This is a genomic window from Amycolatopsis sp. NPDC054798, assembly GCF_053611505.1.
In genome coordinates this window covers 1-44,562 of record NZ_JBSHAM010000068.1, presented here as the reverse complement: position 1 = coordinate 44,562, position 44,562 = coordinate 1, and the positions used below count along the sequence as shown (strand labels likewise).

The window sequence follows — 44,562 nt, the reverse complement described above, 5'->3', positions numbered from 1 at the left end:
CGCTCCGCCCCCCCCGCTGAACCCCGCCCCCCCTCCGCCTCCGCGCCCCGCCGCGTCAACCCCCGACGCCCCCCCCACGAGGCACTAGCGCGTCGGGTCCTTGCCGTTCGGCTGCGACGGCCCCGGTCCAGGCGACCACCAGCCCCACACCGTCTTCTCCCCGTGCCGCACCGTCGGCGCGACCCCGGTCGTGTAAGGCTCGATCTGCAGCAGCTGTCCCCACGACTGGTACGGCTGGCCGTTCAGATAGCTCGGCACTTCCGGTTCTTCCGCGATCTCCTCGAGCCAGCCGTTCGGGCCGCCGTTGGTGCTGGACGCCCACTTCGCCTCGTCGGCCAGCTGGCCGGGGGTGATCCGGTAGTCCGGCATCGCGGAGATGCCGTCGTGCGAGGTGACCGGGTTCGCGCAGGGGTACACGAACGACGCCGGCCAGTCGATGTACACCGATTTGCCCGCGAGCTTGTCGGTGAGCGTGGTGAAGGTCGGCACGCGCGGCGCGGACGCGGCGATCCAGCCGTCCTCGGTGAGGTCGTTGTCCACCATCACGATCCGCACCGACGTGGTTTCCGGCGGCAGGTCGCGCAGGTTGATCCGGGTGTCGTTCCAGCCGCCGGTGCCCGCGCCGGGCGGGAGGGCGAACTGGCCGCGCAGCACGCGCACGCCCTCGGGGGTGTTCACGCCGTACTCCAGGCTCACCGACGTGGGCCGCCGGGACTGGCTCGCGGTGGCGACCACGATCTGGCCGTTCTCGGTCCGGTCGGTGAGCGCGTACCAGTCGCTGCGCAGCCGTCCGGCGCGGGTCTGCGTGTCGAGGTAGCTGCTCCACATCGGCACCTGGTCCTGCTTGAACCCGTGCGGCGGTTCGGCCAGCGGGTCCTTGTCGTCGACCGGGCTGGTGTGGAAGCCGGTCTGGACCCGGCCGTTGTCCTGGTCCGGGTTCGGCAGCGGGTTCGGCGGGTTCTGCGTCACCGGCTTCTCCGGCACCGTCCGCTGGTCGGGCTGCGGGTGCAGGATGCTCTTCGCCGCGTCGCGCTCCACCATCACGTGGTCGGACAGGTTGCAGCTCTTGCCTGCCAGATGCCCGAGGTTGGCCGCGCCCAGGCTGTAGCTGTCGCGCTGGAAGTAGATCGCCGCGCCCATCGTGTAGATCTCGCCCGCCGCGACGAGACCGCACACCACGACCAGCGACAGCGAACCCAGCCGCAGCGACCGGCTCCGGCCCTCCTGCTGGGTCAGCGCCGGGCCTGGCCGGTGCGCCCGGATGTTCTCCACGAACGCGTAGATCCCGGCGACCGCGGCGGCGCCGAGCAGGATCGTCGACAGCGGGACGCCGCCGATCGACGGCGCGACGTTCGTCCACGGCACCCCGATCCGCGAGACGAACCAGTACGTGTTCGGCCCGGTCGCGGCGAGCGCGCCGACCACCAGCAGCACCGCGAGGAACGCCGCCCGGTTGCGGTTGGAGCGCAGCACGGTCGAACTGGTCGCCAGCGCGGTGAGCGCCGCCATCGACGCGCCGACCGCGGCGAACGCGCCGAAGTGGTGCGTCCATTTCGTCGGGGTCAGCGCGAGCAGCAGGAAGAACAGCGCGGTGGTGCCGATCAGCCTGCGGCTCGGCCCGAGCGCGGCGCCGGGGATCCGGCCGCGGCGCAGCAGCACCACCAGGCAGGTGACCGTGCAGAGCAGCACGAGCAGCACCGGGAACCGGCGCGGCGCGGAGCCGTCCGGCAGGTTCTCGAACAGCAATTGATACCGCGCGAGTTCCTGGAACCACGACAGGTTCGGGCCGACCGCGGTGCGGATGCGGGTGGCCTCCTGGACGGTCGCGAACGTCTGGTCGGCGAACATCACCACGAGCACCAGGAAGCCGGACGCGAGGATCGGCGCGAGCATCGGCAGCCAGCCGCTCGCCGACCGCTGCCGGACCAGCTTGAACAGCGGTTTCCCGGCGACCAGGAACGGGGCGACGGCGATCAGCCCGGTCGGCGTCGCGGCGAGGGTGAACGCGGCCGCGGTCAGTCCGAGGCACAGCGGCAGCAGGCGGCGGGTGACCAGCGCGCGTTCGACCGCGCAGATCGCCAGCAGCGACCCGAGCGCGGCGACCGGTTCCGGCCGGACGCCGTTGTTGTAGGGCATCCACCAGACCAGGAACACCGCCGCGGCGGCCCAGCCGGCCGCGCGGCTGCGGCGGACCTGGGTGCCCAGCCTCGGCATCACCTCGCGGCTGATCAGCAGCCAGCTGATCACGCCGAGCAGGTACGAGGGCAGCCGGATCCACGGCGGCACCGTGCTGACGTGCGTCATCAGCTCGTACAGGTGGTAGAACCAGCCGAACGGGGCCTCCGCGACGCCGAACCAGCGGTGGTAGTTCGTGAGGTAGCCGGTGGCCTCGGTGACCCGGGCCATGGTGAGGATGTAGCCGTCGTCCGACGTCACCGGCCCGATGAACACCCACGCGCCGAGCACGCCGAACACCGTCGCGTCGCGGCCGGTCAGCCGCCACCAGCCGACCGGGGCCCAGCGCGGCGCGCGGCGGGCGAACCCGGAGTCCATCCGCCAGACCGCGATCAGGCAGCCGAGGAACGACAGCGCGGCGAGGATGCCGACGACGACCTTCAGCGCGGTCGGCGAGGTCTGGTAGCGGGTGTCCGGGACGACCGACACGTGCAGCCCGGCGATCGGGTCGCGCGCGGAGGTGATCGAGGAGTAGATGCCGAGCACCCGCGGCCGGACGTCGCCGGTGGTGTGGAAGATCGGGGTCTTGCCGACCGTGAGCGTCATCTGGGTCGCGTCCGAGTCCAGCGTGACCGAGCAGCCCTCCTGCGGGAGCGGCTGCTGCGCGATCTGCTGGCCCTGGCTGGACGCGAGCAGCACGCCGTTGTCGACGCGCAGCTGCAGGCCGACGCCGTTGGCCGCGTGCTTGCCGGTGCGCCCGTCCGGGACGGTCGAGAACAGCAGCGCGGGGCCGTTCGTGCGCGCGTCGAGCGAGCGGATCGTCTCGCAGGGCAGCTCGGCCTTCAGGTCCTGTGCCCAGTACCCGGTCAAGGGCGCGTTGACGGCACGCGTGTCGGAGGCGGTGGGCCAGACGACTTCCGCGGTGTCCTGCACGACCGGCAGGAAGGGATAGGCCAGGGCGCACAGCGCCGAAAGCAACCCCAGCACTACGGCAATCGGACGCATTAGAGGAAATCTATTGGGTCAGGGTCGGCGCGGTTGCGCGGACCCCTCGTCCCGCGGGGTGAACCGCTCGTGGTGTACCGCGCCGGCCAGCGGCGCGCGGCTGCGCCAGCCGTGCCGTTCGAGGTCCGGAACCTCGGCGAGATTCGTTACCGGTCCTATACAAAGCCAGGCCACCGGCCGGATCCCGGCGGGGATGCCGAGCAGCTTCGCGAGCACGGGTTCGCGGTAAAAACTCACCCACCCGACGCCGAGCCCTTCCGCGGTCGCGGCGAGCCACAGGTTCTGGATCGCCAGGCACACCGAGTACAGCCCGGCGTCGGCGATCGCGTGCCGCCCGAGCACGGCCGGGGCGCCGCGCTGCTCGTCGTAGGTGACGACGATGCCGAGGCTCGATTCGCGGATGCCTTCGACCTTGATCCTGGAGAACGTCTCCGCGCGCTCGCCGTCCAGCGACGCGGCGAACACGTCGCGTTCCTCGTGCACGTGCCGGGCGAATTCCTCGCGCGTGCCGGGGTCGCGGACCAGCACGAAGTCCCACGGCTGGCTCATCCCGACGCTCGGCGCGGCGTGCGCGGCTTCGAGCACCCGGGTGAGCACGGCGTCGTCGACCGGTTCGCCGGTGAACTCGGCGCGGACGTCGCGGCGGCGATGCAGGACGTCGTAAAACGGTTGGTTCATTGGTTGAGCACCCATTCGACAGCGGCGGCTACATCCGCGGTTTCCGTTGTGGACGGTCGGGGCGGGCGGCGCACGACGACCACCGGCAGGCCGAGTTCCCGCGCGGCGGTCAGCTTCGCGGCGGTCATCGCGCCGCCGCTGTCCTTGGTGACCAGGACGTCGATGTCGTGTTCGGTCATCAGCGCGCGTTCGCCGTCGAGACGGAACGGGCCGCGGTCGAGCACCACCTCGTGCGCTCTCGGCAGCGGCTGGCCGGGCGGGTCGACGCAGCGGATCAGGAACCACAGCGGGTCGAGGTCGGCGAACGCGGCCAGGCCCTGGCGGCCGCTGGTGAGGAACACGCGGGAGCCGAGGCCGGGCAGGAGCGCGGCGGCTTCTTCGAGGTCGTCGGCCCAGTGCCAGCGGTCGCCGCCGGTCGGCTGCCAGCCCGGGCGGGCGAGCCGCAGGAGGGGGAGGCCAGCAGCTTGGGCGGCGTGGAAAGCGTTGGCGCCGATGCGTTCCGCGAACGGATGCGTGGCGTCGACCACCGCCCGCACGTCGTTTTCGCGCAGCCAGGCGGTGAGTCCTTCGACACCGCCGAAGCCGCCGATCCGCACTTCGCCGACGGGCAGGCGCGGCCGCGTGACGCGTCCGGCCAGGGACGAGATCACCGCGACGCCGCGTTCGTGCAGCTGGGCGGCGAGGTCGCGGGCCTCCGCGGTGCCGCCCAGGATCAGAACCGTCATCGCCCGTACCCGACGGCCGTGCGCCACCGGTCGAGGGTGCGCATGTTGGCGAGCGTTTCGGCCCAGGTCAGTTCCGGGCCCTGCCGGTCGGCGACGTGCGCGGCGACGTAATCCGCTTCGCGGGCGTAAACACCTTGTGTGGCTTCGATTTCGATGACCTCCGGCTCGCCGTCCGACGGAGTCAGCACGATCGTCGAAACGCCCGGCGCGCGCAGTTGGTGGATCCACGCGGGTTTCGGCACGTACAGCTGGCCGGCGGTGCCGTAGACCCGGATGTGGTCGTCCTGCGCGAGCAGATAGCCGCAGGACAGCTGGGCGATGATGTCGCCGGGCAGCCGCAGCAGGCCCATCGCGAACTCGTCGACGCCGCTTTCGGTGAGCCGCGCCATGCCGGTGACGCGCGTCGGCTCCACCGCCGGTTTTCCGGTCGCGGCCTGCGAAACCAGCCGGGCCAGCGAGGTGCAGTAGCAGCCGACGTCGAGGATTCCGCCGCCGCCGAGCGCGGGGTCGCCCAGCCGGGCCGCGTCGTTCTCGTCGGAATCGAAGCTGAACGTGACGTCCACGGCCCGGACTTCGCCGATCGCGCCGCTTTCGATCAGCTCGACCAGCCGTCGCGTCTGCGGATGCATTCGGTACATGAACGCTTCCATGAGGAAAACGTCGTTGCGCCGCGCGGCGTCGATGACTTTCTCGGCGTCGGGCGCGGTGAGGGTGAGCGGCTTCTCGCACAGCACGTGCTTGCCCGCTTCGGCCGCCCGGATCGCCCATTCCTCGTGCTGCGCGTGCGGGGTGGCGACGTAAACCGCGTCGACGTCCGGGTCGGCGAGGAGTTCTTCGTAGCTGCCGTACGCCTTCGGGATTTCGTACCTGGCAGCGAAATCGCGCGCCCGGTCGGCTGTGCGCGAGGCCACCGCGGCGAGCACGCCGTGGCGGCTTTGCTCGACGCCCGCGGCGAATTCGGCGGCGATGGTCCCGGTGGCCAGCAGGCCCCAGCGCAGTTCGGTCACAACGACTCCGGTTGGCTCGCCCGGTCCCGGGTGCTCGAGTACAGGAAACTGTCCGGGAACCCGCCCGCGGCGAGGACCCGGCCGACGAAAATCGTGGCCGCGCGGGTCATCCCGGCGGCCCTCGCTTGAGCGGCGATATCGGCGAGCGTGCCCCGCACCACGGTTTCCCCTGGCTGGCTGGCCAGCGCGACGACGGCCGCGGGACAGTCCTCGCCGTAGTGTCCGGCGAGTTCTCCGGTGACGCGCTCGATGTGGTTGATCGCCAGGTGCAGCGCGAGAGTCGTGCCGGTGCGGGCGAAGTTTTCGAGCGTTTCGGCGTCCGGCATCGCGGTAGACCGCGCCTGCGCGCGCGTGATCATGAGGCTCTGCCCGATGCCCGGGACGGTCAGTTCCCGGCCGAGCACGGCGGCGGAGGCGGCGAACGCCGGGACCCCGGGCACCATCTCGTACGGCACGCCTTCCGGCTCCAGCCGCCGGACCTGCTCGGCGACCGCGCTGTACAGCGACGGATCACCCGAACACAGCCGCGCGACGTCGTGCCCGGCCCGGTGCGCGTCGATCAGCTTCGCGGTGATCTGGTCCAGGCTGAGGTTCGCGGTGTCGACGCGTTCGGCGTCCGGCGCGCAGTAGGCGAGCAGGTCAGTCGGCGTCATGCTGCCCGGGTACAGGCACACCTGGCAGCGCGCGAGCAGGTCGCGGCCGCGCACCGTGATCAGGTCGGCCGCGCCCGGTCCGGCGCCGATGAAGTAAACGGTCATTTCCAGCTCCACTGCGTTACTGCGCGGGACGGTGTCCAGCCGGTGAACCCGCCGAGCGGTTTCGCGTGCTCCACGGAGATCCGTTGCAGTTCCCCGCCGTGCCGCGCGTACGCGGCGGCCAGGATCTGCTCGGCTTCGAGGGTGACACCGTGCGCGACGATCCGGGCGTCGGTTTCGACACACCGGTCGAGGACGCCGGGCACGGTCAGGCCGCCGCCGACGAAGACCGCGTCCGGGCGGGGGAGCCCGGCCAGCGCGTCGGGCGCCGGTCCGGTGACCACCTGTAATTCCGGCACGCCAAGGGCATTGGCGTTGCGCTGGATGCGTTCCGCGCGCGCGGGATCGCGTTCGATCGCGACGGCGCGGTTCAGCGGGTGCGCGCGGGACCATTCGATGCCGATGCTGCCCGCGCCCGCGCCGACGTCCCACAGGAGTTCGCCGGGAGCCGGCGCGAGGCGGGCGAGGGCGGACGCGCGGACGTCGCGTTTGGTGAGCTGGCCGTCGTGTTCGAAGGCGTCGTCGGGGAGGCCGGTGAGCGGGAGGCCGGGGCCTTGGCAGAGGAGGGCGAAGACGGTGAGCGGGCCGGGGTCGTGGGTCCAGCCGTCGGTGATCCGTTCGTCGTCCGCGCCGAGGTTTTCCAAGGCGGTCAGGGAGGAATCGCCGTAGCCGCGGGCGTTGAGCAGCTCGCGCAGTTCCGCTGCGGAGCCGCCCAGTACCAGCACTTTCCGGTTGGGCGCCAGCGCTCGCGCGACGCGGTGGACGGCGCGGCCGACGACCGTCACGACCTCGGTTTCCTCGAAGGACCAGCCGAGCCGCGCGCGGGCCAGCGTCGCCGAGGAGACGGCGGGGTGGACGTCGAGTGCGTAGCCGCGGTCACGGAGGGTGGTGGCGATGCCGGACAGATACGGATCGCCGCTCGCCAGCACGCAGACCTGACCGGTTTGCGCGGCCAGGATCTCGTCGAGCGACGGAAGCAGCGGGCTGGGCCACGGCTGGGTGCGGATGTCCCCGGGCAGGGATTTCAGCTGCCGTTCCGAACCGAGCACGACGTCCGCCTGCCGCACGGCGTCGCGGGCCGCGGGAGTGAGCCCGGCCCACCCGTCGGCCCCGATCCCGACCACCGTCAGGCGTGATTCTTCGCGCACGATTTCCCACCCTAAGCGAAGGCTTCGCTGTGCGATGATCGGCCGGACGCCGACCCACGAGGGAGTGCTCTTGAAGCCCTATCCGTTCACCGCTGTCGTCGGGATGCCGGACCTGCGTCTGGCGCTCGTCCTGTCCTCGATCTCGCCCGCGGTCGGCGGGGTGCTGGTGCGAGGCGAGAAGGGCACCGCGAAGTCGACCATGGTGCGCGCCCTCGCCGGGCTGCTGCCGGGCGTCGACGTGGTGGACGGGTGCCGGTTCTCCTGCGACCCGGCCACCCCGGACCCCGGCTGCCCGGACGGCCCGCACGCGGCGGGCGTTCCCGCGCACCGGCGGCCGGCGCGGCTGGTCGAACTGCCGGTCGGCGCGGCCGAGGACCGGGTCGTCGGCTCGCTGAACCTGGAGAAGGCGCTGGCCGAGGGCGTCACCGACTACCAGCCCGGCCTGCTGGCCGCCGCGCACCGCGGGCTGCTGTACGTCGACGAGGTCAACCTGCTGCACGACCACCTGGTGGACACGCTGCTCGACGCGGCGGCGATGGGCCGCGCGACGGTCGAGCGCGAGGGCGTTTCCGTTTCGCACGCGGCGAGGTTCGTGCTGATCGGGACGATGAACCCGGAGGAAGGCGAACTGCGGCCGCAGCTGCTCGACCGGTTCGGGCTGACCGTCGAGGTCGCGTCGAGCCGCGATCCGGAGCAGCGCGTCCAGGTGGTCCGGCGACGGCTGGCCTACGAAGCGGATCCGGACGGTTTCGCGGACGGCTACGCCTCGGCGGACGCGGCTTTGGCGGCGGAAATCGAAGCGGCGCAACGGCTTTTGCCGTCGGTGAAGCTGCCGGACGAGGCGCTGAGGCAGATCGCCGAGGTGTGCGCGTCGTTCGAGGTCGACGGCATGCGCGCGGACATCGTGACGGCGCGGACGGCGGTCGCGCACGCGGCGTGGGCCGGGCGCGAGGAGGTCACCACCGAGGACATCCGGGTCGCGGCCCGGCTCGCGCTGCCGCACCGGCGGCGGCGGAATCCGTTCGACGCGCCGGGGATTTCCGAGGAGCAGCTGGAACAGGCGCTCGAGGATTCGCAGCCGCCTCCGGAGGGACCGGACGACGACGGTCCTGGCGAGGGCGGCCCCGGTCCGGACGACGGTGGCCCCGTTCCGGACGGCGGTCCTTCCGATGGCGCTCCGCCCGCTGACAGCGGCGAAACTCCGGCCCCGTCGGGCAATGGGTCTTCGCCGCAGAAGACGGTCGGTGCCGGGGATACGTTTCGCGCCCGGGTGTTCCGGGTGAAGGGCACCGGCGAAGGCGAACGCGGCCGCCGCTCGCGCGCCATCACCGACACCGGCCGGACGATTGGCGTGCAGCCGCCCAGCGTGCGCGACGGACGTCCGCACTTGGTCGCGACGATCCGTGCTGCGGCACCGCATCAGCGGGCGCGAGGCCGGTCAGGTCCCGGCCTGGAAGTGCGATCGCCGGACTTGCGCTTCGCGTTGCGCGAGGGCCGCGAAGGCAACCTGGTGCTGTTCTGTGTGGACGCGTCGGGCTCGATGGGCGCGCGGGCACGGATGCGGGAAGTGAAGACCGCGGTGCTTTCCCTGCTGCTGGACGCCTACCAACGGCGGGACAAGGTCGGGCTGGTCACGTTCCGCGGCGCGGACGCCGCCCTGGCGCTCCCGCCGACGATCAGTGTCGAGACCGCTGCGGCGCGGCTGGACGGCTTGCCGACCGGCGGACGCACACCGCTCGCTGAGGGATTGCTGGAGGCCGCGCGGGTGTTGCGGGTCGAGTCGATCCGCGATCCGCGGCGGCGGCCGCTGCTGGTGCTGGTCACCGACGGCCGCGCCACGAGCGGTTCGGACGCGGTGGCCCGGGCCAAAGCCGCCGCGGGTTTGCTGGCCGGCGTGACGACGATCGTGATGGACTGCGAGACCGGCCGGATGCGCCTCGGCCTCGCCGCGGAATTGGCCGGGCACTTGGGAGCCGAGCACGTGCCACTGTCCGATGTGGCCGCTGAATCGCTGGCTTCGGCAGTGCGCGAACGGACGGGAAGGGCTGCCTGATGCCGCAGGGAAAACCGGCCGTCGTGCCGAAGGACGGGCTCACCACGCGGCAGCGCCGCAACCGTCCGCTGCTCGCCGTGCACACCGGCGAGATGAAAGGGAAATCCACCGCCGCGTTCGGAATGGCGTTGCGCGCGTGGAACCAGGGCTGGTCGATCGGCGTGTTCCAGTTCGTGAAGTCGGCGAAATGGCGCGTCGGCGAGGAGGCCGCGTTCAAGGCGCTCGGCAAGCTGCACGACGACACCGGGCAGGGCGGTCCGGTCGAGTGGCACAAAATGGGCGAGGGCTGGAGCTGGTCGCGCAAACAAGGGTCCGATGAGGACCACGCCGCGAACGCCCGCGAGGGCTGGGCGGAAATCAAACGCCGGCTCGCCGCCGAGACGCACGATTTCTACGTCCTGGACGAATTCAGCTACCTGCTCAAATGGGGCTGGCTCGAAGTGGAGGACGTGGTGTCCGCGCTGGCTTCCCGGCCCGGGCACCAGCACGTCGTCATCACCGGCCGGTACGCGCCGCCGGAACTGATCGAGGCCGCCGATCTGGTCGCCGAAATGACGAAGGTGAAGCACCCGATGGACGCCGGGCAGAAGGGCCAGCGGGGGATCGAGTGGTAGCACGGGTCGTCATTGCCGCGCCCGGTTCCGGGCACGGCAAAACCACCATCGCGGCCGGGCTCATGGCCGCGTTGCGCGCCGCCGGGCACGCCGTGTCCGGGCACAAGGTCGGCCCGGATTTCATCGACCCCAGCTACCATTCGCTCGCCACCGGCCGTCCCGCGCGGAATCTGGACCCGTTCCTCCAGAGCGAGGAAATTCTGGTTCCGTTGCTGCGACACGGTTCCGCGGGCGCGGACATCGCTGTCATCGAGGGCGTGATGGGCCTTTTCGACGGCGCTTTGGGCACTGAAGGCTACGCGTCGACCGCTCATGTCGCGCGACTGCTCGACGCGCCGGTCGTGCTGGTGGTCGACGCCTCGGCGGCCTCGCGCAGCGTCGCGGCGACGGTGCTGGGGTTCGCCCAGTACGACACGCGCGTCCGGCTTGCCGGGGTGATCCTGAACAAACTGGGCTCGCAACGACACGAGGACGAGATCGTCACCGCGCTGGAGGCGACGGGCGTTCCGCTGCTCGGTGCGTTGCGGCGCAACGAAAATGTCCACGCGCCGAGCCGGCATCTCGGGCTGGTTCCGGCCGCCGAACGGGCCGCGGAGTCTCAGCGGCTGCTGCCGGAGCTGGCGGACTGGGTCGCTGCCGGGGTCGATCTCGAAGCCGTCGTGCGGGTCGCCCGGAGTGCTCCCGCACTGACTGGCGCGGCATGGGATCCGGGGCCGGTTTTCGAGCGTCCACGTGCGACACTCGCCGCCGCGGGCGGTCCGGCGTTCACCTTCCGCTACGCCGAGAACATCGAACTGCTGGCCGCTCGCGGGATCGACGTCGTGGATATCGATCCTTTGCGGGACAAGGCTTTGCCGCCCGGGTGCGCGGGCTTGTACTTCGGCGGCGGTTTCCCTGAGGTGCACGCCGCCGAGCTGTCGTCCAATGTGGAACTCCGGACGGCTGTCGGCGCGGCGATCGACGCGGGCATGCCGGTGAGCGCGGAATGCGCGGGTTTGCTGTATCTCTGCCGGTCTCTCGACGGGCTGCCGATGGTGGGTGCCGTCGCGGCGGACGCGACCATGACTTCGCGCGGGAAACTCGGCTATCGCCGGGCAGTCTCGGTCGCGGACAATGTGCTCGCAGCGGTCGGACAGCGGGTCACCGGGCACGAGTTCCATCGCACCGAAATCGCTCCCGCGCACGGCGAAACCGCTGCGTGGGGCTGGGACCGCAGCCTGGACGGGTTCGCTTCGGCGTCGCTGCACGCGTCTTACCTGCACGTTCATTGGGCCGGGCATCCCGAGCTCGCGGACCGTTTCGCCTCGCGAGTGCGCGCGCATTCCCTGGCGGCGGTCCATGGCTGAGTACGACCTGCATCATCACGGCGACCGCGAAGTCGGCGAGGGTCTTGTCGATCTGGCCGTGAACGTCCGGCTCCCGGCCCCGCCAGCGTGGCTTCGCGCGGAACTCGCTGCCGCCTTGGACGATCTGGCCGCCTACCCGGATCCGACCCAGGCCGCGGAAGCCGTTGCCGCGCGGCATGGCCGGGATTTCGACGACGTCCTGGTGACCGCTGGCGCCGCGGAGGCGTTCACGCTGCTGGCTTCGCTTCCGGCTAAGCACGCCGTGGTGATCCATCCGCAATTCACCGAACCGGAAGCCGCGCTGCTCGCCGCCGGACACCAGGTCGACCGCGTCCTGCTGTCTGAAGTGGACGGTTACCGCCTCGACCCTCGGTCGGTCCCTTCTTCGGCCGATCTGGTCTTCGTCGGCAACCCGACCAACCCGACCTCGGTCCTGCACCCAGCCGATTCCGTCCGCGAGCTGACGCGTCCTGGCCGCGTTCTCGTGGTGGACGAAGCCTTCCTCGACGCCGTCCCCGGAGAGGTCGAAAGCCTTGCCGGGGAACGCATTCCAGGTGTTGTGGTGGTGCGAAGCCTCACCAAGACGTGGGGGTTGGCGGGCCTGCGGGCCGGATACGTGCTCGGCGAACCAGCCCTGATCGCCCGGCTGCGCTCGGTTCAACCGCCATGGTCGGTGTCCACTTTGGCGGCCGTCGCGACGGTCGCTTGCTGCCGTCCCGCCGCGCTGGAGGAAGCCGAAAAACTGGCTGCCGCCGCGGAAGCAGACCGCGATTACCTGGAATCCGGCCTAGCCGCACTGGGGATCCCCGTGCTTGGCGCCCCGCGCGGCCCGTTCGTGCTGATCCGAATCCCCGGCGGGGCGGACGTCCGGCTGAGGCTGCGCGAAGCGGGCTACGCCGTCCGCCGTGGTGACACTTTCCCTGGCCTGGGGCCAGATCATCTTCGGATCGCCGTTCGCGACCGGGCGACGACGGATGCTTTCCTCGCTGAGTTGGCTAACGCTTCTGGAGCGCGGTGAATTCCTCCAGCCAGGCGTAATTCGGCGCGATCGTGCCGTCGGGATTTTTCTGCACAGTCGCCCGGGCGAACACGCTGTTCAGCAGCCACGGCGGGGTTTCCGGCCCGAAATCCCGGCCCTTGAGCGCGGCGATGCCCTGGTCGATGCCGTAGGTGGCCACGGCGAGCTTGCCGGTCGCGCGGAACTTCGTCATCTGCTCGGTCAGGAAGTGCTTGTTGTTCTCGAACCACGGGCTGGTGCGGAGGAAATCGTCCCAACGCGGTTTCGGGAAGGGCTGGCGCAGTGCGTTGCGGATGACCTGCCAGACCTTGGTGTCGTGGGGAACGCCGTATTTGGCCGCGTACTCGGCGGAGACCGGGTCGGCGAGATGCTTCTTCCACAGTTGGACCAGCGAAAACTCGGTGACGAGGAACTTCTTGCCGCCCAGCCTGGGCAGGACGTAGTCCAGGAAGGGCTGGACGTCGCCCGGAGCGCCGACGTGCGGATGAAGGTCGCTGCCTTCGATCTCCGGCGTGTCGCGGACGTACTTCAGCCAGCGTTCGGTGCCCGCGCCGGTCCACTTCGGATCGTCGAGATTGTTGAGCGCACCCAGGTAGAGGACGGTCTTCCCGTTGTGCTGCGCGCGATACTCGATCACGTGGGCGGCGATGGTTTCGTAGAAATCGTTGAGCGCGCCGTTGTTCCAGTCGGACCGCGGGCATTCGATGAACGGTTCGTTGCCGATCACCAGGATGTCGACCTTGCCCATGACCGCGGGCAGCAGTTTGTCGACCCGCGCGAGGTCGGCCCGCATCTCCGGGCTTCCGGGGCGCGGAATCCGCTGGTGGGAATCGGGAAAGTACGGGAATTTGAGGGACAGCACGGTTCCGTACTTGCGCTCGGCCGCTTGCAGCAGGGTCTTGACGGTCGGGTTTTCGGTGGCGTCGTGCTTGTCCAGCTCGGGCATCGCGGTGAACCCGCGCACCCATTTCGCGCCGGACCGCTGAAGCTCGTCCCAGCCCATGGTGTCCGGATCGGCGTTGAAATTCGCGCCGAGCACGCCGTCCGGAGGCGGCACTGCTTCTGGGCTCTCCGGTGCTGAACTGCAGGCAACCGCGCTGAAAACCGAAAGACCGGCCGCTGCGGACAATCGGAACAAGCGGCGGCGGTCGAGGTAGCTGGGTGCCACGAGGTCCTTTCGGTCGGTCGTCACGTCCTTGGTAACACGCGACCGGCTCCGGCCGCAGCCTGGCTGCGGAAATAGAGCGGCGAGCGGTGGGCTGCGGCGGGTAGCTTGTCCTGCGAGAGCTGCGCGCGATTGCTGGGCGGGCCGTCGTGAACGGACGGACACTGGAGACGACCTATGGAGATGGACTTGCGATGCTGAGCTTCGCTTACTCCCATTTCGACACTTCGGACCTGCACTACCGGAGCAAGGGCGACGTCTTCGTCAATGTGGAAGCCGACCTTGAGGTGGCGGACGACGGAATCGTCCTGTACGCCGAAAAATCGTTCCCAGTGGCGGAACTCGCCGTGGCGCTGCGGAAGTGGAAAGCCCGCCCGGAGGCAAGCCGGTCAGACTTCGAGTTCGTCTCGCTCTCGTTGGAAGACCGGTGGTCGCTGCGGATCTGCCGGGCGCCCGGCGGCTGGCAGGCGATCGACGACTGGTCTCAGGTTGTGTGCGGCACCGTGCGCCCGGTCGCGGAAGTCGACGCGGCGATCGACGACTTCGCGGGGAAGGTGCGTGCGGAATCCGTGCGTACGGAGGGTGCGTGGATCGAGGAGTACTTCGTATGACGCGGCCGTTGAACGCGGATGAGCGCGCGGTACTCCGTCGGGTCCTGGAGGGGAACCAGGTGCTGCTCGCCCAAGTGGACCAGGCGGAGGTCATCTCCAGCTGGTCGCCGGGTTCGGTGAGCGTCGACCTCACGGTGCCTGACGCGATCCACGTCGGCGATCCGCCCGTGTCGCTGCCGGACCCGGCGGCGATTTCGTTTACGGAGTAACGGGAGGTGCCGCGCTGGGTGCTTCAGGCAGTCGCCAGCAACGCCGCGGCCACCGCCACCTCGACGCAACCGCCGAGGACGTCGCCGGTCACTCCGCCGAGGCGCTGGACACACCGGGCCAGCAACGCCGCCGCCGCCGCGTAACCGAGCGCGACCGCGAGAACCCCTCGCCACCACGGCAATCCCGGCGTCCCCGCGGCACACCCCGCCGCCAGTACGAATACCCCCGCGGCCACCAGAACCGGGACTGACCCGGCGACAGTCGCGCCGAGCCCCTCCGGCCGGGCCGACGGGACTCCTCGCGCGCAGCACAGCGAAAGCACGCATCGTCCACACAGGACGGACAGGACCGCGGCGGCGATCCCGTGCCCGTGCGCGATCGCGCCGGCCAGCGCGCCGGTTTGGACGAGCAGTACGAAGAGCAGCGTCGCTACGCCGGTGGGCCCGGAATCGCCGCGGCGCATGACGTCGAGCGCTTTCGCGCGGTCGTAGGAGGCGCCGAGCCCGTCGGCGGTGTCGGCGAGCCCGTCGAGATGCAACCCGCGGCTGCCCAAGGCGACGGCCCCGAGCGCGAGCGCGGCGACGGCCAGCGCGGGCAGACCGAGCGCGTTCCCGCCCGCCACGATGAGCCCCGCCACCGCGGCGAGAGGGAGCGCGGCGAGCGGGCCGAGCGTCATCGCCACGCCAGCGACCCGCCGGTCGATCGTGCGCGGGGCGGGGACCGGGACGGTGGTCAGGGTGCCGACGGCCAGGCGGAGGCCGTCGCTGAACGGGGTCACAGCTTGTGCCCCAATGTGGCATTGGGTGCGTGGGACGCACCGAATGCCACATTGGGTGCGTCAGATGCACCCAATGCCACATTGGGGCGTTTCCCGGCGAAGCGAACACCGAGCCGAGCCGTCAAGTGGCAGCCGCGCCGAGCCGTCAACTGAACCCCGGCGGCCAAAGCCGAACCCCAATCCCCGCGCACCCCACTCACCCGAGATCCGCCAGCAGGCCCATCTCCGCGATCACCGCGCGCGCCGCCCGCAGGGTCGGCACCGCCTGCACCGCTCCGCTGCCCTCGCCGAGCCGCAAGCCGAGGTCCAGGATCGGCGTCAGCCCCAGCGCCTTCAAAGCAAACGCTTGCGCGGGTTCCGTCGAACGATGCCCGGCCAGCCACCACTGCTCCGCTCCGGGCGCGATGTCCCGGGCCACCAACGCCGCCGTCGCCGAGAAGATCCCGTCCAGCAGCACCGGGATTCCGCGGACGGCCGCTTCCACCAGGAACCCGGCCGTCGCGGCGAGGCAGGCGCTGCCCAGTGCCGTCAGGCGGTCGAACGGGTCGGTCACCGGGCGGCGCGAAAGGGCAGCGGCGACGACCGCGGTCTTGCGTTCCAAAGCCTCCCCGGACACGCCGGTGCCGGTGCCGACCACTTCAGCCGCGGGGAGTCCCAAGGCCGAAGCCACTACAGCGGCGCAAACAGTCGTGTTGCCGATGCCCATGTCGCCGGGGATGAGAACGTCCGCAGTGGACTCCGAGGCAGCGATGGCACGCCCGGCCTCGAACGCCGCGAGAGCCTCACCGGGGGCCAACGCGTCCTCGACGTCGATGGCACCCGAGCCACGGCGGATCTTGTGGGCAGTGACTTCCTCGGGAACATCTGTGGCGTCCCAGTCCACGGCGATGTCGGCCACCCGCACCTTCGCACCGACCTGCGCCGCGAGCACCGTCACCCCGCTGCGCCCGGCCAGGAACACGCGCACCATCGCCGCGGTGACCTCGCGCGGGTACGCCGACTGCGCCGACACCCCGTGGTCGCCCGCGAAGACGACCACGCGGACGTCGTCCAGCGGGCGGGGCGGGACCGTCCCGTGCGCCGCGCTCAGCCAGGCCGCGAGTTCTTCCAGCCTGCCGAGCGAGCCGACCGGTTTGACCAGGTCGTCCAACCGCTCGAGGGCGGCGGCGCGGGCGGCGGCGTCCGGGACGGGGATGGCGAAACGCGGCACGGCTGGCTCCTTACGGAAGGTCGAGCGCCCGCCCGGCGACGATGAGCGACACGCGGTCGCTCTCGGCGGACACCCGGTTGTTGAGTGCGCCCAGCACATCACGGAACAGCCGCCCGGACACCGTTGCGGGCACCACACCGCTGCCGACCTCGTTGCTGACCGCGACGATCGGCACCCGCGCCTGGCTCCACGCGGCCAGGAAGTCCTCGAGCCGGTCGTCCAGTCTGCGCTCCCAGCCCGTTTTGCCCGTCCACGCGCCGACCTCGTCGAGCACGCGCGACAGCCAGGTGCCGAGGCAGTCGATCAGCAGCGGGCTCGTCGCGTTGCGCAGCACGGTCGCCAGATCGGTGGTCTCGATCGTCGTCCAGTGGCGCGGGCGGCGGGCCCGGTGCGCCTCGACGCGGGCGGCCCATTCCGGGTCGTCGGCCGACGGGGGCAGGCCGGGAGCGACGTACACGAGGTGGGGGTGGTGCGCGACGAGCCGCTCCGCGTGCCTCGACTTGCCCGAGCGAACCCCGCCGAGAACGAGCACCTTGCCGTCGTCGCGTCCGTACCGGCGGAGGGCCTGCGCCAGGGTTTCGAGAGACCCGGCGAGCCGGTGCGTCAGCTTGGTCATACCCGGCATTCTCTCCCGCGCGCTACGGTTCGCCACGTGCCACTCCGACAAGCCGTCACCGCGGCCGGGATGATCGCCGGATACGCCGCCGACGCGTGGTTCGGCGACCCGCGCCGGGGGCATCCGGTCGCGGTGTTCGGCACCGCCGCTGGCCAGCTGGAACGCTGGTGGTGGGCCGATTCCAAACCGCGCGGGGCGGCCTACGCGACGGTCTGCGCGGGGTCGGCCGCCGGGCTGGGTTTTCTCGCCGAGAGGGCCGCTCGGGACCGGTTGGTTGTCCGATTTGTCCTGACCGCGGCGGCGACCTGGGTCGTCCTCGGCGGCCGCGGGCTCGCCGCGGAGGGGCACGAAATGGCGCGATTACTCGAATCGGGTGAATTGTCCGCCGCTCGGCAGCGGCTCAGCCACCTCTGCGCGCGCGACGCCACCGGCCTCGACGCGGCCGAGCTGACCCGCGCGGCCACCGAATCGATCGCCGAGAACACCTCCGACGCCGTCGTCGCGCCGCTGCTGTGGGGCGCGGTCGCGGGCGTGCCGGGGCTGCTCGGGTACCGCGCGGTGAACACGCTCGACGCGATGGTCGGCTACCGCTCGCCCCGGCACCGCAACTTCGGCTGGTTCGCCGCGCGCACCGACGACTGGGCGAATCTGGTGCCGGCGCGCGTCGGTGCCGTGCTGACCGCGGTGACCGCGCCGCTGGCCGGCGGGCGCGCGCGGTCGGCCTGGCGCGCTTGGCGGCGGGACGGGAGCGCGCACCCGAGCCCGAACGCCGGGCAGGTCGAGGCGGCGTTCGCCGGGGCGCTGGACCTCCGGCTCGGCGGCACGAATACGTATCACGGCGAGGTCGAACGCCGGAGCACGCTGGGGGACGGACGTCCGCCGGGGGCGAGCGATTTGCGCCGGGCAGTGCGGTTGTCGCGGTTGGTCGGGGCGGCGGCGCTGGCGGTGGCGGCGGGGATCGCGGTGGCTCGGCGAAGTGGCCGCGGGGCGGGACGGTGCGTCGGATCGGCAGCGGCGCGGATCGCGGTGGCTCGGTGAAGGGGTTGAGGGGCGAGATGGGGCGGTGCGCCGGACCACCAGCAGCGAGGATTACGGTGGCGCGATGAGCGGGCTGCTGATCGCCGGGACCACGTCGGACGCTGGGAAAAGCCTGGTCACCGCCGGAATCTGCCGGTGGTTCGCGCGGCGCGGGGTGCGGGTCGCCCCGTTCAAGGCGCAGAACATGTCGAACAACTCCATGGTCTGCGGGGACGGCGCGGAGATCGGCCGCGCGCAATGGCTGCAGGCGCGGGCCGCGCGGGTCGAGCCGGAAGCGGCGATGAATCCCGTGCTGCTCAAGCCGGGCAGCGACCGGCGCAGCCACGTCATCGCGCTCGGCAAGCCGTACGGCACCCTCGAAGCCGGGGAGTACGCGACCGGGCGCGCTGGGCTCGCCGAGATCGCTTTCGGCGCGTTTGCCGAGTTGCGGCAACGGTTTGACCTCGTCGTCTGCGAGGGAGCGGGAAGTCCGGCGGAGATCAACCTGCGTTCCGGCGACTACGTGAACATGGGTCTGGCGCGGCGGTTCTCCTTGCCGGTGCTGGTCGTCGGCGACATCGACCGCGGCGGGGTGCTGGCGGCGATGTTCGGCACGCTCGCGCTGTTGTCGGCCGAGGACCAGGCGCTGGTGGCGGGCTGGCTGGTGAACAAATTCCGCGGCGACGTCGGATTGCTGCGGCCTGGGTTGAACAGCCTGGAGAAGGTCACCGGGCGGCCGGTGCTCGGCGTGCTGCCGTGGCTGGACCGCGTGTGGATCGACTCCGAAGACGCCCTCGCCGCGGCTGGCTGGCGACACGAAGCGGCGCAGCGGGGGTTGCGGGTCGCGGTCGTCCGGTTCCCGCGTGCCTCCAACGCCACCGACGTGGACGCGCTCGCGGCGGAGCCCGGCGTGACAGTGAGCCTGACCGCTGACCCGGATACTGTTGCCGCGGCGGATCTCGTGGTGCTGCCGGGTTCACGGGCCACTGTGGACGATCTGAAGTGGTTGCGCACGCGAGGTTTGGCAGACGCGGTGACGGCGCGGGCCGCGGCGGGACGTCCGGTGCTGGGGATCTGCGGCGGGTACCAGATGCTGGCGGAGTCCATTGAGGACGATGTCGAATCCGGGGCCGGTCTCGTCGACGGGCTGGGGTTGTTGCCGACGCGCGTCACGTTCGCGGGGGAGAAGGTGCTCGGCCGTCCGACCGGTGAGTGGCGCGGACATCGCGTCGATGCGTACGAGATCCACCACGGCAGTGCCGCTCCGGCGGACGCGGAGTCTTTTTTGGACGGTTACCGCGTCGGTTCGGTGTGGGGCACGACGTGGCACGGTGCGTTGGAGAACGACGGGTTCCGTCGCGCCTGGCTGGCCGAAGCCGCGGCGCAGGCGGGCGTCGAATGGCAGGCGGCCGAGGGCGCGCCGGGGTTCGCGGACCTGCGCGAGGACATGCTGGACCGGCTGGCCGACGCGATACAGTCCGAAGTGGACACCGGAATGCTGATGGCGCTGGCGGAGGCGGGCGCTCCGGGCGGGCTGCCGTTCGTGCCGCCGGGAGCGCCCTGACCGGTCAGTGCACGACCCGGCCAGTGGTGGGGAAGTCGGTCTCGAGCGTGCACACCGCGTGCTGCTCTGGGGAGTCTGATTTGGACGGTTGCCGCGCGCCCAGATGAATGTAGTCCGGCGGGACGCTGCTGGCGAAGTACTGCTTGGCTTCGGCAGCACACGCGCTGCGGAGCGAATCGGCGTCGCCGCCGGGCAGCAGGCGGAATACCTCGATGTCGTGCGCGTCCTCGCAGGAGACGGGACTGGCCTTGGTCCCCGAGCGGAAGCAATCGCCTGGGCTGGCGTGGAAGAGCGGGTCCGAACTGGCTGAAGGACCGGCCACGGCGAGCCCGATCAGGAGCACCGCCAGCCACGCGCCGCTGATCGACAGCCCGGCGATCGCGAGCCCGCGGCCCGGGTTGCCGGACACGCGGATCTGACGGAGCGCGAGGATCCCGAACGCGATGCTGAGCGGCAGGCTGAACGCCGGGACGGCGAGGACCAGCGACGCGATCGCGAAGCCGTTCGTGCCGCGTGGTTCCGTCGGCGGCGGTGGCGCGTCCTCGTAGCTTGGTCCGGTCGGTTTCGGCGGCAGCATGGGGGTCCCCTCGGAAACGGCCCCCCGACCCGGCGTCGAGCATAGGGCCTGGCAACCCGTTGCGGGGTAACGATTCAGGCGAGCCCGGCGTCGTGCACCAGGATGGCGACCTGGGTGCGGTTCGCGGCCTCGGTCTTCGCCATGATCCGTCCCAAGTGGACCTTCACAGTCGCCTCGCTGAGCCCTAGCGCGCGGCCGATCTCGGCGTTGCTCGACCCTTGCGCAACGGCCACCGCGACCTCGCGTTCGCGCGGCGTCAGCGGTTCGAGCCGGGCGCGGGCGGACGTCGGGGTGGCGGCGGTGGCGAAGTGCGTCAGCAGCCGCCGCGTGATCGACGGCGACAGCATCGCCTCGCCGCTGCCGACGACGTGCATCGCTTTGACCAGCTCGCGGGGCGGCGTGTCCTTCAGCAGGAAACCCGTGGCACCGTGGCGAAGCGCTTCGTGCACGTACTCGTCGAGGTCGAACGTCGTCAGCACGACCACCGCGGGCGCGTCCGGTTCGGCAGTGACCAGGCGGGTCACTTCCAGGCCGTCGACCTCGGGCATCTGCACGTCGGTGAGCACGAGGTCCGGCCGGTGCTCGCGGACCAGCGCGAGCACTTCGCGGCCGTCGCCGGCTTCCGCGACCACCTCGATCCCCGGATCGGACTCCAGGATCATCCGGATGCCGCTGCGCACGAGCACTTCGTCGTCGATCAGCAGGATTTTCAGCACGATTCCTCCGCTCGCAACGGGAACGCGGCCCGCACCCGGTAGCTGCCCGCGCCGTCCGGACCGGCGCGGAGCGTTCCGCCGGTCAGCGTGACGCGTTCGCGCATGCCGATCACGCCGTAGCCCGCGCCGGGCAGCCCGGCCGAATCCGCGAGCGGATTGGCCACCTCGACCACCAGGTCGTCGTCGGAGGCGGACAGCCGCACGTCGATTTCCGTTCCCGGCGCGTGTTTCGCGGCGTTGGTGAGGGCTTCCTGCACGATCCGGTACGCCGCGCGCCCGATCGGATCGGGCACGTCCGGCATCGGGTCCGGCAGGCTGGCGCGTATCTGCGCTCCGGCGGCGGCGAGGTCGTCGGCCAACTGGCGGACCCCGCCCAGCGTCGGGTCCGGCAGCGCGCGCGGCTCCTGGCTGTCGTCGCGGAGCACCTGCAGGATGTCGCGCAATTCGTTGAGCGCGGCGGAACTCGATTCGCGGATCACCTCGGCGAGCTGCGCGGTCTCGTCGTCCTTCGCCCGCACGGAAAGCGCGCCCGCCTGCAGCGCGACGATGCTGACCCGGTGCGCGACGACGTCGTGCATCTCGCGCGCGATCCGCCGCCGCTCGGCCGTCACGGCCCGCTCGCCGAGCAGGTCGCGCTCGCGTTCGGCCTGTTCCGCACGGTCGCGCAGGGCCGCGAGCAAGGCCGCGCGCTGGTGCATCCACAGTCCGGCCAGAGTCGGGACCACGATCTCCATCACGAGCGCGAGCCCGAACGTCTTCCAGCCCGGCAGGCTCGACGGCCGGACGAACGACACCACCAGCCCGGTTTCCGCCAGCACGGCGACCGCGGTCGGCCACCGGAGCCCGCGCTGCGACGCGACCGTGTAGAGGGTGACCGAGGTGCCCCAGAGCGGCGGCGTGGCCAGCGCGACCCCGACCGACACCAGCATCGTGCTCAACGGGAACCGGCGGCGCAGCAGCACCGCCAGGAACATCACCGCGACCGCGATCGGCCAGAACCAGGGACGGTTCGCGTCCGGCAGTTCGCCGGCCAGCGTCAGTCCGAGCACGGCGAGCGCCGCGGCCAGGTCGATCAGGTGGTTGCGCACCAAGCCACCGTAGGCCCTGCACGAAATTCCCCCACCTGGTGTCCGCGGGGGAAACCACCGGGCTCAGCCGTCGGCGAACCTGGAGATCGAGGCGAGCAGGCCGTCCAGATGGGACTCGAAGCCGGGCCGGGGCGGTTCCGGGCAGCCGGGCAGCTCCGCGCAGCCGGGCAGGACCTGCCGGAGGGAATCGACAGTGCGGCGCTGGTGGAACGGGTTGTCCGGGACCGAAGGAAGCACGCTGACCGGCATCGCGAGAGCGGCCAGTTCGTCGTCGGTGGCCCCGCGCAGGGTCTGACCGCTCAGCAAGGCGTCGATGGTCTCCTGCCCGGCGCCGCGCGCGGCCAGTTCGGCGCTGACGTCCACGGCGGTGGCGGGCCAGGCGAGCAACAGCCGGTCGACCCGATCCGGAAAGGCCAGTGCGAGACGGACCGCGGCGGAGCACCCATTCGAACCGGCGACGACGGCGACCGGCTGGCGGGGCAGGAAGGTCGCTAGGTGGGCGGCTTCGGCCGGCCAGTCCGGTGCCCGGCGGAGGCGGTCCGGGGCCAGCACCGGGCGGCCGGTCCGGCGGAGACCGCCGGTGATTCCCGGCAGCGTCCAGAACCGGCTGGCGTCCATGTCGTCCCACAACCCGCCGTGGACCAGGAAAAGCGTGCTCGTCATCGGGTGCTCCCGGAAAGCGTCGCAGTTGCCGGACGGTCGTGCCGAGGTATTCTCCGGGCGTAGCGATCACCTCAGCCCGGGAGTGCGGACCATGTCCTACGCCGTCGATTTCACCACCGTTTCGACTGTCGGCCTAGAGTCTTCTCCGGTCGCGGATGCGCTCGCCGGGCTGCGGGCCAACGAGGCGCGCTACTTCAAGAACAAGTACGACCACGTCTTCACCGTCGAGCCCGCGGCCGACGTCCCGGAGACCGTGGACTGGGTGCACCGGATTCTCCGGGAAGAACGCGATCTCGTCATTTCCTCGCGGCCGCTGGAGGCCACCGAATTCGAGGTCGACGGCATCCGGATGGCTTACGTCTTCTACGAGAGCGGCCTGTCGGTCAACGTCATGTACACCCTTGCGGAGTCCGGCAAACGGGCCGTGGGGTTCAAGCTCTCCGACGGGATGGACGTCCCGGAGGAACTCGCCGACAAGTTCAAGTTCGCGCGGCAGAAGTCGAAGCTGGCCGGGACGATCCGCGGGTCGTACTTCGTCATCAAGAACGAGTACTGACCCTCAGCGCGGCACTGCGCAGGCACAGCAAGAGCGGCAGGGAACCGTCTTCGCGCAGCCGCGACGGCAGCCCGGACGCTTCGATCAGCGGTACTCCGTCCGCGAGTTCTTGGCCTAGCGCGGCCAGGTCGACTTCGAGAACGGTGACCCCGGCGCTGTAGAGCCGCTCCGCGCCCTTCGCCCGGCGGCTGGTGAGTTCGGCGCTGTCGACGGACAGCTGGGTGACGCCGAAGAATTCCGGTTTGGCCCCGCGTTCGAGCCAGCGGGCGAAACCGGTCAGCCGCGTCGACGAGATTTCGCCGGGCCGGACCGCGGCTTCCTCGCACAGTTCGCGTTCCATTCCGGCGCACACCGCGGTGTGCAGCGTCCGGCGAGTTCCTCCTTGCGCGGTAAGGAGATCCTGCGGTTCCAGGCTGCCGCTTCCGGACGGAGCGAGCAGCAGGCCGCTGGCCGAATTCCGGGCCGACTGGCGAACGACGACGAGCAGGCCGTCGGAGGTGAAAGCGATCGTGGACACGCCGGCGAGATCGGCGAGCGTGCTCGCGGCGAGGGTGCGAAGCGCGCCGGACGAGTCGGTCAGTTCCTCGCGGCGCAGGTCGTACTCACGGCCGTCGACGGTGTTCGTGATGCGCAGCGACGCCAGTTCATTCGTGCACACCGCGTCGAAAAACCGGGCGCGATGCAGGACGATCGGTGCCGGGCGCGCTCCGGTAGCTGGCAGTGGTTCGCCGCGCATGCCGACGATCGGGCCGTTGAACAGCAACCTGCCGCGTGCTCGCAACGGCAGCACGTGCGGCGCGGTGGCCTTCAGCTTCGCGGGCAGCCGGTACGGGTCTTCGGCGACGGTGATGCTGAAGGTGCTTTCGGCGAGCGCCGCGTCGATGGCGTCGCTGACCAATGCCGTGCCGCGGGCGGGAATCGCCAGGTACTGCGCGTCGGGATAGGCGCGCGGCGGGGGTGTGTCCGCGGTCGGGAACGGCGCGGCGATCGCGGTGAACTCGTAACCGGCCCAGCGTTTCCGCAGTAAGCGGATGTCCCGCACGAGGGTGAGCAGACCGAGCAGGAGCGCGACGATCGACACCGCGACGCCGAACGCGCTCGGCAGGATCGTGACCGCCCCGAGCACGACGCCGAGCGCGGACACGGCGACCGGCCATTCCCCGGCTCCGACGAAGAAGAGATAGTCGGCCGTGGCCCGGGCCCGGCGGGTCAGTTTTCCCATCGCCGCACTGTTTTAGCACGGGATCGGGGGCTGGGTCACCGGATCGGGAGAAAAGGTGGCTACAGCGAGATCGTGCAGTAGAGGTGGTGGCCGTCCGCGCTGGCGCCTGCGGCCAGGGCGGCGAGTTCCTCAGCGCGAAGCAGTCGTAGAGCACCAGCAGGGAATAGCCAGTAAAATCCATTGTGCCGCAACGAAAAATTCTCACCGAGTGTCCTCATTCGCCCAACGCGCCCCGAAAGGGACAGCGAACAGGCCGGACGCGCGATAAGAAAGGCGGGTGCGACGCCGTTGTCGCACCCGCCCGGCAAACGGGGCGCAGCGTGGCGACGGTGACGCGCGAGCCCCGAACTTGAACGGAGCGGGCGCGGCGGCTTTGACGCGCCCGCTCCGAGTCCTCAGGAGATCGGCCGGTCCGTCGGCGCGATCGGAGCCGGGAGCACGCCCCGGCCGGTCAGGAAGGCGTCCACGCCGGCCGCGCACGAGCGGCCCTCCGCGATCGCCCACACGATCAAGGACTGCCCGCGGCCCATGTCGCCCGCCACGAACACGTTGTCCACAGTGGTCTGGAAGTTCTTGTCCCGCACGACGTTGCCGCGCTGGTCCAGTTCCACGCCCAGGTCGGTCAGCAGGCCCTCGCGCTGCGGGCCGAGGAAGCCCATCGCCAGCAGCACCAGCTGCGCGGGCAGTTCGGTTTCGGTGCCCTCGACCGGCACGAACTTGCCGCCCTCGTTGCGCACCTCCACCAGCTTCAGCGCGCGCACCCGGCCGTTCTCGTCGGCCAGGAACTCCTGCGTGTTGACCGAGTACAGCCGCTCGCCGCCCTCCTCGTGCGCGGAGGAGACCCGGTAGATCATCGGGTACGTCGGCCACGGGTGCGCCTCCGAACGCGACTCCGGCGGCTTCGGCATGATCTCCAGCTGCGTCACCGACTTCGCGCCCTGCCGGTGCGAGGTGCCGACGCAGTCCGCGCCGGTGTCGCCGCCGCCGATGACCACGACGTCGAGGCCCTTGGCCGAGTACGGCGACTCCTCGAGCTCGCCGGAAGCGACCCGGTTGGCCGGCGGCAGGAACTCCATCGCCTGGTAGATGCCCTCGGCCGAACGGCCCTCGATCGGCAGATCGCGCCAGACCGTCGCACCGCCCGCCAGCACCACCGCGTCGTGCTCGGACTTCAGCTGCTCGACGGTGACGTCCACGCCGACGTTCACCGACGTCCGGAATTCCGTGCCCTCGGCCCGCATCTGGTCGAGCCTGCGGTCGAGGCGGAACTTCTCCATTTTGAACTCGGGAATGCCGTACCGCAGCAGGCCGCCGATCTTGTCCGCGCGCTCGTAGACCACGACGGTGTGGCCGGCGCGGGTCAGCTGCTGCGCCGCGGCGAGCCCGGACGGGCCGGACCCGACGACGGCGACCTTCTTGCCCGTCTTGGCGACCGGGACCTGCGGCGTGACCCAGCCTTCCTCGAAAGCCCGGTCGATGATCGAGATCTCGACCCGCTTGATCGACACCGGATCGTCGTTGATGCCGAGCACGCACGCGGTTTCGCACGGCGCCGGGCACAGCGTTCCGGTGAACTCCGGGAAGTTGTTCGTGGCGTGCAGCCGTTCCGCGGCCTGCTGCCAGTCCTCCCGCCACACCAGTGTGTTCCACTCCGGGATCAGGTTCCCGAGCGGACAGCCCTGGTGGCAGAACGGGATCCCGCAGTCCATGCAGCGCCCGGCCTGCTTCTCCAGCTTCGTCGACGCGAAGTCCTCGTAGACCTCTCGCCAGTCCAGCAGCCGCAGGTCCACCGGACGCCGCTTCGGTTCCTCGCGCGTGGTGGTCAGAAAGCCCTTGGGGTCAGCCATGTGCGGCCTCCATGATCGCCTCGTTCACGTCCCGGCCGTCCCGCTCAGCCGCGACCTGGGCGGCGAGAACGCGCTTGTAGTCCTTCGGCATGACCTTGCCGAACCGGTCGACCGCACTGTCCCAGTCCGCCAGCAAGGCCCGCGCGACGGCGGATTCGGTTTCGTTGTAGTGCTTTTCGATCGTTTCGCGGAGGAAGTCCACGTCCGCGGTGTCCAGCGGGTCGATGTCGACCATCTCCGGGTTGACCCGGTGCGCCGGCAGGTCGAGCACGTACGCGACGCCGCCGGACATGCCCGCCGCGAAGTTGCGGCCGATCCGGCCCAGTACGACCATCCGGCCGCCGGTCATGTACTCGCCGCCGTGGTCGCCCACGCCCTCGACGACCGCGAGCGCGCCGGAGTTGCGCACGCAGAACCGCTCGCCGACCTGGCCGCGGATGAAGATCTCTCCGCTCGTGGCCCCGTAGGCGATCACGTTGCCCGCGATGATGTGGTTCTCCGCGACGATCGGCGCTTCCTTCGGCGGCCGCACGATGATCCGCCCGCCGGACAGGCCCTTGCCGACGTAGTCGTTGCCGTCGCCATACAGCCGCAGCGTGATGCCCTTCGGCACGAACGCGCCGAACGACTGGCCCGCGGTGCCGGTGAAGGTGACGTCGATGGTGTCGTCGGGAAGCCCTTCGCCGCCCCACTTCTTCGTCAGCTCCGAGCCGAGCATGGTGCCGACGGTGCGGTTCACGTTGCGCACCGGCAGTTCCAGCCGCACCTTGTCGCCCGCCGCCAGCGCGCCCTCGGCGAGCTGGATCAGCGTGTTGTCGAGCGCCTTGTCCAGCCCGTGGTCCTGCTTGACGGTCTGGTGCCGCACCGCGCGCGGCGGCAGCTCGGGCACGTGGAAGATCGGCGACAGGTCGAGCCCGGCGGCCTTCCAGTGGTCCACCGCCTTGCGCTTGTCGAGCAGCTCGGCGTGGCCGACGGCCTCCTCGACCGACCGGAAACCCAGCTCTGCCAGGTATTCCCGGACCTCCTGGGCGATGAACTCGAAGAAGTTCACCACGTACTCCGCCTTGCCGCTGAACTTCTCGCGCAGCTTCGGGTTCTGCGTCGCGACGCCGACGGGACAGGTGTCCAGGTGGCACACGCGCATCATGATGCAGCCCGACACCACCAGCGGCGCGGTCGCGAAACCGAACTCCTCGGCGCCGAGGAGCATCGCGATCATGACGTCGCGGCCGGTCTTGAGCTGGCCGTCGGTCTGCACCACGATCCGGTCGCGCAGCCGGTTGGCCAGCAGCGTCTGCTGCGTTTCGGCCAGGCCCAGCTCCCACGGTCCGCCCGCGTGCTTGATCGAGGACAGCGGCGACGCGCCGGTGCCGCCGTCGTGGCCGGAGATCAGCACGACGTCCGCGTGCGCCTTGGACACGCCCGCGGCGACCGTGCCGACGCCCACCTCGGACACGAGCTTCACGTGGATGCGCGCGTCCGGGTTGGCGTTCTTGAGGTCGTGGATCAGCTGCGCCAAGTCCTCAATGGAGTAGATGTCGTGGTGCGGCGGCGGGGAAATCAGCCCGACGCCCGGCGTGGAGTGCCGCGTCTTCGCGATCCACGGGTACACCTTGCCGCCGGGCAGCTGGCCGCCCTCGCCGGGCTTCGCGCCCTGGGCCATCTTGATCTGGATGTCGTCGGCGTTCACCAGATACTCGCTCGTGACCCCGAAACGGCCCGAAGCGACCTGCTTGACCGCGCTGCGCCGTTCCGGGTCGTACAGCCGCTCCGGGTCCTCGCCGCCCTCGCCGGTGTTCGACTTGCCGCCCAGGCGGTTCATCGCGATCGCCAGCGTCTGGTGCATTTCCATCGAGATCGAGCCGTAGGAGATGGCTCCGGTGGCGAACCGCTTCACGATCTCCGAAACCGGTTCGACCTCCTCGATCGGCACCGGCGTGCGGTCGCCGTACTTGAAGTCGAACAGCCCGCGCAGCGTCAGCAGCTTCTCGGCCTGGTCGTTGACCGCCTTCGTGTACTCCTTGAAGACCTCGTACTTCCCCGACCGGGTGGAGTGCTGCAGCTTGAACACCGTCTGCGGGTTGAACAGGTGCGGTTCGCCTTCGCGCCGCCACTGGTAGTCCGCGCCGGTTTCCAGCTCGCGGTGGCTCGCCCGGACACCGTCGACCGGGAAGGCCCGCACGTGCCGCTGCGAAACCTCCTCGGCGAGGGTGTCGAAGCCGACGCCGCCGAGGCGGGAAGTGGTTCCGGTGAAACAGGTGTCGATCACTTCGGCGCCGAGACCGACCGCCTCGAAGATCTGCGCGCCGGTGTAAGAGGCCACAGTGGACACGCCCATCTTGGACATGGTCTTGCGGACACCCTTGCCGAGCGCCTTGATCAGGTTCGTGGTGGCCTGCTTGGGAGTCACGCCCGGGATGAGGCCCCGGTGCGCCATCTCCTCGACGGTCGCCATCGCCAGATACGGGTTCACCGCGGCCACGCCGTAACCGACCAGCAGCGCGATGTGGTGCACCTCGCGCGCGTCGCCGGCTTCGACGATGAGGCCGACCTGGGTGCGCGTCTTCTCCCGCACCAGGTGGTGGTGCACCGCTCCGGTGAGCAGCAGCGAAGGGATCGGCGCGTGGTCGGCGTCGACCCCGCGGTCGGACAGCACGATCAGCCGCGCGCCGTCCTCGATCGCCTCGGACACCTCGGCGCGGATCTCGTCGAGCCGCTGCACCAGCGCGTCGCCGCCGCCGTTGACCTTGTACCGGCCCATGACGGTGACCGCCTGGAATTCCGGCAGGTCGCCGTCGTCGTTGACGTGCACCAGCTTCGCGAGCTGGTCGTTGTCCAGCACCGGGAACGGCAGCACGATCCGGCGGCAGGACGACGCGTCCGCGGTCAGCAGGTTCGGCTCCGCGCCGATCTGCGTGCCCAGCGCTGTCACCAGCTCCTCGCGGATCGCGTCCAGCGGCGGGTTGGTCACCTGGGCGAACAGCTGGATGAAGTAGTCGAACAACGGGCGCGAACCCGACGAAAGGGATGCGAGCGGGGAATCGTTGCCCATCGACCCGATCGGCTCCGCGCCGGTGCGGGCCATCGGCTCGAGGATGGTTTCCAGCTCTTCCTCGGTGTATCCGAACGCCTGCTGGCGCCGCACGAGCGCGGCGTGCAGCGGGACCTCGCGGTCGCGCTCGGGCAGGTCCTCCAGGCGGAGCAGCCCGGCGTCGACCCATTCGTCGTACGGGTGCTGGGAAGCCAGCTCGCCCTTGATCTCCTCGTCCTCGACGATCCGCCCGGCGACGGTGTCCACGAGGAACATCCGGCCCGGCTCCAGCCGTCCCTTGCGGACGATCTTCGCCTGGTCCAGCTCCAGCACGCCGACCTCGCTGGCGAGCACCACGAGCCCGTCGTCGGTGACCCAGTAGCGGCCCGGCCGCAGGCCGTTGCGGTCCAGCACCGCGCCGATCTGCGCGCCGTCGGTGAACGCCACCAGCGCCGGGCCGTCCCACGGCTCCATGAGCGTGGAGTGGAATTCGTAGAACGCCCGGCGCGCGGGGTCCATTTCCTGATGGTTCTCCCAGGCCTCCGGGATCATCATCAGCACCGAATGCGGCAGCGACCGCCCGCCGAGGTGCAGCAGCTCCAGCACCTCGTCGAAGGACGCCGAATCGCTCGCGCCGCGGGTGATGACCGGGTAGATCCGCTTGAGGTCGCCCGGGATCAGGTCGGTCTCCAGCAGCGCCTCGCGGGCGTCCATCCAGTTGCGGTTGCCCTTGAGCGTGTTGATCTCGCCGTTGTGCGCCACGTAGCGGTACGGGTGCGCGAGCGGCCACGACGGGAAAGTGTTGGTGGAGAAGCGGGAGTGCACCAGGCCGATGGCGCTCGTCACGCGCTCGTCGGCGAGGTCGAGGAAGAACTTCTCGACCTGCGGCTCGGTCAGCATTCCCTTGTAGACGATCGTGCGCGAGGACAGCGACGGGAAGTACACGTCGTCCTCGACCAGTTCGTGTTCAGCGCGCTTGCGCACGCAGAAGGCGGCGCGCTCGAGCGCGAGGCCGTCGAGATTGTTCTTGCGCCCGGCCAGGAACAGCTGGGTGAAGTGCGGCATGGTCTGCGCCGCGGTCGGGCCGCAGTGCGCGGTGTCGACCGGCAATTCGCGCCAGCCCACCACGCGCATGTCCTCCTCGGCGGCGATCCGCTCGATGGTGGTCATGGCGCGGCCGCGGCGTTTGGCGTCCTGCGGCAGGAACGCGGTGCCGACGGCGTAACTGCCTTCGGGCGGCAGTTCGAACCCGGCGACCTCGCGGTAGAAAGCGTCGGGCACCTGGATGAGCAGGCCCGCGCCGTCCCCGGTGTCCGGTTCTGCCCCGCGTGCCCCGCGATGTTCCAGGTTCTTCAGCGCGACAAGGGCTTTCGCCACGATCTGATGGTCTCGGCGACCGGTCAGGTCCGCGACGAACGCCACCCCGCAGGCATCGTGCTCGTAAGCGGGGTCGTAGAGGCCGTCAGTGGCCGGGGTGCTCGAACGGTGGGTCACGGCTGGCCGCCTCCCAAGGCGTTGGCGCGGTTTCTTTCGCTCCGGAGGGGGTTCATCACTGAACCGGTTAACGAAGTGGTCCGAAACCGCGATGGTCAGTCGAGAAGGGAAACCATCCGGTGCCTTCGCACTCGCGAGGCGCGGCACTGCGTCGCGATGCGTGGCTGACCGCGGCCGGTCGAGGACCGGGCCGGGTGCCGGATGGTTTGTCACCGCACGGCGATGGGCGGCGGAAAAAGGTTCTGCACGTCGCTGTACAGGCACACGCGCCGGGGTCGGTCGGCCTGGGTGGTGGGGGCCTTCCGGGGCGCGTGGTGGTGACTCCCGGGTTCGCCGGGTCTTATGACGATAGTGTGAATTCGCTGTGATCGACATACGTCATCGCGCTCTCGTGGGAAAGGCCACGCATACGTTGACGCCTTCCGGGGTACTCCCATATGTCGGGCCGTCTCTCCCGACAGGCGGTCAGCAATGGTGCTGACCTGCGTAAACCTGCCTGCCCTCCCGCTGTCAACCCCGCTCTCGCCGCTGGTTGACTGGTGGTCATGAGGGTGAGCGCCGATGACTGATCGTTATCTGTCCGTGGCAGTGGCCGGGATGCACGAGATTGAAATACGGCGTTCACGGTTCCTGTGCGCGCTCGCCCCGGTCGCGGACGAAGCGGCCGCCCGGGAGATCATTTCCGGCCGCCGCCGCGCCGAACCCGCGGCCCGGCACCACTGTCACGCGTTCGTCCTCGGCCCGGACGGGCGCACCCAGCGTTCGAGCGACGACGGCGAGCCCGCCGGAACGGCCGGGGTGCCGATGCTGGAGGTGTTGCGCCGCCGGGAAGTCACCGACACGGTCGCGGTGGTGTCACGGCATTTCGGCGGCGTGCTGCTCGGCGCGGGCGGGTTGATCCGGGCGTACGGGCAGGCGGTGTCGGACGCGCTCGACGCGGTCGGCCTGGTGGAGTACCGGCGGCTGCGGCTGTTCGACGTAACGATGGACTACGCCCGCGCCGGCCGCTTCGAAAACGATCTCCGCGCCTCGCCGTACGTGCTGCGCGAGACGCGGTTCGAGGCGGCGGCGCACTTCGAGGTCGGGCTGGCTCCCGGCGAGGAAGAACGATTCAGCGGCTGGCTGGCCGACCTCACCGGCGGCGAGGCGGTCGCGGCCGAGCTGGGCGAGGAGTGGGTGCGCGGGTAGCGGCGCCTTGTCTCGGGCGTGCTCAGGCGCGGAAGATCAAGCGGCGACCGGCTTTCCGTGCAACGCGCGCGCACCGGCTTCGGTGAGCACCGCGCGCACCCGCGCGCCGCACGCCCCGTTCTCGGCGGGCTCGATCAGCCCCTTGCGGACGAGATCGCGGACCGTGCCCTGGTCGCAGCAGCTCAGCCCGTCGACGAACAGGTCCGGTTCGCAGCTGCAGCTGATCTCCGCGTGCCCCTCGGCGACGGCACGCAGGGTTGCCCGCTCCCGATGGTTCAACTCGGCAGTCACGGCGGTTCCTCCTTCTGTCCCGGTACTGGCATACCCGGGAACAGTTCCAGTGTCCGTCGCGATTGCCGGATTGTCGCGTATTTCACTCCTTTTTACGGGGGTATGTCGCGGGGTGATTCCGGGGTACCCCTCAGGTGCCCCACCACGTGTCGGCGAGGGAGCCGAAAGTCGGTTCCGGGGGTGCCGGGAGGACGCTAAGATACCAGCGGAAATTGCTGTACACGTGCAGAAGCGTGTAGGCGAGGCACCGGCGGGAGAAGTCCCGGCCGAGGTCGCCGCCGCGGTAACCGTAAGCGAGCAGAAGCCGCCGCAAAAAGGCCGGGTCGCCGCCGGAAACGAACAAGCCCACCGCGGCGAACTCGTATTCCGGCGCGCCGCGCATCGCCGGTTCGAAATCGAACAGGCCGGTCAAGCGCCACTTCTCCCCGTCGCGCACGGCCATCAGATGGTCGCGCATGACTTCGGTGTGCAACGGGACGGTTTCCGGCGTTCCCAGCTCGACCGCGTCGACGAACTCCGGCAGCTGGGCGAGCCAGTGTTCGTCCAACGCCGTCTTGCGATGGTGGTCGACCAGCTTTTCGCGCTGCCCGGCAAGGAACGCGGTCCAGTCCGCTGGAGCGAGCACGGACAGCGCCGGGTCGCGCACGGAGTGCAGTGCGGACAGTGTCTCGCCGATCTTCGGGGCGAGGGCGAGCTTGTCCGCTGTGGACAGTTCCGGCCAGATCTGCTTGAGCGTGCGCCCGGCAAGCCGTTCCATCACGACGTACCCCCAGCCGTCGCGCGTTCCGGCGTGCACGACGCCCGGGGTCGGAACGGGGAGCTTGCCGTGCAGGACCTCCAGCATGGTGCGTTCGGTGGTCAGTTCGCTGAGATACACCGGCGGATAGAGCTTCAGGACGAGCTGGTCGCCGACGGCGTACACCGGCAGCGAACCGTCGGCGAAGGGCACGGGTTCGCCGGGCTCGCCGAGCGTCCAGAGGAGATCTCGGACCGCGGGCAGCAGGCCTTCGCGGGTCAGCTGCTCGAACTCGGCCACGGTGGCAGCGGGCGGGAACATGCGCCGACGGTAGCCACGTCGCTCGGCACTGAGTAGCGAATTACCGGCTGCGTTCGAGCAGGGTGCGCACGGCCGGTCCGATGAGCCGTTCGATCTCGTCGGCGGGCGCGGTGGCGAGCGGTTCCTTGCGGGTGATCGAGCGGACCAGCCCGATGCCGAGCAGCCAGGCCATCGCGAGGTCGGCGCGCAGTTCGGCGTCCGGTTCGTCGGTGAGCCCGGACAGCGCGCGGGTGTACTCGGCGTCGAGCTGTGCGCGCAGAGCCTCGTCGGCGCGATCGGTGCCCGAGGACCGCAGATAGGTCTCGATGGAGCGGGACGCCGAATCGCCGCGTTCGAGGAGGCTCCGCAGCGCCGCGGAGAACAGCTGTTCCGGCGGGGTCGTCTCGACCTGGGCCAAGCCGCCGCGCGCCATCACGTGTTCGAACAACGCGTCCTTGCTGCCGAAGTACCGGAACAGCAGTGCCTGGTTGACGCCCGCGCGGTTCGCGATGTCGCGCACCGTGGTGCGGTCGAAGCCGCGATCGGCGAACAGCTCGGCCGCGGCGTCCAGCAGCGCGGCTTTCGTCGCCGTCGCGTCGCGTTTGCGCGAAGGCTGGTCCGCGTCCATTCGGTCCCCCTGGTGTGCGCTGGTGTGCGCGACGAGGTTAACCCGACTGGACGCGGCTCGGCCGGACGAACTACGCAGACCAGGCGACCGGCAGCTCCTCGGGGCCGTAGACGAGCGTGTTGTGCTTATACACCAGCGATTCCTTGGGCACGGCCAGCCGCAGGTCCGGCACACGGCGGAACAACTCGGTCAGCGCTTCCTGCATTTCCACCCGCGCGAGCTGCTGGCCGATGCACTGGTGCGCGCCGAATCCGAAGGCGACGTGGGTACGCGGCGATTCGCGGGTGAAGTCCAGCCGGTCGGCGTGCGGATAACGGTCCTCGTCGCGGTTGGCGGAGTTCAGCGCGGCGATCAGCCAGTCACCCGCGGCGATCGTCTGGCCGCCGACCTTGACCTCTTCGGTGGCGTACCGCAGCACCCCGAACTGCACGACCGACAGGTAGCGCAGCAGTTCTTCCACCGCGCGCTGCGGGTCGGCGAGGGCCTGCGCACGCTGGTCCGGGTGGTCCAGCAGCAAGAGAGCACCGAGCGCGATCATGTTGGCGGTCGTTTCGTGGCCGGCGACCAGGAGGCTGAGGCCGAGCATGATCAGCTCGTCCAGATCGAGCGGTTCCCCGGACGCCTCGGCCCGGACGATGAGCCTGCTGAACAGGTCGTCCTGCGGCGCCTGCTGTTTGCCGGCGAACAGTTTCCCGAGGTAGCCCGCCAGTTCGTGGTACGCCTGCTGCGTGGTGTCGCCGTCCTGGTCGGTGCTGACGAGCAGGCTGCTCTGGCGCTGGAACAGCTTTCGGTCGGCGTACGGGACGCCGAGCAGTTCGCAGATCGCCAGCGACGGGATCGGCAACGCGAAGTCCTGCACCAGGTCGGCGCGGCCGGGTTTGGCTAGCATCGCGTCGAGGTGCCGGCCGACCTGCTCGCGGACGTAGTCGCGCAGCCGCTCCACCCGCCGGACGGTGAACTCGGCGACGACCATCTTGCGCAGCCGGGAATGCTCCGCGCCGTCGAGCTGGATGATCGAACCCGGGTCGACCTCGGCGTAGGGGTCCAGATCGGCTTTGACGTGCGCCGACGAGGCTCCGCGCGAGCTGAGCGCCGGGTCGGCGAGCACGGCGCGGACGTCGTCGTAGCGGGTGACCAGCCAGGTGTCGAACCCGGCCGGGCAGCGGATCCGCGACACCGGCGCGGTCTCCCGCAGCTCGGCGTATTCGGCAGGCGGATCGAACGGGCAGTCCGCTGGGCGGGCGGTCGGGAGAGCTGGGGTGTGAGTGGTCGGGAGGGCCGGGGTCTCGGGCGAGTGCGGCATGCGGATGGTGCCTTTCCTCCGACGGTGCGGGCATATTCCACTCTGGAGACGCCCGCGCCGCCGCGGGGCGGTCCAGCCGGATAGGCGACGGAAGGACCACAGTTCTGCCCGATTCACCCTGCCCCGGTTAGACCGGTTCGGCGATCGGCTCGTCGGCGAAACGGCGGGCGACCCGTTCGGCCCCTGCGCGCGCCCGCGCGGTGGTGGCGAGGACGGCGAGCACGGTGATGAGCGTCGTGCCGCCCGCGACGGCCCACCAGGCGGCGGCGTAACCGGTCAGCGGGGTGGCCGCGGCGGCGAGGATCGTGCCCGCGACAGCGACGCCGAGGGCCTGTCCGACCTGCCGGGAAGTGGACGCGACCGCAGCGGCGACCCCGGCCTGGGAACGCGGCATGCCGCTGACCGCGGCGTTGGTGATCGGCGGGTTCAGCAGCCCGAAGCCCAAGCCGAACACGCCGTAGGAGAGCGCGAGCAACCACAGTGGAGTGGTGGCGGACGCGGTGGTCAGCAAGACGGCAACGACGGTCATTGAGATCCCAGCGGTCAGCAGTGGAATCCGCGCCCCGCGAGTGGCGACGAGACGACCGGACAGCGGCGCGGCGATCGTCACGCCCACGGCGGTCGGCAGCAGCATCAGACCGGATTGCAGCGTCGACAGCCCGCGCACGTCCTGCAGGTACAGCGGCGAAAGGAAGAGGAACGTGCCGAACGCGGCGAGCCCGCACACGGCGCTGACCGTGGCCGACGAGAACGGCACGCTCCGGAAGAACCGCAGTTCGACCAGCGGTTCCCGGCGGCGGATTTCCCAGCGGACCAGCGCGAGCAGAGCGAGCACGCCGAGCCCGGCGAGGCTGACGATCAGCGGCGAACCCCAGCCGAGCCGCTGGCCCTCGATCGCCGCGGTGACCACCGAACCGAGCAGCACTACGACCAGCGCCTGCCCGATCGGATCCGGCCGGCGCGGCCGCGGCGCGTGCGATTCCGGCACGTAGCGCGCGGTGAGCACGAGCGCGGCGAGGACCACCGGGACGTTGACCCAGAAAATCGCTCGCCAGCCGACGCTCTCGGTGAGCGCGCCGCCGAGCACCGGGCCGACGCCGAGCGAGATCCCGACGATCGACCCCCACACGCCGATCGCCCGCGCCCGCTCGCCGGGGTCGGCGAAAACGTTCGTGATGATCGACATCGCGACCGGGTTCAGCATCGCGCCGCCGAGCGCCTGCACGATCCGCGCGGCGACCAGCCAGCCGATCGACGGGGCCACGCTGCACAGCAGCGAGCCGAGTCCGAAAAGGACCAACCCGGCTTGAAAGGTTCGCTTGCGCCCCAACCGGTCTCCGGTGGCGCCGCCGAGCATCAGGAAGCACGCGATCACGAGCGTGTAAGCGTCGATCGTCCATTGCAGACCATTGATCGACGCGCCGAGTTCGGTGCGGATGACCGGGAGCGCGACGTTGACGATGGTGTTGTCCATCGCGACGACGAGAATGCTGGAGCACAGGATCGCGAGAATGCCCAACCGCCCTCGCGCGGTATCGGCTCCCATTCAGTGCTCCGTCCAGCCGATGGTGATCTCTTCTCCCTCGGTCCACACTTCGGCGGCGTAACCGTCCGGGCGGACGAGGACGGCGGCCAGATCGTGCCAATCTCGGGTTGAGCGCACGACGTTCTCTTGCTTCGGGACGGCTGTGTCGCCGAAAGCGACGAGCGTGAGACGGTCCGGCCGCAGTGCTCGATGGAGGGTGCGGCCGTCGGCGAGCGGGAGGTTGGGCACGCGACGGCCGACGAGGCCGCCGTCTTCGGCGTAGGAAACATCCAGCCCGGACAGCCAGCCGCGCAGTTCGTCCGCGGTGTCGCCGTCGCGGCCGATGAGGTCGGACATCAAGTCCCGCAACGCTTTCCCGCCCGGAGTGAAGGTGACCATGAGCGCGGACTGGGCGAGAGTGTTCGCCGCGAGCTTGGCCGCGATCGGGCGACGTTCGGCGTCGTAGGACTGCGGGCCGTCGATGATCCGCCGGGGCGCGCGGCCCTGGATCTCCGCAGCGAGCTTCCACGCGAGGTTCGCCGCGTCCTGGACGCCGACGTTGAGGCCCTGCCCGCCCGCCGGAAGGTGGACGTGCGCGGCGTCTCCGGCGAGGAACACCCGGCCGGCGCGATACTGCTCGACGTGCCGCGTGGCGTCGCCGGCCTGCGAGGCCCAGAGCACTTCGGTGATGCCGAAATCGTCGTCGGCGAGCCGTTTGAGTTTCTCCCGGATTTCGGCTTCGCCGGGGATCCGGGCCTGGCGGCGCGCGGCTTCCTCCGGGGTGAGGCCAGTGTCGCCGGGTTCGTGGCCGAAAATGCGGTAAATGCCGCCGGGCATCGGAAACACGTTGTAGGAACCGCGTTCGAAGTTCCAATTGTGCGGCTGCGCCGGCGGGCGTTCCAGGCGGACGTCGGCGAGGAAACCCATGATGGACGCGGGTGTTCCGGGGAAGGCGAGGCCGAGGGCGTGCCGGGTCGCGCTGTGTGCGCCGTCCGCGCCCACGACGTAGCCGGCGCGCCGGGTGTCGCCGGTTTCCGAGACGATGGTGACGCCGTGCTCGTCCTGTGTCAGGTCGGCGAGTTTCCATCCCGGCTCGATCACGACGCCCTGTTCGGCGAGATGCTCGGCGAGCAGCCGCTCGGTCTCCGGCTGCGGCAGCAGGAGCAGGAAAGGGAACGAGGTGTCGAGCCCGGCGTAGCTCAACCGGTTCGGCAGCGCCGCGAAATGCGTGGCGGGCACCGGTTTTCCGGCCGCGACCAGGCGTGCGGCCAGCGAACCCTGCTCGTCCGGGACCGCATCGAAAATTTCCAGGGTGCGCGGGTGGATCGTCGTCGCCCTCGATTGCCCCGCGCGCTCCGGATCTGCTTCGAAAACGCGGACCGCGACGCCGGCCTGGTGCAGAAAAGCGGCTGCCGCCATGCCCACCGGCCCGGCTCCGATCACCGCGACCTCGATCTCCATGGTTCCCCCTTGGTGGATGCTCGTCTGGCGAACTCTCTTGACGTCAAGGTATTCTCGCACTGTCTTGATGTCGAGAGAAAGGGCCGTGCCGGTGAACGCAGCCCCGCGGGACGCGGTCGACGACCTGGTGGACGCCGTCCGGCGCGGCGGTGGCGACGAAAGCGTGCTAGGCGCGAAATCGCTGTCCTACCGGCTGCGGCGGGTCGCGCACCAGCTGGAACTGGCGATGCGCCGCGAGCTGTCCGCGCACGGGATCGAGTTGTGGGAGCTGGAAATGCTCGCCGCGCTCAAGCGCGCGCCCGAACACCGGCTGACGCCGGGGCAGGTGATGGCCGCGGTCGAGCTGACCTCCGGTTCGGTCACGCACCGGATCACCCGGCTGGAAGCACGCGGCTGGGTCCGCCGCGACAAAGACCCCGGCGACCGGCGCTCGGTGCTTGTGTCCCTCACCGAGGAGGGCAAACGGCGGGCGCTCGCGTCGTTCGGACTCAAGACGGAGATCGAACGCGAAATCGCGAAGGCTCTCGACCCGGAAACCATCGAAGTGGTGAACGACGCGCTGCGGCGGGTTTCGCACCACCTCAAGGGAAAGGACGAGCAATGAAGCGGGAAACCCTTGGCGCGGCGGCCGTGGTGGCGGGCGTGGCTGCCGCGGTGCCGTCGGTGTGGCAGACGGTCACGCACATCACCGACCCGACCTACCGTGCACCGGAGGTCCGCCACGGCGAAGGCCACGTGCAGTACCACATGGCGCGCGAAGTATTAATCACCGCAGGCGCTTTCGGCGCGGTGGGCACCGGTTTGGCGGCCGGACGAGACCGCTCGCCGGCACTGTGGCGGGCGATGGCTTGTGCCGCAGGCGGTTTCGTGGCGGCGATGTGGTCCGGCGGGCCGACGACCGGGGTGTGGGCACCGAACCGGAAAGCGCTGGCGATCCACGTGGCGTCGACGAGCGCGCTGACAGTGGGCGTCGCGTTGCTGCGGCCCAAACGTCGTTAGAGGAAGACCCGGGCGTTCTCCAGCCACGTCTTCGCGTCCTCGCCGATTGCGGCCAGCCCGGTTTCGTCCAGAGCGCGGCGCTGGGTGATGCGGAGGCAGAAATCCCTTGCGCTGCCCCGGATCCGTTGTGCGGCGTCGTCCGGACCCCAACCCCAGACGGTGCCGTCGGGGCCGGTCAGCTCGACCCGGATCGGCTCGGTCGGCAGCGGCTTTCCGGCGGCGTAGAACGCGAGACCGCGTCCGGCTACGCCCAGTGCGGCGAGGTGCTTGAGCCGGTCGGTCGGGCGGTGTTCGACGCCAACGGTGTCGAAGATGTCCTGTCCGTGCGCCCAGGTTTCCATCAGCCGAAGCGGCACCAGGAGCGTCGCGGTGGCCTGCGAGCCGTACCACGGAAACGCCTGGTCCAGCGGAATCTCGCCAAGCACCGCCGCCACTTCGGCCCGGCCGGCGCGCCACCGGTCCAGCAGTTCCGAACGGGGGCGGGCGGCTCCCTCGGCCGCGACGGCGTCGGCGTTTTCGCCGAGGACCGCGGCGAACTTCTCCGGGGTCCGGATGGCGAGGAGAACGTTCGCGTCGGCCGCCGCGAGATGCGCGATCTGGTGGCCGATCGTCCAGCCCTCGGCCGGGGTCGGTCTCGACCAGTCGGGTTCCGCGGACACGACCGCGTCGAGATCGTCGCCCTCGGCGAGCAAATCCGGCAACGCGGCTTCGCGGGGCACATCGGACAAATCCAGGCCGTAATCCAGCATGCGGTCCACGCTATCGGGAACGCCACTGCGGGCGGGTCGTTCGGGAACCGGTTATGGCCTAACGGGCAGCCGGTGACCTTCGACCCCGCGGAGAGACGCGGCAGCCCTCGCAGTGCCGCCGGATGCGGAAGGTGTACCCACTGCCACCGTCAAGCCGGATAAGAGCGTTACTGCCTCGGCGCCTCGCGAACGACATGCTGATGTCGTGCCCGAGAGGCGGGCACCGGAGGGAGTCGGGTGTCATGGCGAGCGGTGTCCAGCGGGTCCTTCCGAATGCCGCGGCCGTTTCGGCGTTCCCCCTGCTGCTTCGCCGCGCGGCCACGGCCCTCGCCGTGCTCGGGCTGGCGATGATTCCGTGGCTGGTCTTCCTGCACACCGAACTGCCGGCCACCGCTCAAGCCTCGCACTGGGCCTGGACATGGACGGGCCTGGACAGCTTCGAGGCGCTCGGCCTGCTCTGCACCGGACTGCTCCTCCGGCGCGGCGACCGCCGGGCCTGCCTGACCTCCGCCGCGACCTCGGCCCTGCTGCTGGCCGACGCCTGGTTCGACACGATGACGGCTGCCCCGGGTCCGGACTTCAAGCTGGCGGTCCTGATGGCGGTCTTCGCCGAGTTGCCGCTGGCGGTGGCCTGCGCGGTTCTCGCGACCCGGGCCTTGCCTCGGCGGGCTGCTGAGCGGAAGGGCTCGTGACGTGCCCGGCGCCGGCGGTCCGGGCCGCTTCGGGAAGTCCCCGGACTGTCGCGACTGCCTGGCGCCCTGGCCGTGGATCGTGCTCACAGCCGGGAAGGTCAGGCCCGGGGCGCTCCGAGGAACCGCAGCACGGCCAGGACGCGGCGGTGGTCCGCGTCGGCCACGGGCAGGTCGAGCTTGGCGAAGATGTTGTTGATGTGCTTCGCCACGGCGCTCTCGCTGACCACCAGCGCCTGCGCGATGCCTGCGTTGGAGCGGCCCTCGGCCATCAGGCCGAGCACCTCCCGTTCGCGGGGGGTCAGCCGCGCGAGCGGGTCGCTGTCGCGCCGCAGGAGCAACTGGGCGACGACCTGCGGGTCCAGGGCCGTGCCCCCGTCCGCCACGCGCCGGACCGCCGCCACGAAGTCGGCGACATCGGCGACCCGCTGCTTGAGCAGGTAGCCCACCCCGCTGGTGTTCGCGGACAGCAGGTCGGCCGCGTACCGCTCCTCCACGTACTGCGAAAGCAGCACCACCGGCGTCCCCGGCCAGCGCCGGCGGATCTCCAACGCCGCCCGCACCCCCTCGTCGGTGAAGCCGGGCGGCATCCGGACGTCGATCAAGGCGAGCCCGGGCCGGTGCTCCGCCACCGCCGCCAACAGCCCCTCCGCGTCGCCCGCTTCCGCGGCGACCTCGAACCCGGCCGTCTCCAGCACCTTGGTCAGGCCGACCCGCAACAACACCGAATCCTCGGCGATCACCGCGCGCACGGCAGCTCCGCGGCGACGGTGGTGGGCCCGCCGGCGGGGCTGCTGACGCGGAAGGCCCCGTCGAGGGAGCCGACTCGCTTGGCCAGCCCGGTCAGGCCCGTGCCGGCGGCGGCGTCGGCGCCGCCCAGCCCGTCGTCGGTAACGCGCACTCGCAGCACCTCGCCGACCTGACGGACTATCACCTCCGCGCGCATCGCGTTGGCGTGCTTCGTCGCATTGGCCAGCGCCTCGGAGATCACGAAGTACGCGACTGACTCCACGGCAGGCGAAACCCTCTCCTCCAGATTGACCCGCAGCCGCACCGGCAGGGGCGTGCGGGCGGCCAGCCCGGACAACGCCGCGTCCAGCCCCCGGTCTTCGAGCACGGCCGGGTGCAGCCCCCGTACCAGGTCATTGAGTTCGGCGATCGCTTCTTTCGCCTCGGCGTGCGCTTTCGCGAGCACCTCGCGGGCATCGCTCGGCAGGTCCGGGCGGGTGGCGATGGCCAGACCCAGGTTGACCGCGAGGGACACTAACCGCTGCTGGGCTCCGTCGTGCAGATCGCGCTCGATCCGGCGGCGCTCCGCGTCGACGGCCTCGATCAAGCCGGTCCGGCTCACGGCCAGCTGATCCACCCGCTCCTGGAGCCGCTGCGCCCGGCTGGGCCCGAGCAGGGCCGAGGCCAGCCGCGCCTCGGCCCGGGCCGCTGCCCGCGCGGTCCAGGGGAGGGCGCACAAGAAGAGGAGCCCCGCCGCGGTGTAACCCGGCTGCTCGGTCGCGTAGCCGAACCAGTCCTGGCGGATTCCGGTCGGCAGCGCCCAGGACCAGGCGTAGCCGGAAACGCCCGCCAGGCCCGCCGCCGCCACCGCGAGCACCAGCAATTCCAGCAGCGCGAGCGGCGGGCCCGCCAGGAGGTGGTAGCCGATCTTGCGCCAAGGCCGCGTCGCCGCGAGCCGCCGGGCGGCCGAAGCCCACGTCCGCTGTTCCGGCGCGGCGGGGGCGAACCGGGGGACGTCCACCCCGATGAGCACCCGGCAGCGAGCCCGCTGAACGGCCGTCAGCGCCGGGGCGCCGAGCACGACCAAGGCGGCCGACACGGAAACCGCGAGGAGCCAGTTCCCCGTCCTGGCGGCAGTCGCCGCCGCCCACGCCCACACGGGGGCCAGCGCCAGGTGCGGCAGCACGCCAGCGGCGAGAAAGCCGGTGTCCCGCCGCGCCCGGAGGACCGTGCGTCTCAGCCCGGCTGGAATCGTCATGGCACGACGCTAGGACACCGCATGAGAACGGTGCCAGGAAACCTGCGCCCGATCTCATGGTGAACCTAGTGCCAGCCGGGAAGGACCTGTCCGGGCGGAAGAGCGGACGGACGATCGGCGAGCACGCCGGCGGCAACTCGGCTCGCGGGCGGTGCGGTCAACGCGACAGCAGGAGGCACGCAACAGGGGTCCCGCGGCCTTCCGGAAGCTCCTGGCGGATTGACGAGCGGCCGACCCCGGGTGTAGGCATGTAAGCACCTGCTTACAAAGGGATCCGGGGAGTCGTTGGCATGACCACCACGCACACCGAACCGCTCGCCTACCCGTTCAACGAGGAGGCGGGCCTCGCGCTCAACGAGGCCTACACCGCCGCCCGCGAGAACGCCGGGATGATTCGCGTCCAGATGCCGCACGGCGAGGCCGCCTGGCTCGCCACCCGCTACGCCGACGCCCGCCTCGTGCTCGGGGACCGGCGGTTTTCCCGTGCGCTGGCGCAGGAAAGCGACGAACCGAGGATGTCGGAGTACCGGCGTCCGGGCGGCATCCTGTCGATGGATCCGCCCGACCACACCCGGCTGCGCACGCTCGTCGCGAAGGCGTTCACCGCGCGGCGGGTCGAGGAGCTGCGGCCGCGGGTCGCGCGGCTGGCGAACGAGCTGATCGACCAGATGCGGGAGCACGGGCAACCGGCTGACCTGGTCGATCTGTACGCGCTGCCGATCCCGGTCGCGGTGATCTGCGAACTGCTCGGGGTCCCGGTGGGGGACCGGCCGCAGTTCCGCGAGTGGAGCGACGCGGCGTTGTCGACTACGCGGCTGACGCCGGAGGAGTCGGAACGCAGCCGCGAGGAGCTGCGCGCGTACATGGCTGGCTTGATCGCCGAGCACCGCGCCCAGCCGCAGGACGACCTGATGACCGCGCTCATCGAGGCGCGCGACGTCCGGGATCGGCTCACGGAGCTGGAGCTGGTGGATCTGTGCGTCGGGATTCTGGTCGCTGGTCACGAGACGACTGCTAGTCAGATCCCGAACTTCGTGTACGCGCTGTTGGACCAGCGTGAACACTGGGAGCGGCTGTGTGCGGATCCGTCACTGATCCCGACCGCGGTCGAGGAGCTGCTTCGTTTCGTGCCGCTCGGTGCTGGTGCGGGGTTTGCCCGGTATGCGACTGAGGACGTCGAAGTCGGGGATGTCCTGGTGCGCAAGGGAGAACCGGTGCTGGTGGCGATTGGCGCGGCGAATCGGGACCGGTTGCAGTTCGGTACCGCGGACCGGCTCGTGCTGGACCGCGGGGACAACCATCACCTGGGGTTCGGGCACGGGGTGCACCATTGTCTTGGCGCTCCGCTCGCGCGGCTGGAGCTGCAGGAGGCGCTGCGGGCGCTGACCCGGGAGTTGCCGGGGCTGCGGCTGGCTGGTGATATCGAGTGGAAGACGCAGATGCTGGTCCGCGGGCCGCGGTCGATGCCGATTGGGTGGTGACGGATGACCTGGAAGGTCGAGGTCGACGAGGGGACTTGTATCGGGAGCGGGATGTGCGCGTCTCTGCTGCCGGAGAGGTTTGTGCTGGAGGGGGCTACTGCCCGGGCTGTCTCGGAGAGTGTGGAGCCGGACGAGACGGTGCTGGACGCGGCGGATTCTTGTCCGGCGATGGCGATTACGGTGCGGGACGGGGTTGAGGTGGTGGGGCCTCGGCCTTGAGCCCGGACTGCTTCGGGTTGCTTGAGCGAGTGTTGCGTTGGGGCACTCCGAAGCCCGAGTGTGTGACTACGCGCGGAGGGTGTTGGTCAAGGCGGGAAGGCTGCCTTGACCAACACC

41 protein-coding genes are annotated in these 44,562 nt (G+C 70.5%); 15 read left to right on the top strand and 26 right to left on the bottom strand.

From position 1 onward, the window contains the following. Nucleotides 1-84 precede the first annotated feature (84 nt). The 6 genes from ACWGIC_RS32605 to cbiE are packed head-to-tail and all read right to left on the bottom strand — an operon-like array spanning nucleotide 85 to nucleotide 7,493. Nucleotides 85-3,180 (bottom strand): arabinosyltransferase domain-containing protein, encoded by a 3,096-nt coding sequence (locus ACWGIC_RS32605; protein ID WP_452079740.1) that lies wholly within the window; start codon nucleotides 3,178-3,180, stop codon nucleotides 85-87. 18 nt (nucleotides 3,181-3,198) lie between these two features. Further along, nucleotides 3,199-3,858, bottom strand: a complete 660-nt coding sequence (bluB, locus tag ACWGIC_RS32600) for a 5,6-dimethylbenzimidazole synthase (protein ID WP_452079739.1) — start codon at nucleotides 3,856-3,858, stop codon at nucleotides 3,199-3,201. Next, nucleotides 3,855-4,583, bottom strand: coding sequence for a cobalt-precorrin-6A reductase (locus ACWGIC_RS32595; protein WP_452079738.1), 729 nt, complete (start codon nucleotides 4,581-4,583; stop codon nucleotides 3,855-3,857). Before ACWGIC_RS32595 ends, bluB begins: the two co-directional genes overlap by 4 nt. Continuing rightward, entirely contained in the window at nucleotides 4,580-5,590 is a 1,011-nt protein-coding gene (locus tag ACWGIC_RS32590) for a Gfo/Idh/MocA family protein (protein WP_452079737.1), read from the bottom strand. Before ACWGIC_RS32590 ends, ACWGIC_RS32595 begins: the two co-directional genes overlap by 4 nt. After that, nucleotides 5,587-6,348: a precorrin-4 C(11)-methyltransferase gene (gene cobM, locus ACWGIC_RS32585; RefSeq protein ID WP_452079736.1), complete on the bottom strand. Its 762-nt coding sequence runs from the start codon at nucleotides 6,346-6,348 to the stop codon at nucleotides 5,587-5,589. Before cobM ends, ACWGIC_RS32590 begins: the two co-directional genes overlap by 4 nt. After that, nucleotides 6,345-7,493, bottom strand: a complete 1,149-nt coding sequence (gene cbiE / locus ACWGIC_RS32580) for a precorrin-6y C5,15-methyltransferase (decarboxylating) subunit CbiE (protein ID WP_452079735.1) — start codon at nucleotides 7,491-7,493, stop codon at nucleotides 6,345-6,347. The genes cobM and cbiE overlap by 4 nt, the downstream gene beginning before the upstream one ends. 70 nt (nucleotides 7,494-7,563) lie before the next feature. Between cbiE and ACWGIC_RS32575 the strand changes: the two genes are divergently transcribed. Genes ACWGIC_RS32575 through cobC form a run of 4 tightly spaced genes read left to right on the top strand, consistent with a single transcriptional unit; the run spans nucleotide 7,564 to nucleotide 12,524 of the window. Continuing rightward, on the top strand, nucleotides 7,564-9,546 hold the full coding sequence (locus ACWGIC_RS32575) for a putative cobaltochelatase (protein ID WP_452079734.1): 1,983 nt from the start codon (nucleotides 7,564-7,566) through the stop codon (nucleotides 9,544-9,546). Beyond that, nucleotides 9,546-10,160, top strand: coding sequence for a cob(I)yrinic acid a,c-diamide adenosyltransferase (gene cobO / locus ACWGIC_RS32570; RefSeq protein WP_452079733.1), 615 nt, complete (start codon nucleotides 9,546-9,548; stop codon nucleotides 10,158-10,160). Before ACWGIC_RS32575 ends, cobO begins: the two co-directional genes overlap by 1 nt. Further along, entirely contained in the window at nucleotides 10,154-11,506 is a 1,353-nt protein-coding gene (locus ACWGIC_RS32565) for a cobyrinate a,c-diamide synthase (protein WP_452079732.1), read from the top strand. Before cobO ends, ACWGIC_RS32565 begins: the two co-directional genes overlap by 7 nt. Then, nucleotides 11,499-12,524, top strand: coding sequence for an Rv2231c family pyridoxal phosphate-dependent protein CobC (cobC, locus tag ACWGIC_RS32560; protein WP_452079731.1), 1,026 nt, complete (start codon nucleotides 11,499-11,501; stop codon nucleotides 12,522-12,524). Before ACWGIC_RS32565 ends, cobC begins: the two co-directional genes overlap by 8 nt. Here the strand turns inward: cobC and ACWGIC_RS32555 are convergent. Continuing rightward, complete coding sequence (locus tag ACWGIC_RS32555; protein ID WP_452079730.1) at nucleotides 12,502-13,716, bottom strand: hypothetical protein; 1,215 nt, start codon at nucleotides 13,714-13,716, stop codon at nucleotides 12,502-12,504. The two genes, cobC and ACWGIC_RS32555, sit on opposite strands and share 23 nt — an antisense overlap. 167 nt (nucleotides 13,717-13,883) lie before the next feature. Here ACWGIC_RS32555 and ACWGIC_RS32550 point away from each other — a divergent pair, with 167 nt between their 5' ends. Continuing rightward, complete coding sequence (locus ACWGIC_RS32550; RefSeq protein ID WP_452079729.1) at nucleotides 13,884-14,300, top strand: DUF7878 domain-containing protein; 417 nt, start codon at nucleotides 13,884-13,886, stop codon at nucleotides 14,298-14,300. After that, nucleotides 14,297-14,509, top strand: coding sequence for a hypothetical protein (locus ACWGIC_RS32545; protein WP_452079728.1), 213 nt, complete (start codon nucleotides 14,297-14,299; stop codon nucleotides 14,507-14,509). The genes ACWGIC_RS32550 and ACWGIC_RS32545 overlap by 4 nt, the downstream gene beginning before the upstream one ends. A gap of 23 nt (nucleotides 14,510-14,532) precedes the next feature. On the opposite strand, the gene ACWGIC_RS32540 is transcribed toward ACWGIC_RS32545, so the two are convergent. The 3 genes from ACWGIC_RS32540 to ACWGIC_RS32530 form a co-directional block, all read right to left on the bottom strand. Continuing rightward, entirely contained in the window at nucleotides 14,533-15,288 is a 756-nt protein-coding gene (locus tag ACWGIC_RS32540; RefSeq protein ID WP_452079727.1) for an adenosylcobinamide-GDP ribazoletransferase, read from the bottom strand. A 196-nt stretch (nucleotides 15,289-15,484) separates the two neighbouring features. After that, nucleotides 15,485-16,498 carry a nicotinate-nucleotide--dimethylbenzimidazole phosphoribosyltransferase gene (gene cobT / locus ACWGIC_RS32535; protein ID WP_452079726.1) on the bottom strand — a complete coding sequence of 338 codons (1,014 nt, stop codon included), beginning with the start codon at nucleotides 16,496-16,498 and terminating at the stop codon, nucleotides 15,485-15,487. A 10-nt stretch (nucleotides 16,499-16,508) separates the two neighbouring features. Continuing rightward, the gene (locus tag ACWGIC_RS32530) at nucleotides 16,509-17,114 is read right to left on the bottom strand and encodes a bifunctional adenosylcobinamide kinase/adenosylcobinamide-phosphate guanylyltransferase (protein WP_452079725.1); all 606 of its coding nucleotides are present in this window, start codon (nucleotides 17,112-17,114) and stop codon (nucleotides 16,509-16,511) included. A 36-nt stretch (nucleotides 17,115-17,150) separates the two neighbouring features. Here ACWGIC_RS32530 and ACWGIC_RS32525 point away from each other — a divergent pair, with 36 nt between their 5' ends. Together ACWGIC_RS32525 and ACWGIC_RS32520 are read left to right on the top strand one after the other, a co-directional pair. Next, entirely contained in the window at nucleotides 17,151-18,152 is a 1,002-nt protein-coding gene (locus tag ACWGIC_RS32525) for a cobalamin biosynthesis protein (protein WP_452079724.1), read from the top strand. Nucleotides 18,153-18,216: 64 nt separating this feature from the next. After that, the gene (locus ACWGIC_RS32520; RefSeq protein WP_452079723.1) at nucleotides 18,217-19,695 is read left to right on the top strand and encodes a cobyric acid synthase; all 1,479 of its coding nucleotides are present in this window, start codon (nucleotides 18,217-18,219) and stop codon (nucleotides 19,693-19,695) included. A gap of 4 nt (nucleotides 19,696-19,699) precedes the next feature. Here ACWGIC_RS32520 and ACWGIC_RS32515 read toward each other — a convergent pair whose 3' ends face one another. The 4 genes from ACWGIC_RS32515 to ACWGIC_RS32500 all read right to left on the bottom strand — a co-directional run bounded on the left by ACWGIC_RS32515 (nucleotide 19,700) and on the right by ACWGIC_RS32500 (nucleotide 22,739). Beyond that, complete coding sequence (locus tag ACWGIC_RS32515; protein ID WP_452079722.1) at nucleotides 19,700-20,272, bottom strand: DUF4190 domain-containing protein; 573 nt, start codon at nucleotides 20,270-20,272, stop codon at nucleotides 19,700-19,702. Between the two features lie 74 nt (nucleotides 20,273-20,346). Continuing rightward, entirely contained in the window at nucleotides 20,347-20,979 is a 633-nt protein-coding gene (locus tag ACWGIC_RS32510; RefSeq protein WP_452079741.1) for a response regulator, read from the bottom strand. Between the two features lie 2 nt (nucleotides 20,980-20,981). Continuing rightward, nucleotides 20,982-22,076, bottom strand: coding sequence for a sensor histidine kinase (locus ACWGIC_RS32505; protein ID WP_452079721.1), 1,095 nt, complete (start codon nucleotides 22,074-22,076; stop codon nucleotides 20,982-20,984). 63 nt (nucleotides 22,077-22,139) lie between these two features. Next, on the bottom strand, nucleotides 22,140-22,739 hold the full coding sequence (locus ACWGIC_RS32500; protein ID WP_452079720.1) for an alpha/beta fold hydrolase: 600 nt from the start codon (nucleotides 22,737-22,739) through the stop codon (nucleotides 22,140-22,142). 91 nt (nucleotides 22,740-22,830) lie between these two features. Between ACWGIC_RS32500 and ACWGIC_RS32495 the strand changes: the two genes are divergently transcribed. Continuing rightward, a complete protein-coding gene (locus ACWGIC_RS32495; protein WP_452079719.1) occupies nucleotides 22,831-23,295 on the top strand; it encodes a phage tail protein in 465 nt (154 codons plus the stop codon). Here the strand turns inward: ACWGIC_RS32495 and ACWGIC_RS32490 are convergent. From ACWGIC_RS32490 to gltB, 3 genes are all read right to left on the bottom strand, one after another. Further along, nucleotides 23,279-24,517, bottom strand: coding sequence for a hypothetical protein (locus ACWGIC_RS32490; protein ID WP_452079718.1), 1,239 nt, complete (start codon nucleotides 24,515-24,517; stop codon nucleotides 23,279-23,281). The two genes, ACWGIC_RS32495 and ACWGIC_RS32490, sit on opposite strands and share 17 nt — an antisense overlap. A 395-nt stretch (nucleotides 24,518-24,912) precedes the next feature. Beyond that, entirely contained in the window at nucleotides 24,913-26,364 is a 1,452-nt protein-coding gene (locus tag ACWGIC_RS32485) for a glutamate synthase subunit beta (RefSeq protein WP_452079717.1), read from the bottom strand. Further along, complete coding sequence (gene gltB / locus ACWGIC_RS32480; RefSeq protein WP_452079716.1) at nucleotides 26,357-30,889, bottom strand: glutamate synthase large subunit; 4,533 nt, start codon at nucleotides 30,887-30,889, stop codon at nucleotides 26,357-26,359. Before gltB ends, ACWGIC_RS32485 begins: the two co-directional genes overlap by 8 nt. Nucleotides 30,890-31,450: 561 nt before the next feature. Here gltB and ACWGIC_RS32475 point away from each other — a divergent pair. Then, nucleotides 31,451-32,077, top strand: a complete 627-nt coding sequence (locus ACWGIC_RS32475) for a YigZ family protein (RefSeq protein WP_452079715.1) — start codon at nucleotides 31,451-31,453, stop codon at nucleotides 32,075-32,077. Between the two features lie 36 nt (nucleotides 32,078-32,113). Here ACWGIC_RS32475 and ACWGIC_RS32470 read toward each other — a convergent pair whose 3' ends face one another. The 6 genes from ACWGIC_RS32470 to ACWGIC_RS32445 all read right to left on the bottom strand — a co-directional run bounded on the left by ACWGIC_RS32470 (nucleotide 32,114) and on the right by ACWGIC_RS32445 (nucleotide 38,321). Beyond that, nucleotides 32,114-32,368: a hypothetical protein gene (locus ACWGIC_RS32470; RefSeq protein WP_452079714.1), complete on the bottom strand. Its 255-nt coding sequence runs from the start codon at nucleotides 32,366-32,368 to the stop codon at nucleotides 32,114-32,116. Between the two features lie 130 nt (nucleotides 32,369-32,498). Next, nucleotides 32,499-33,425: a phosphotransferase family protein gene (locus tag ACWGIC_RS32465; RefSeq protein ID WP_452079713.1), complete on the bottom strand. Its 927-nt coding sequence runs from the start codon at nucleotides 33,423-33,425 to the stop codon at nucleotides 32,499-32,501. 40 nt (nucleotides 33,426-33,465) lie between these two features. Next, complete coding sequence (locus tag ACWGIC_RS32460) at nucleotides 33,466-34,032, bottom strand: TetR family transcriptional regulator (RefSeq protein WP_452079712.1); 567 nt, start codon at nucleotides 34,030-34,032, stop codon at nucleotides 33,466-33,468. Nucleotides 34,033-34,102: 70 nt separating this feature from the next. After that, a complete protein-coding gene (locus ACWGIC_RS32455; protein ID WP_452079711.1) occupies nucleotides 34,103-35,335 on the bottom strand; it encodes a cytochrome P450 in 1,233 nt (410 codons plus the stop codon). A 127-nt stretch (nucleotides 35,336-35,462) separates the two neighbouring features. Then, nucleotides 35,463-36,881: an MFS transporter gene (locus ACWGIC_RS32450; RefSeq protein ID WP_452079710.1), complete on the bottom strand. Its 1,419-nt coding sequence runs from the start codon at nucleotides 36,879-36,881 to the stop codon at nucleotides 35,463-35,465. Next, the gene (locus ACWGIC_RS32445) at nucleotides 36,882-38,321 is read right to left on the bottom strand and encodes an FAD-dependent monooxygenase (protein ID WP_452079709.1); all 1,440 of its coding nucleotides are present in this window, start codon (nucleotides 38,319-38,321) and stop codon (nucleotides 36,882-36,884) included. It lies immediately after the preceding gene. A 91-nt stretch (nucleotides 38,322-38,412) separates the two neighbouring features. On the opposite strand from ACWGIC_RS32445, the gene ACWGIC_RS32440 reads away from it, so the two are divergent. Both ACWGIC_RS32440 and ACWGIC_RS32435 read left to right on the top strand, forming a co-directional pair. Further along, the gene (locus ACWGIC_RS32440; protein WP_452079708.1) at nucleotides 38,413-38,925 is read left to right on the top strand and encodes a MarR family winged helix-turn-helix transcriptional regulator; all 513 of its coding nucleotides are present in this window, start codon (nucleotides 38,413-38,415) and stop codon (nucleotides 38,923-38,925) included. Beyond that, nucleotides 38,922-39,320 carry a hypothetical protein gene (locus ACWGIC_RS32435; protein WP_452079707.1) on the top strand — a complete coding sequence of 133 codons (399 nt, stop codon included), beginning with the start codon at nucleotides 38,922-38,924 and terminating at the stop codon, nucleotides 39,318-39,320. Before ACWGIC_RS32440 ends, ACWGIC_RS32435 begins: the two co-directional genes overlap by 4 nt. Here ACWGIC_RS32435 and ACWGIC_RS32430 read toward each other — a convergent pair. Next, nucleotides 39,317-40,069: a maleylpyruvate isomerase family mycothiol-dependent enzyme gene (locus tag ACWGIC_RS32430; RefSeq protein WP_452079706.1), complete on the bottom strand. Its 753-nt coding sequence runs from the start codon at nucleotides 40,067-40,069 to the stop codon at nucleotides 39,317-39,319. The genes ACWGIC_RS32435 and ACWGIC_RS32430 overlap by 4 nt on opposite strands. Before the next feature lie 242 nt (nucleotides 40,070-40,311). On the opposite strand from ACWGIC_RS32430, the gene ACWGIC_RS32425 reads away from it, so the two are divergent. Beyond that, nucleotides 40,312-40,761 carry a hypothetical protein gene (locus ACWGIC_RS32425; protein ID WP_452079705.1) on the top strand — a complete coding sequence of 150 codons (450 nt, stop codon included), beginning with the start codon at nucleotides 40,312-40,314 and terminating at the stop codon, nucleotides 40,759-40,761. 98 nt (nucleotides 40,762-40,859) lie between these two features. On the opposite strand, the gene ACWGIC_RS32420 is transcribed toward ACWGIC_RS32425, so the two are convergent. Beyond that, nucleotides 40,860-41,510 carry a response regulator gene (locus ACWGIC_RS32420; protein WP_452079704.1) on the bottom strand — a complete coding sequence of 217 codons (651 nt, stop codon included), beginning with the start codon at nucleotides 41,508-41,510 and terminating at the stop codon, nucleotides 40,860-40,862. Continuing rightward, nucleotides 41,498-42,745 carry a histidine kinase gene (locus tag ACWGIC_RS32415; protein ID WP_452079703.1) on the bottom strand — a complete coding sequence of 416 codons (1,248 nt, stop codon included), beginning with the start codon at nucleotides 42,743-42,745 and terminating at the stop codon, nucleotides 41,498-41,500. Before ACWGIC_RS32415 ends, ACWGIC_RS32420 begins: the two co-directional genes overlap by 13 nt. Nucleotides 42,746-43,035: 290 nt before the next feature. Between ACWGIC_RS32415 and ACWGIC_RS32410 the strand changes: the two genes are divergently transcribed. Both ACWGIC_RS32410 and ACWGIC_RS32405 read left to right on the top strand, forming a co-directional pair. Further along, on the top strand, nucleotides 43,036-44,226 hold the full coding sequence (locus tag ACWGIC_RS32410) for a cytochrome P450 (RefSeq protein WP_452079702.1): 1,191 nt from the start codon (nucleotides 43,036-43,038) through the stop codon (nucleotides 44,224-44,226). Between the two features lie 3 nt (nucleotides 44,227-44,229). Beyond that, a complete protein-coding gene (locus ACWGIC_RS32405; protein WP_452079701.1) occupies nucleotides 44,230-44,445 on the top strand; it encodes a ferredoxin in 216 nt (71 codons plus the stop codon). Nucleotides 44,446-44,562 lie beyond the last annotated feature (117 nt).

Coding starts and splice junctions, on each gene's coding strand:
- ACWGIC_RS32605 (WP_452079740.1), bottom strand. CDS start 3,180: ATGCGTCCGATTGCCGTAGTGCTGGGGTTGCTTTCGGCGCTGTGCGCC.
- bluB (WP_452079739.1), bottom strand. CDS start 3,858: ATGAACCAACCGTTTTACGACGTCCTGCATCGCCGCCGCGACGTCCGC.
- ACWGIC_RS32595 (WP_452079738.1), bottom strand. CDS start 4,583: ATGACGGTTCTGATCCTGGGCGGCACCGCGGAGGCCCGCGACCTCGCC.
- cobM (WP_452079736.1), bottom strand. CDS start 6,348: ATGACCGTTTACTTCATCGGCGCCGGACCGGGCGCGGCCGACCTGATC.
- cobO (WP_452079733.1), top strand. CDS start 9,546: ATGCCGCAGGGAAAACCGGCCGTCGTGCCGAAGGACGGGCTCACCACG.
- cobC (WP_452079731.1), top strand. CDS start 11,499: ATGGCTGAGTACGACCTGCATCATCACGGCGACCGCGAAGTCGGCGAG.
- ACWGIC_RS32550 (WP_452079729.1), top strand. CDS start 13,884: ATGCTGAGCTTCGCTTACTCCCATTTCGACACTTCGGACCTGCACTAC.
- ACWGIC_RS32545 (WP_452079728.1), top strand. CDS start 14,297: ATGACGCGGCCGTTGAACGCGGATGAGCGCGCGGTACTCCGTCGGGTC.
- ACWGIC_RS32530 (WP_452079725.1), bottom strand. CDS start 17,114: ATGACCAAGCTGACGCACCGGCTCGCCGGGTCTCTCGAAACCCTGGCG.
- ACWGIC_RS32520 (WP_452079723.1), top strand. CDS start 18,217: ATGAGCGGGCTGCTGATCGCCGGGACCACGTCGGACGCTGGGAAAAGC.
- ACWGIC_RS32515 (WP_452079722.1), bottom strand. CDS start 20,272: ATGCTGCCGCCGAAACCGACCGGACCAAGCTACGAGGACGCGCCACCG.
- ACWGIC_RS32500 (WP_452079720.1), bottom strand. CDS start 22,739: ATGACGAGCACGCTTTTCCTGGTCCACGGCGGGTTGTGGGACGACATG.
- ACWGIC_RS32495 (WP_452079719.1), top strand. CDS start 22,831: ATGTCCTACGCCGTCGATTTCACCACCGTTTCGACTGTCGGCCTAGAG.
- ACWGIC_RS32490 (WP_452079718.1), bottom strand. CDS start 24,517: ATGGGAAAACTGACCCGCCGGGCCCGGGCCACGGCCGACTATCTCTTC.
- ACWGIC_RS32485 (WP_452079717.1), bottom strand. CDS start 26,364: ATGGCTGACCCCAAGGGCTTTCTGACCACCACGCGCGAGGAACCGAAG.
- ACWGIC_RS32475 (WP_452079715.1), top strand. CDS start 31,451: ATGACTGATCGTTATCTGTCCGTGGCAGTGGCCGGGATGCACGAGATT.
- ACWGIC_RS32465 (WP_452079713.1), bottom strand. CDS start 33,425: ATGTTCCCGCCCGCTGCCACCGTGGCCGAGTTCGAGCAGCTGACCCGC.
- ACWGIC_RS32460 (WP_452079712.1), bottom strand. CDS start 34,032: ATGGACGCGGACCAGCCTTCGCGCAAACGCGACGCGACGGCGACGAAA.
- ACWGIC_RS32455 (WP_452079711.1), bottom strand. CDS start 35,335: ATGCCGCACTCGCCCGAGACCCCGGCCCTCCCGACCACTCACACCCCA.
- ACWGIC_RS32450 (WP_452079710.1), bottom strand. CDS start 36,881: ATGGGAGCCGATACCGCGCGAGGGCGGTTGGGCATTCTCGCGATCCTG.
- ACWGIC_RS32445 (WP_452079709.1), bottom strand. CDS start 38,321: ATGGAGATCGAGGTCGCGGTGATCGGAGCCGGGCCGGTGGGCATGGCG.
- ACWGIC_RS32435 (WP_452079707.1), top strand. CDS start 38,922: ATGAAGCGGGAAACCCTTGGCGCGGCGGCCGTGGTGGCGGGCGTGGCT.
- ACWGIC_RS32430 (WP_452079706.1), bottom strand. CDS start 40,069: ATGCTGGATTACGGCCTGGATTTGTCCGATGTGCCCCGCGAAGCCGCG.
- ACWGIC_RS32425 (WP_452079705.1), top strand. CDS start 40,312: ATGGCGAGCGGTGTCCAGCGGGTCCTTCCGAATGCCGCGGCCGTTTCG.
- ACWGIC_RS32415 (WP_452079703.1), bottom strand. CDS start 42,745: ATGACGATTCCAGCCGGGCTGAGACGCACGGTCCTCCGGGCGCGGCGG.
- ACWGIC_RS32410 (WP_452079702.1), top strand. CDS start 43,036: ATGACCACCACGCACACCGAACCGCTCGCCTACCCGTTCAACGAGGAG.
- ACWGIC_RS32405 (WP_452079701.1), top strand. CDS start 44,230: ATGACCTGGAAGGTCGAGGTCGACGAGGGGACTTGTATCGGGAGCGGG.